The 56311-nt window shown below is 69.8% G+C and carries 51 protein-coding genes and 1 riboswitch (1 of these 52 cut by a window edge); of the genes, 38 read left to right on the top strand and 13 right to left on the bottom strand.

Annotated features, from left to right (window positions below; genetic code table 11):
• The 4 genes in view from CSC71_RS12140 to CSC71_RS12125 are tightly spaced (at most 24 nt apart) and all read right to left on the bottom strand, a layout consistent with a single transcriptional unit that may run on beyond the window.
• A protein-coding gene (locus CSC71_RS12140; RefSeq protein ID WP_162374643.1) for an ABC-type transport auxiliary lipoprotein family protein crosses the window boundary here: on the bottom strand, positions 1 to 628 show its 5' portion. It extends 35 nt beyond the left edge of the window; only the first 628 of its 663 coding nucleotides appear in the window; it begins with the start codon at positions 626 to 628; its stop codon lies beyond the left edge, outside the window.
• Entirely contained in the window at positions 625 to 1548 is a 924-nt protein-coding gene (locus CSC71_RS12135; RefSeq protein WP_162374642.1) for an MlaD family protein, read from the bottom strand. Before CSC71_RS12135 ends, CSC71_RS12140 begins: the two co-directional genes overlap by 4 nt.
• A 24-nt stretch (positions 1549 to 1572) precedes the next feature.
• A complete protein-coding gene (locus CSC71_RS12130) occupies positions 1573 to 2364 on the bottom strand; it encodes an ABC transporter ATP-binding protein (RefSeq protein ID WP_162374650.1) in 792 nt (263 codons plus the stop codon).
• A 5-nt stretch (positions 2365 to 2369) separates the two neighbouring features.
• Positions 2370 to 3485: an ABC transporter permease gene (locus CSC71_RS12125; protein ID WP_162374641.1), complete on the bottom strand. Its 1116-nt coding sequence runs from the start codon at positions 3483 to 3485 to the stop codon at positions 2370 to 2372.
• A gap of 60 nt (positions 3486 to 3545) precedes the next feature.
• Here CSC71_RS12125 and CSC71_RS12120 point away from each other — a divergent pair, with 60 nt between their 5' ends.
• Positions 3546 to 4814, top strand: coding sequence for a threonine/serine exporter family protein (locus CSC71_RS12120; RefSeq protein WP_425501951.1), 1269 nt, complete (start codon positions 3546 to 3548; stop codon positions 4812 to 4814).
• 28 nt (positions 4815 to 4842) lie between these two features.
• Here CSC71_RS12120 and CSC71_RS12115 read toward each other — a convergent pair whose 3' ends face one another.
• The 3 genes from CSC71_RS12115 to CSC71_RS12105 form a co-directional block, all read right to left on the bottom strand.
• A complete protein-coding gene (locus CSC71_RS12115; RefSeq protein WP_162374639.1) occupies positions 4843 to 6537 on the bottom strand; it encodes a proline--tRNA ligase in 1695 nt (564 codons plus the stop codon).
• A gap of 148 nt (positions 6538 to 6685) precedes the next feature.
• Positions 6686 to 6955, bottom strand: coding sequence for a DUF4124 domain-containing protein (locus CSC71_RS12110; protein WP_162374638.1), 270 nt, complete (start codon positions 6953 to 6955; stop codon positions 6686 to 6688).
• Between the two features lie 3 nt (positions 6956 to 6958).
• A complete protein-coding gene (locus CSC71_RS12105; protein WP_162374637.1) occupies positions 6959 to 7366 on the bottom strand; it encodes a DUF4124 domain-containing protein in 408 nt (135 codons plus the stop codon).
• Positions 7367 to 7456: 90 nt separating this feature from the next.
• Here CSC71_RS12105 and pssA point away from each other — a divergent pair, with 90 nt between their 5' ends.
• Genes pssA through rimI form a run of 3 tightly spaced genes read left to right on the top strand, consistent with a single transcriptional unit; the run spans position 7457 to position 9212 of the window.
• Positions 7457 to 8236, top strand: coding sequence for a CDP-diacylglycerol--serine O-phosphatidyltransferase (gene pssA, locus CSC71_RS12100; protein WP_162374636.1), 780 nt, complete (start codon positions 7457 to 7459; stop codon positions 8234 to 8236).
• Entirely contained in the window at positions 8233 to 8682 is a 450-nt protein-coding gene (locus tag CSC71_RS12095) for an alanine acetyltransferase (RefSeq protein ID WP_162374635.1), read from the top strand. Before pssA ends, CSC71_RS12095 begins: the two co-directional genes overlap by 4 nt.
• A 47-nt stretch (positions 8683 to 8729) precedes the next feature.
• Entirely contained in the window at positions 8730 to 9212 is a 483-nt protein-coding gene (rimI, locus tag CSC71_RS12090; protein WP_162374649.1) for a ribosomal protein S18-alanine N-acetyltransferase, read from the top strand.
• Between the two features lie 49 nt (positions 9213 to 9261).
• On the opposite strand, the gene CSC71_RS12085 is transcribed toward rimI, so the two are convergent.
• The 3 genes from CSC71_RS12085 to CSC71_RS12075 form a co-directional block, all read right to left on the bottom strand.
• Positions 9262 to 12111 carry a valine--tRNA ligase gene (locus CSC71_RS12085; RefSeq protein ID WP_162374634.1) on the bottom strand — a complete coding sequence of 950 codons (2850 nt, stop codon included), beginning with the start codon at positions 12109 to 12111 and terminating at the stop codon, positions 9262 to 9264.
• Positions 12112 to 12217: 106 nt separating this feature from the next.
• Positions 12218 to 12643 (bottom strand): DNA polymerase III subunit chi, encoded by a 426-nt coding sequence (locus CSC71_RS12080; protein WP_162374633.1) that lies wholly within the window; start codon positions 12641 to 12643, stop codon positions 12218 to 12220.
• Positions 12644 to 12736: 93 nt separating this feature from the next.
• The gene (locus CSC71_RS12075; RefSeq protein ID WP_162374632.1) at positions 12737 to 14221 is read right to left on the bottom strand and encodes a leucyl aminopeptidase; all 1485 of its coding nucleotides are present in this window, start codon (positions 14219 to 14221) and stop codon (positions 12737 to 12739) included.
• 169 nt (positions 14222 to 14390) lie between these two features.
• Between CSC71_RS12075 and lptF the strand changes: the two genes are divergently transcribed.
• Together lptF and lptG are read left to right on the top strand one after the other, a co-directional pair.
• On the top strand, positions 14391 to 15476 hold the full coding sequence (gene lptF, locus CSC71_RS12070) for an LPS export ABC transporter permease LptF (protein WP_162374631.1): 1086 nt from the start codon (positions 14391 to 14393) through the stop codon (positions 15474 to 15476).
• The gene (gene lptG, locus CSC71_RS12065; RefSeq protein WP_162374630.1) at positions 15473 to 16573 is read left to right on the top strand and encodes an LPS export ABC transporter permease LptG; all 1101 of its coding nucleotides are present in this window, start codon (positions 15473 to 15475) and stop codon (positions 16571 to 16573) included. Before lptF ends, lptG begins: the two co-directional genes overlap by 4 nt.
• Here lptG and CSC71_RS12060 read toward each other — a convergent pair.
• Positions 16554 to 16976: a hypothetical protein gene (locus CSC71_RS12060; RefSeq protein WP_162374629.1), complete on the bottom strand. Its 423-nt coding sequence runs from the start codon at positions 16974 to 16976 to the stop codon at positions 16554 to 16556. The genes lptG and CSC71_RS12060 overlap by 20 nt on opposite strands.
• 11 nt (positions 16977 to 16987) lie before the next feature.
• Positions 16988 to 17461 (bottom strand): RDD family protein, encoded by a 474-nt coding sequence (locus tag CSC71_RS12055; RefSeq protein ID WP_162374628.1) that lies wholly within the window; start codon positions 17459 to 17461, stop codon positions 16988 to 16990.
• A gap of 29 nt (positions 17462 to 17490) precedes the next feature.
• Here CSC71_RS12055 and xerD point away from each other — a divergent pair, with 29 nt between their 5' ends.
• The 24 genes from xerD (at position 17491) to def (ending at position 46334) form a co-directional block, all read left to right on the top strand.
• A complete protein-coding gene (gene xerD, locus CSC71_RS12050; RefSeq protein ID WP_162374627.1) occupies positions 17491 to 18444 on the top strand; it encodes a site-specific tyrosine recombinase XerD in 954 nt (317 codons plus the stop codon).
• A gap of 237 nt (positions 18445 to 18681) precedes the next feature.
• Positions 18682 to 19491 (top strand): DsbC family protein, encoded by an 810-nt coding sequence (locus tag CSC71_RS12045; protein ID WP_162374626.1) that lies wholly within the window; start codon positions 18682 to 18684, stop codon positions 19489 to 19491.
• A gap of 99 nt (positions 19492 to 19590) precedes the next feature.
• The gene (gene purL, locus CSC71_RS12040; protein ID WP_162374625.1) at positions 19591 to 23496 is read left to right on the top strand and encodes a phosphoribosylformylglycinamidine synthase; all 3906 of its coding nucleotides are present in this window, start codon (positions 19591 to 19593) and stop codon (positions 23494 to 23496) included.
• Between the two features lie 47 nt (positions 23497 to 23543).
• The gene (gspE, locus tag CSC71_RS12035; RefSeq protein WP_162374624.1) at positions 23544 to 25271 is read left to right on the top strand and encodes a type II secretion system ATPase GspE; all 1728 of its coding nucleotides are present in this window, start codon (positions 23544 to 23546) and stop codon (positions 25269 to 25271) included.
• Between the two features lie 4 nt (positions 25272 to 25275).
• Entirely contained in the window at positions 25276 to 26490 is a 1215-nt protein-coding gene (gene xpsF / locus CSC71_RS12030; protein WP_162374623.1) for a type II secretion system protein XpsF, read from the top strand.
• Positions 26491 to 26534: 44 nt separating this feature from the next.
• Positions 26535 to 26969, top strand: a complete 435-nt coding sequence (gspG, locus tag CSC71_RS12025) for a type II secretion system major pseudopilin GspG (protein WP_246192202.1) — start codon at positions 26535 to 26537, stop codon at positions 26967 to 26969.
• The gene (gene xpsH, locus CSC71_RS12020; RefSeq protein ID WP_162374621.1) at positions 26969 to 27466 is read left to right on the top strand and encodes a type II secretion system protein XpsH; all 498 of its coding nucleotides are present in this window, start codon (positions 26969 to 26971) and stop codon (positions 27464 to 27466) included. Before gspG ends, xpsH begins: the two co-directional genes overlap by 1 nt.
• The gene (xpsI, locus tag CSC71_RS12015) at positions 27463 to 27882 is read left to right on the top strand and encodes a type II secretion system protein XpsI (protein ID WP_246192200.1); all 420 of its coding nucleotides are present in this window, start codon (positions 27463 to 27465) and stop codon (positions 27880 to 27882) included. The genes xpsH and xpsI overlap by 4 nt, the downstream gene beginning before the upstream one ends.
• On the top strand, positions 27879 to 28520 hold the full coding sequence (locus CSC71_RS12010; RefSeq protein ID WP_162374620.1) for a prepilin-type N-terminal cleavage/methylation domain-containing protein: 642 nt from the start codon (positions 27879 to 27881) through the stop codon (positions 28518 to 28520). The genes xpsI and CSC71_RS12010 overlap by 4 nt, the downstream gene beginning before the upstream one ends.
• On the top strand, positions 28517 to 29359 hold the full coding sequence (locus tag CSC71_RS12005) for a type II secretion system minor pseudopilin (RefSeq protein WP_162374619.1): 843 nt from the start codon (positions 28517 to 28519) through the stop codon (positions 29357 to 29359). Before CSC71_RS12010 ends, CSC71_RS12005 begins: the two co-directional genes overlap by 4 nt.
• The gene (locus CSC71_RS12000; protein WP_162374618.1) at positions 29356 to 30522 is read left to right on the top strand and encodes a PilN domain-containing protein; all 1167 of its coding nucleotides are present in this window, start codon (positions 29356 to 29358) and stop codon (positions 30520 to 30522) included. Before CSC71_RS12005 ends, CSC71_RS12000 begins: the two co-directional genes overlap by 4 nt.
• Entirely contained in the window at positions 30506 to 31144 is a 639-nt protein-coding gene (gene gspM, locus CSC71_RS11995) for a type II secretion system protein GspM (protein ID WP_162374617.1), read from the top strand. Before CSC71_RS12000 ends, gspM begins: the two co-directional genes overlap by 17 nt.
• Positions 31134 to 31880, top strand: coding sequence for a general secretion pathway protein GspN (locus CSC71_RS11990; protein ID WP_162374616.1), 747 nt, complete (start codon positions 31134 to 31136; stop codon positions 31878 to 31880). The genes gspM and CSC71_RS11990 overlap by 11 nt, the downstream gene beginning before the upstream one ends.
• 22 nt (positions 31881 to 31902) lie before the next feature.
• A complete protein-coding gene (gspD, locus tag CSC71_RS11985; protein WP_162374615.1) occupies positions 31903 to 34092 on the top strand; it encodes a type II secretion system secretin GspD in 2190 nt (729 codons plus the stop codon).
• A gap of 116 nt (positions 34093 to 34208) precedes the next feature.
• Complete coding sequence (rhlP, locus tag CSC71_RS11980) at positions 34209 to 35114, top strand: rhombotarget lipoprotein (protein WP_162374614.1); 906 nt, start codon at positions 34209 to 34211, stop codon at positions 35112 to 35114.
• Between the two features lie 50 nt (positions 35115 to 35164).
• Entirely contained in the window at positions 35165 to 35668 is a 504-nt protein-coding gene (rrtA, locus tag CSC71_RS11975) for a rhombosortase (RefSeq protein WP_162374613.1), read from the top strand.
• A 65-nt stretch (positions 35669 to 35733) separates the two neighbouring features.
• Positions 35734 to 36576 (top strand): glycosyltransferase family 2 protein, encoded by an 843-nt coding sequence (locus CSC71_RS11970; protein WP_246192198.1) that lies wholly within the window; start codon positions 35734 to 35736, stop codon positions 36574 to 36576.
• The gene (locus tag CSC71_RS11965; RefSeq protein ID WP_162374612.1) at positions 36560 to 37411 is read left to right on the top strand and encodes a glycosyltransferase family 2 protein; all 852 of its coding nucleotides are present in this window, start codon (positions 36560 to 36562) and stop codon (positions 37409 to 37411) included. The genes CSC71_RS11970 and CSC71_RS11965 overlap by 17 nt, the downstream gene beginning before the upstream one ends.
• A 678-nt stretch (positions 37412 to 38089) precedes the next feature.
• Positions 38090 to 41317 carry a TonB-dependent receptor gene (locus CSC71_RS11960; RefSeq protein WP_162374611.1) on the top strand — a complete coding sequence of 1076 codons (3228 nt, stop codon included), beginning with the start codon at positions 38090 to 38092 and terminating at the stop codon, positions 41315 to 41317.
• A 181-nt stretch (positions 41318 to 41498) separates the two neighbouring features.
• Entirely contained in the window at positions 41499 to 42251 is a 753-nt protein-coding gene (locus tag CSC71_RS11955; RefSeq protein WP_162374610.1) for a SapC family protein, read from the top strand.
• A gap of 2 nt (positions 42252 to 42253) precedes the next feature.
• Entirely contained in the window at positions 42254 to 43276 is a 1023-nt protein-coding gene (locus CSC71_RS11950; protein WP_162374609.1) for a cupin-like domain-containing protein, read from the top strand.
• Positions 43277 to 43393: 117 nt separating this feature from the next.
• Entirely contained in the window at positions 43394 to 45025 is a 1632-nt protein-coding gene (locus CSC71_RS11945) for a tryptophan halogenase family protein (RefSeq protein ID WP_211368016.1), read from the top strand.
• Positions 45026 to 45032: 7 nt separating this feature from the next.
• Positions 45033 to 45734: a DUF6445 family protein gene (locus tag CSC71_RS11940; RefSeq protein WP_162374607.1), complete on the top strand. Its 702-nt coding sequence runs from the start codon at positions 45033 to 45035 to the stop codon at positions 45732 to 45734.
• 75 nt (positions 45735 to 45809) lie between these two features.
• Positions 45810 to 46334 carry a peptide deformylase gene (def, locus tag CSC71_RS11935; protein ID WP_162374606.1) on the top strand — a complete coding sequence of 175 codons (525 nt, stop codon included), beginning with the start codon at positions 45810 to 45812 and terminating at the stop codon, positions 46332 to 46334.
• Between the two features lie 176 nt (positions 46335 to 46510).
• Here def and ettA read toward each other — a convergent pair whose 3' ends face one another.
• Positions 46511 to 48175, bottom strand: a complete 1665-nt coding sequence (gene ettA / locus CSC71_RS11930; RefSeq protein WP_162374605.1) for an energy-dependent translational throttle protein EttA — start codon at positions 48173 to 48175, stop codon at positions 46511 to 46513.
• A gap of 213 nt (positions 48176 to 48388) precedes the next feature.
• Here ettA and CSC71_RS11925 point away from each other — a divergent pair, with 213 nt between their 5' ends.
• The 8 genes from CSC71_RS11925 (at position 48389) to ribB (ending at position 56185) form a co-directional block, all read left to right on the top strand.
• Positions 48389 to 48862: an RcnB family protein gene (locus CSC71_RS11925; protein ID WP_162374604.1), complete on the top strand. Its 474-nt coding sequence runs from the start codon at positions 48389 to 48391 to the stop codon at positions 48860 to 48862.
• Positions 48863 to 49018: 156 nt separating this feature from the next.
• Positions 49019 to 50272, top strand: coding sequence for a serine hydroxymethyltransferase (glyA, locus tag CSC71_RS11920; protein ID WP_162374603.1), 1254 nt, complete (start codon positions 49019 to 49021; stop codon positions 50270 to 50272).
• Between the two features lie 101 nt (positions 50273 to 50373).
• Complete coding sequence (gene nrdR / locus CSC71_RS11915) at positions 50374 to 50910, top strand: transcriptional regulator NrdR (protein ID WP_162374602.1); 537 nt, start codon at positions 50374 to 50376, stop codon at positions 50908 to 50910.
• Positions 50911 to 51115: 205 nt separating this feature from the next.
• Positions 51116 to 52213 carry a bifunctional diaminohydroxyphosphoribosylaminopyrimidine deaminase/5-amino-6-(5-phosphoribosylamino)uracil reductase RibD gene (ribD, locus tag CSC71_RS11910; protein ID WP_162374601.1) on the top strand — a complete coding sequence of 366 codons (1098 nt, stop codon included), beginning with the start codon at positions 51116 to 51118 and terminating at the stop codon, positions 52211 to 52213.
• Between the two features lie 72 nt (positions 52214 to 52285).
• Positions 52286 to 53125, top strand: coding sequence for a phytanoyl-CoA dioxygenase family protein (locus CSC71_RS11905; RefSeq protein WP_162374600.1), 840 nt, complete (start codon positions 52286 to 52288; stop codon positions 53123 to 53125).
• Positions 53122 to 54114, top strand: a complete 993-nt coding sequence (locus CSC71_RS11900) for a Gfo/Idh/MocA family protein (protein WP_162374599.1) — start codon at positions 53122 to 53124, stop codon at positions 54112 to 54114. The genes CSC71_RS11905 and CSC71_RS11900 overlap by 4 nt, the downstream gene beginning before the upstream one ends.
• 89 nt (positions 54115 to 54203) lie before the next feature.
• Positions 54204 to 54349: riboswitch (FMN riboswitch) on the top strand.
• A 145-nt stretch (positions 54350 to 54494) separates the two neighbouring features.
• A complete protein-coding gene (locus CSC71_RS11895; protein WP_162374598.1) occupies positions 54495 to 55097 on the top strand; it encodes a riboflavin synthase in 603 nt (200 codons plus the stop codon).
• Positions 55094 to 56185 carry a 3,4-dihydroxy-2-butanone-4-phosphate synthase gene (ribB, locus tag CSC71_RS11890; protein WP_162374597.1) on the top strand — a complete coding sequence of 364 codons (1092 nt, stop codon included), beginning with the start codon at positions 55094 to 55096 and terminating at the stop codon, positions 56183 to 56185. The genes CSC71_RS11895 and ribB overlap by 4 nt, the downstream gene beginning before the upstream one ends.
• Positions 56186 to 56311 lie beyond the last annotated feature (126 nt).

The raw sequence follows: 56311 nt of genomic DNA, 5'->3' as shown, positions 1-56311 counted from the left end.
CGATTTGCTCAGCGACGACCGAAAGCAACTGCTCAAATGCGCCGGCTACTTGCGGGGCCTCCTTGCCGGCCGTGGGCTGTGTCTGCACGAAAGTATGGGATACAACCACGGTCTGGTTACGCACGCTGAGGAGCTTGGCGTTGATCTCAATGACCACATCAGGCACGGCCTTGCCGGCGTAATCGGCCTCGAAGCGGCGGATGTCGAGCACCAGCTTGTAGTCGGCGCGGATGCCGCTGCCCTGGCGGGCGACCGAGGCGATCTTCCCGGAATCCTCCAGGGCGTGCAGCACGGCGTCCGCGACCAGCGCGGTGGGCGGCTGCGACCAGCTGGCGCCGCGGTAGACCTGAAGTTCGCCGGGCGTCGGCCTCACCGCAATGCGGGTGCTGTCGAGCATGCGCGGCGCGGTGGGCGGCGCGATCGCCAGCGACCAGTCGACCTGCGGCCACGAAGGATCGGCGGCGACGCGCACGTCGGGCGCGTAGATCGTGGTGCCGCCGCCTTCGCGCGGGCCGCTGCCGAGGATGGAGCAGCCGGAAAGGCCTGTCGCGAAGGCAAGGACGACGGCGCGGAAGGCGATGCGCCTAAGTTGCGGTGTCGGGAGGCGTCGGTCCTTCCGCTCGATCATGGTTCGAACTCCTTCGGCGCGTCGCGCCCCAGCAGGTAGCGTGCGGGATTGCCTTCCAGGCGGTCGCTGACCCGACGCAGGTCGCGCACCAGCGCGCGCAGTTCGGCCAGCGTCGGGCCGAGCTGGGCCAGGCCGTCGTTGGCGAAGTTGTTGATCGCCGCGCGGTTCTCGCTGAGCAGGGCGTCGGCGTTGCCGGCCGCCGAATCCAGCTTGGCGAGGCTGGCGTCCAGCTTGTCGACCAGTTGCGGCAGCTGCTGCACCAGGTTCTTGTCGAGCCGGTCCATCGTGCCCTGCGTGGTGGCCAGCGTGGCGTCGAGTTTCTCCATCGCCTGGCGCGCATTGACGATCAGCATCTGCAGGTCGGCCTTCTGCGTGGCGATCGAACTGCTGATCTCGTCGAGGTTCTGCAGGGTCTTGCCGATGCTGGCGACGTTGCGGTCGCTGAACACCGTGTCGAGGCGGTCGACGATGCGATTGGCGGTGTCGGTGATGTTCTGCAGCGCCGAAGGCGTGGTCTGGATGACCGGCGCGTCGCTGCGGTCGCTGTCGGTGAGCCTGTGCGCCTGCGGCGTGCCGCCGGTGAGCTGGATGATGGTCGGCCCGGTCAGGCTGGTGATCGCCAGCTTGGCGCGGGTGTCGGTCTTGACCGGGGTCTCGGCGTCGAGGCGGATGCGCGCGATCGCCTGGCGCGGGTCGTTCGGCGCCAGCGACAGCTTGGTGATCGAGCCGACGGTGATGCCGTTGTACTGCACGGGACTGCCGGTCATCAGGCCGGTGACCGGCTCGTTGAACACCACGCGGTATTCCTGCCAGGTGCGCTCGGTCGAGTACTTCGCCGCCCACAGGCCGAACAGCAGCAGGGCGACGCCCACCGCGAGGGTGAAGGCGCCGATCAGCACGTAATTGGCCTTGGTTTCCATCGTCGTATCCTCCTCGAATCGCGGCTACGCGGGCTGCGGATCGCCTCGTGCCGCCCTCGCGCGCGGGCCGTGGAAGTATTCGCGGATCCACGGGTGTTCCAGCCGTTCGATCTCGCGCAGCGGACCGATCGCGGCGACCCTGCGGTCGGCCAGCACCGCGACACGGTCGCAGATAGCGTACAGGGTGTCGAGGTCGTGGGTGATCAGGAACACGGTCAGTCCCAGCGCCTCCTGCAGGGTCTTGATCAGGCGATCGAAGGCGGCCGCGCCGATCGGGTCGAGCCCGGCGGTCGGTTCGTCGAGGAACAGCAGCGGCGGGTCCAGCGCCAGCGCGCGCGCCAGGCCGGCGCGCTTGCGCATGCCGCCGGACAGCTGCGACGGCAGCTTGTCCATCGCCTCGGGCGGCAGGCCGGCCAGCTTGACCTTGAGCAGGGCAAGGTCGTAGCGCCAGGTGTCCGGGATCTCGGGGTGGTGCTCCTTCAGCGGCACTTCGACGTTCTCGCCGACGGTCAGCGACGAGAACAGCGCGCCGTCCTGGAACAGCACGCCGGTGTTGTGCTCGATGGCACGGCGGTCGTCCTCGTCGTCGGAACGCGCATCGGTGCCGAGCACGGTGATCTCGCCCGCGTTCGGCCTGCGCAGGCCGAGGATCGAGCGCATCAGCACCGACTTGCCGCTGCCGGAGCCGCCGACCACGCCGAGGATCTCGCCGCGGCGCAGGTCCAGGTCGAGGCCGTCGTGCACGACCTGTTCGCCGAAGCGGTTGACCAGGCCGCGCACGGAGACGATCGGTTCGCTGCCGCTGTCCGTCGCCATCGCGTTCACCAGCCCATCTCCATGAACCACAGCGCGGCCAGCGCGTCGATCACGATCACCAGCGAGATCGTCTGCACCACGCTCGAAGTGGTGCGCTCGCCGACCGATTGCGCGGTGCCCTTGACTTGCAGGCCCTCGAGGCAGCCGATCAGGCCGATCACCATGGCGAAGACCGGCGCCTTCGACAGGCCGACCAGGAAATGCCGCAGCTGGATGGTCTCGTACATGCGCGCCACGTACTGCTGCGGGCTGATGCCCAGGTCGAACGCGCCGACGGTGATGCCGCCGGCCAGGCCGGCCAGCATCGCCACGAAGGTCAGCAGCGGCAGCATCACCAGCAGCGCGACCAGGCGTGGCAGCACCAGCACGTCGACCGGGTCCAGGCCCAGAGTGTGCAGCGCGTCGATCTCCTCCTGCGCCTTCATCGCGCCGATCTGCGCGGTGAACGCGCTGGCGGTGCGCCCGGCCAGCACGATCGCGGTCAGCAGCACGGCGAACTCGCGCAGGAAGGCGATGCTGACCAGTTCGACCACGTAGATCTCGGCGCCGAAGTCGCGCAGGATGGTCGAGCCGAGGAAGGCGATCACGGTGCCGACCAGGTACGACAGCAGCGCCACCAGCGGCACCGCGTCCAGGCCGACCTGTTCCATGTGGTAGACGACCGAGACCGGGCGGATGCGCCGCGGCTGGCGCAGCATCCGCCACAGCTTGGCCAGGTTCTCGCCGGTGAAACTGAGCAGGGCGACGACCTCGCTGGCGTTGTCGTGCACGCGGAAGCCGAGGCGGGCCAGCGCGGCGACGAAGCCGTAGTCGCGGCGCGGCTTGGGCCGGTCGCCGGCGACGTCCTCGATGACGCCGACCAGGGCGCGGTGGTCGGCGCGGAACCGCAGCCGTTCCGGCGGCAGGCCGCGGCGCCTGGCGAAGCGCAGCAACTGCATCACCCCGGCCGAATCGATGCGGCCGATGCCGCTGGCGTCGAGCGTGTCCACCGCGTCCGGCAGTTCGCGCAGCCGCGCCGGGATGTCCATCGCATGCGCCAGCGACCAGTCGCCGGACAGGCGCGCCCGTGCCGGCTCGGCCGGGTCGATCTGGAACTGCGGGCGGTCGGCGGTTGCGCTCATTCGGCCGGTTCAGGTCGCGATGCGTCGAAGCATACCGAACTGCCGCATGGGCTGGCGTGCATGCCCGAAGGCCTACACAATTCGGCCATGCCGCCCATTGCCGCCGATTCCACCGCCACCTACGCCCAGCGCATCGCCTTCGTTTGCGAGATCGCCACGCGCCTGCACAGCTACGGCACCACCGCGCAGCGCCTGGAGCGCGCGGTCGAGGTCCTGTCCGAGCGCCTCGGCCTGGACTGCGACCCGTGGTCGAATCCCACCGGCATCATCCTCAGTTTCAGCGACCCAACCCGGCCGCTGGGCGCCAGCGACACCACGCGGGTGATCCGGCTCGAGCCCGGCGATAACGACCTGCACAAGCTCAGCGAGGCCGACCGCATCGCCGAGGAAGTGGCGAACGGACGCATGAGCATCGCCCAGGGCCATACCGCGCTGCGCGGGCTCGACCGCAAGCCGACGCGACGCGGGCGCGTGGCCCAGGTGGCGGCGTTCGGGCTGGCCTCGGCCGCGGTGGCGGGGCTGTGGCGGTTGCCGTGGCTGGACATCGCCACCGCCGCGCTGATCGGCCTGGTCATCGGCGTGTTCGCGCAGCTGACCGAGAAGCGCCCGCGGCTGCAGGAAGCCAGCGACGCGGTGTCCGCGCTGGTGGCCGGCCTGCTGGCGGTGCTCGTCGCCGACTTCGTCGCGCCGCTGAACCTCAACACGGTGATCATCGCCTCGCTGATCGTGCTGCTGCCGGGCATGACCCTGACCAACGCGGTCAACGAGCTGACCAGCCAGCACCTGGTCTCGGGCACGGCCCGCTTCGCCGGCGCGGTGAGCACGGTGCTGAAACTGACCATCGGCAGCATGATCGCGGTCAGCGTGGCGCGGCCGCTGGGGCTGGACCCGGAGGTACGCGCGTTGCGGCCGCAGCCGGACTGGGTCGAATGGGCGTCGCTGGTGCTGGCCGCGTACGCGTTCGCGGTGCTGTTCAAGGCGCACCGGCGCGACTACCCGTGGGTGATGTCGGCGGCGATCGCCGGCTACCTGGTTTCGCGCTATGCGGGCGAAGCCTGGGGCAGCGGCGCGGGCATCTTCCTGTCGGCGCTGGCGATCACCATGGCCGGCAACCTGTTCGCGCGCCGCGCGCGCCGCCCCGGCGCGCTGATCCGCCTGTCGGGCATCATCATGCTGGTGCCCGGCAGCACCAGCCTGCGCGGGCTGATGAACCTGGTGCAGCAGACCGGCGGCGAATCGGCGCTGCTCGGCGCGCTCAACATCATCATGGCGCTGGTGGCCGGCCTGCTGTTCGGCAACCTGCTGATGCCGACGCGGCGGAATCTGTAGGGGCAGGGCCCGCCCCCACGGGGGCGGCTCAGCCGCCCAGTTTCCCGCGCAGCTGCTCGCGGGTCAGGTTCTCGGCTTCGTTCGCGTTGCGCGCGCGGTATTCGAAGGTGCCGGCGGCAAGGCCGCGTTCGGATACCACCACGCGGTGCGGGATGCCGATCAGTTCGATGTCGGCGAACATCGGCCCCGGGCGCAGGCCGCGGTCGTCGAGCACCGCGTCGATGCCGGCGGCGAGCAGTTCGTCGAGCAGCGTTTCCGCCGCCGCGTTCACCGCGGCGTCGTTCTTCGGGTTGATCACGCACACCGCGACCGTCCACGGCGCCATCGGCGCCGGCCAGATGATCCCGGCCGCGTCGTGGTTCTGCTCGATCGCCGCCGCCACGATCCGCGACACGCCGATGCCGTAGCAACCCATCGCCGGCACCACCGCCTTGCCGCTTTCGTCGAGCACGGTGAACTTCATCGCCTCGCTGTACTTGTGGCCGAGCTGGAACACGTGGCCGACCTCGATGCCCCGCGCGAGCCGGATTTCACCGCCGTCCGCCGCCTTGTCGCCTTCGACCACGTTGCGGATGTCGGCGACGGTTTCCGGCTCGGGCAGGTCGCGGCCCCAGTTGACGCCGGCGATGTGGAAGCCGGCCTCGTTGGCGCCGACCACGAAATCGGCCAGCGCCGCGACGTCGCGGTCGGCGACGACGCGGACCGCCTTCCTCGGCCGCAGCGGGCCGAGGAATCCCGGTTCGCTGCCGAGGTGATCGAGGATCTCGGCCTCGTTCGCCAGCCGGTAGTCGGCCAGCCCCGGCACCTTGGCCAGCTTGATCTCGTTGACGCTGTGGTCGCCGCGCACCAGCGCAAGGACGAAACCATCCGCACCGACCACCGCCACCGATTTGACCGTGCGCGCCAGGTCGATCCCCAGCAGCGCCGCGACTTCCTCGCAGGTCTTCTGCGTCGGCGTCGGCACCTTGCGCAAGGGCTCCGTCGCCGCCGGGCGCGGGCCGGGCGCGGCGGCGCTCGCGGCTTCCACGTTCGACGCGTAGTCCGAGCCGGTGGAGAAGGCGAGGGCGTCCTCGCCCGATTCGGCCAGTACGTGGAATTCCTGCGAGGCGTCGCCGCCGATCGCGCCGCTGTCGGCCTGCACCGCGCGGAACTGCAGGCCCAGGCGGGTGAAGATGCGGGTGTAGGCGGCATGCATGTTGCGGTATTCGCGGACCAGGTCCTCGTCGGTCAGGTGGAACGAATACGCGTCCTTCATCAGGAACTCGCGCGCGCGCATCACGCCGAAGCGCGGGCGGATCTCGTCGCGGAACTTGGTCTGGATCTGGTAGAAGTTCACCGGCAGCTGCTTGTAGCTGGACAGTTCCTGCCGGGCGAAGTCGGTGACCGCCTCCTCGGCGGTCGGGCTGTAGCAGTATTCGGCTTCCTTGCGGTCGGCGATCTTCAGCAACTGGCCGCCGAACTTCTCCCAGCGCCCGGTCTCCTCCCACAGCTCGCGCGGCTGCACCGTCGGCATCAGCATCTCGATCGCGCCGGCGCGGTCCATTTCCTCGCGCACGATGCGCTCGACCTTGCGCAGCACGCGCAGGCCCAGCGGGGCCCACGTGTACAGGCCGGACGCCAGCTTGCGGATCATGCCCGCGCGCAGCATCAGCTGGTGGCTGACGATCTCGGCGTCGGCCGGGGTTTCCTTGGCGGTGCGGAGGTGGAATTGCGACAGACGCATCGGCGGGGGCTTTCGACAGGCGGAAAGCGGGCATTTTGCCATGCACGGAGGCGGTTGTTGGTTGCTGGTTCATGGTCCCCGGCGGCCGGGCCGCGCCTGAACCAGCAATCAGGAACCAACAACCGGGAACCAACAACCAGGAACCGCTTCAATCCCCGCGCACTTCCTGCTGCAGCGGCCGGTTGCGGTCGATCCGCTCGTAGCGCCGGCCCTTCGGCGGCTGGTCGGTGATCTGCAGCACGCCGTTCTCGTCGCGCCAGCGGTACAGCGCGGGCACGGCGTCGCGGGCCTGCGCGGCGGCGGCCCGTTCGGCGCGGCGCTGCTTTTCGCTGGTCTGTTCCGGGCTTTCGCGCGACATCCACCAGGCCAGCCCGCCGCCCAGCGCGATCCCGGCGACGATGGCCCAGGCCAGCCGCATGGACTATCGGGCCGTTGCCGGGGCCGGGCAGTAGGCCCTGACCTCGGCCTCGGCGATCGCCTTCTGGTTGGCCTGTCCGGCTTCGTCGAGCACGTCGTCGGGCTTGCCGTCGCCATCGTTGTCGACCTGCACCTTGACGTTCTTCGACAGGATGTCGAGGTTGTGCCGCGCGTTGGTGCACTGCGCGCTCTCGGCCGGCCTGGCCGCGGGCGCGGCCGGCGTGGCGGGCTCGCCGTGGTTGACGATGGCGCGGTCGCTGGCGTCCCGTCCTTCCGGCGGCTTGTCGGAGTAGTGGGTCACGCCGCTGGCGTCCTTCCACTGGTACAGGCGGGTGGTCTGGGCCTCGGCGGTGGCGGCTGCGGCCAGTCCGGCCATCAGGACCAGCAGGGCGGAAACGGGCGGGGTGCGCATCGACGGCTCCGGGTGCGGTTGCGGCAGCGGTCGATTGCAGCACCGCCGGACGGCGCTGGCAAGGCGCCGGCTTCGGCTAAACTGGGACGCATGGAAGAAAACCGCAATTCTCCCCCCCGTCCGCGCGGCATCTACCTGCTGCCGAACCTGTTCACCACGGCCGGGTTGTTCGGCGGTTTCTACGCGATCATCGCCGCGGCCAACGGCCAGTTCGTGCACGCGGCGGTGGCGGTGTTCATCGCCGGCATCGCCGACGGCCTGGACGGCCGCGTCGCGCGCCTGACCGGCACCAGCAGCGAATTCGGCGTGCAGTACGACTCGCTGGCCGACCTGGTCAGTTTCGGCATGGCCCCGGCGCTGGTGATGTACCACTGGTCGCTGTCGGCGCTGAAGCTGGACAGCGCGCTGCTGGGCCGGGTCGGCTGGGCAGTCGCCTTCCTCTACGCGGCCTGCGCGGCGCTGCGCCTGGCGCGCTTCAACACCCAGGTCGCGGTGGTCGACAAGCGCTGGTTCATCGGCCTGGCCAGCCCGGCCTCGGCGGGGCTGATGATGTCCTTCGTCTGGGCCTTCGCCGACGGCGACCTGGGCGTGAGGGGGCCGCAGCTGCGCTACGTGGCGCTGGGCATCACCCTGGCCGCGGCCCTGCTGATGGTCAGCCGCGTGCGCTACTGGAGCTTCAAGGGCGGCGCCGGGACCGGACCGAAATCCGATCGCGTGCCCTTCGTGGTGCTGCTGCTGGTCCCGGTGGTCATCGCGATCCTGGTCGTCGACGTGCCGCGCGTGCTGTTCGCGGTCGGCGTGGTCTACGCGCTGTCCGGGCCGGTGGCGTGGCTGTTGCAGCGTTTCCGCAAGACGGAGCCGGCGGCGTGAGCGACGCCGCGCCGTGGACCGCCGAGCAGCAGCGCTGGCTGGCGGCGCTGGGCCATACGGTGTGGGTGCGCGGCGCGTTGCCGGTGGCCGAAGCCGCCCAGGCGCCGGCGGAAACGCCGATGCCGGCGCTGCCGCCGGCGCGGCGCGAATTCCAGGCCAGGGCCCCCGGGCGACCGCAGGCCGGCCGCCCTGCCGCGCGTCCGGCTCCGGCCCCGCGCGACGGAACCGACTCGGCGCCCGTCGCCGCGCCGCGCCGCGTGGCGACGCGCATGCCCGACCGCCTGCACATCGCGTTGATCCGCGCCGCCGGCATCAATCCGAATTCGCCGGAAATGGCCGACGTCGTCGCGCAGTTGCCGGCGTCGGCCGAACTGCGCGGCAATCCCGCGGCCAAGCGCGCGCTGTGGCCGCGCCTGCGCGCGCTGCGCGCGAAGGCGCGGCGGTGAACGCGGCGCGCATCGAAGCGCACGGCGCCGAAGCCGCGCTGCGGCCGATGCGCGACGACGACCTCGACGCGGTGATGGCGGTCGAGCAACGCGCCTATCCGTTCCCGTGGACGCGCGGCATCTTCCGCGATTGCCTGGCCGCCGGCTATCCGGCGTGGGTCCTGCACGAGCGCGGCCTGCTGATCGGCTACGCGGTGCTCAGCCTCGCCGCGGGCGAGGCGCACATCCTCAACATCTGCGTGGCGCCGGAGCGGCAGGGCCGGGGCCTGGGCCGCCACCTGCTGCGCGCGCTGCTGAAGCAGGCCCGCGCAGCGAAGTGCGAGCGGGTGTTCCTCGAGGTGCGCCCGTCGAATCCGCACGCGCTGGCGCTGTACCACAGCGAAGGCTTCAACGAGATCGGCCGGCGCCCGCGCTACTACCCGGCGCACGACGGCCGCGAAGACGCGATCGTGATGGCGATCGAACTGGTCGACGGCGACATCGACAGGATGCCGCCGTTGCAGGGGCGGGCAACGAAGGGCGAGAAGTGAGGAACGGGTAAACGCAGTCCGCCCGTTCCCTTCCAGCCGTTCCCGTTTTTCAGAGCTTCGCGCGCTGTGCCTGCAGCGCGGCCAGTTGCGCGCCCCAGTCGGCGAGACGCTGTTTTTCCTGCTCGACCACCGCCGGCGGCACCTTGTCGGTGAACTTCGCCAGCTTGCCTTCGCTCTTGGCCTTTTCGGTCGCGACGCGGGCGATTTCCCTGTCGAGGCGGATGCGCTCGGCGTCGAGGTCGACCAGGCCTTCCAGCGGCACCAGCAGTTTCAGGTCGCCGACCACGGCGGCGGCGGAAGCGGGCGCCGCGGCGTCGGCGGCGAGCCATTCGACCGATTCGAGCTTGAGCAGGAACTTCAGCGGCGAAGCGAAGCCGTCGCAGCGCGCGCGGTCGGCGGCATCGCCGCCCTGCAGCAGCAGGCGGATGGTCCTGCCCGGGGCCACGTTCAGTTCGCTGCGGATGCGGCGCAGCGAGGTGACCATCGCCTTCAGCCATTCGACGTCGGCCTCGGATTTCGCGAATTCCTGGCCGGCGAAGTCGGCCGCGGCCGGGTACGGGCGCAGCGACACGGTCTTTTCGGCGATGCCGAGTTTCGGCGCGACCTGTTGCCACAGCTCCTCGGTGACGAACGGGGTCAGCGGGTGCAGCAGGCGCAGCAGCGATTCGAGCACGTGGAGCAGGGTGTGGCGGGTGCTGTCCGCGGCCTCGGCGTCGTCGCCGTTGAGCGCCGGCTTGGCCAGTTCGACGAACCAGTCGCAGAACTCGTTCCAGGCGAATTCGTACAGGGCTTGCGCGATCAGGTCGAAGCGGTAGGCGGCGAACTGGGTTTCGACTTCGGCCGTGACCTTGGCCAGCCTCGCGAGAATCCATTTCTCTGCATCCGTTCTCGGCGTAGGAGCGGCGTGAGCCGCGGCTGAGGTGTCCGGTGCTTGCGGAAGCATTCGCTGGCTCGGAAGGTCCGCGGTCGCGGCTGACGCCACTCCTACGGAGAAGCCATCCGTGTTCATCAACACGAAGCGCGTGGCGTTCCACAGCTTGTTGCAGAAGTTCTTGTAGCCCTCGGCGCGGCCCAGGTCGAACTTGATGTCGCGGCCGTGGGTGGCCAGTGCGGCGATGGTGAAGCGCAGCGCGTCGGCGCCGTGCGCGGCGATGCCGGTGGGGAATTCCTTGCGCGTGGCCTTCTCGATCTTCGGTGCGTCTTGCGGCCGCATCAGACCAGTCGTTCGCTTGGCGACCAGGTCCTCGAGCGCGATGCCGTCGATGATGTCGAGCGGGTCGAGCACGTTGCCCTTCGACTTCGACATCTTCTGGCCCTGTGCGTCGCGGATCAGGCCGGTGATGTAGACGTCGCGGAACGGCACCTTGCCGGTGAAGTGGTCGGTGGCCATGATCATGCGCGCCACCCAGAAGAAGATGATGTCGAAGCCGGTGACCAGCACGCTCGACGGCAGGTAGCGGTCGAAGCCGCGCTCCTTCATTGCCGCCTCATCCGGCCAGCCCAGCGTGCTGAACGGCCACAGCTGCGACGAGAACCAGGTTTCGAGCACGTCCCTGTCCTGGGTCAGCTCCACCCCGGCGGACAGGCCGGCGCGCGCGCGCGCTTCGGCCTCGTCGCGGCCGACGTAGGCGTTGCCGGCGTCGTCGAACCAGGCCGGGATGCGGTGGCCCCACCACAGCTGGCGTGAGATGCACCAGTCCTGGATGTTCTCCATCCAGTGGCGGTAGGTGTTGATCCAGTTCGGCGGGACGAACTTCACCTCGCCGGACTCGACGAGTTCCAGGCCGCGCTTGGCGAGGCCTTCCATCTTCACGAACCACTGGTCGGTCAGGTACGGCTCGATCACCTGGCCGGTGCGGTCGCCGCGCGGGACCTGCAGCTTGTGCGGCCTGGTTTCGACCAGCAGGCCGAGCGCCTCGAGATCGGCAAGCACCCGCTTGCGCGCCTCGTAGCGGTCGAGGCCGCGGTACTTTTCCGGGGCGTTGTCGTTGATCGCCGCGGTCGGGGTCAGGATGTTGATCAGCGGCAGCGCGTGGCGCTGACCGACCTGGTAGTCGTTGAAATCGTGCGCCGGCGTCACCTTGACCACGCCGGTGCCGAACTCGCGGTCGACGTAGTCGTCGGCGATCACCGGGATCTCGCGGTCGGTCAGCGGCAGCTTCACGGTCCTGCCGATCAGGTGCGCGTAGCGCTCGTCTTCCGGATGCACCATCACCGCGACGTCGCCGAGCATCGTTTCCGGGCGCGTGGTCGCGACGGTGAGCGAGCCGCTGCCATCGGCGAGCGGGTAGGAGATCGACCACAGGAAACCGTCCTCCTCGACGTTCTCCACCTCGAGGTCGGAGATCGCGGTCTTCAGCACCGGGTCCCAGTTGACCAGGCGCTGGCCGCGGTAGATCAGGCCTTCCTCGTGCAGCTTCACGAAGGCTTCGACGACCGCCTTGCTCGCCATCGGGTCCATCGTGAACGTGCTGCGCGACCAGTCGCCGGACGCGCCGAGGCGGCGCATCTGCCGTTCGATGGTGCCGCCGGACTGCGCCTTCCATTCCCAGACCTTGGCGACGAAGCCGTCGCGGCCCAGCGAGTCGCGGGTCTCGCCCTTGCCTTCGAGCGCGAGGTTGCGCGAGACGACCATCTCCGTCGCGATGCCGGCGTGGTCGGTGCCCATCTGCCACAGCGTGTCGTAGCCGCGCATGCGGTGGTAGCGCACCAGCGCGTCCATCAGCGTGTGCTGGAAGGCGTGGCCCATGTGCAGGGTGCCGGTGACGTTCGGCGGCGGCAGCAGGATGGTGTACGGCTCGCCCTTGCCGGACGGCTTGAAGAAGCCGGCGTTTTCCCACTCCGAGTAGATGCGGGATTCGAAGGATTTCGGGTCGTAGCTGGAGGCGAGGTCGGTCATGGGGCGAGAAGTGGGCGGAGAGGAGCGGGAAGTGAGCGGAAGACGGGAGTGGGTGGCTGCGCCTGGCTTTTACCCACTTCTCGCGCCTCTCCGCTCGTTCCTCGAATTACATGTCGTGCTTGTTCAATTCGAAATCCAGCGCCTTGTACTGCTTCCAGCGCTCGCGCAGCGGCTCGCGCGCGGCCGGGTCGGCGGGAACGACCTCGAGGATGCGTTCGCACGGTTTCAGCCACACGTCGTCGCGCAGGTTGATCACCAGCGGCCGCGACGGCGCGTCGGTGTCGGGCGCGGCGATCAGGATCGGCGCCTCTTCCTCGTCGTCGTCCGCGCCGGCGATCTGGTGCGGCAGGTATTCGTCCGGGTCGAACGCCCACAGCAGGTCGTCGAGCTCTTCCGCCTGGGCCATGTCGCGCGCCAGGATCAGCGTCGGCTGGCTGGCGGCGTAGGCGCGCTTGGCCAGCTCGCAGACCAGCAGCAGCGGCTGTTCCAGGAACCGCGGCTTGGCGATCAGGTAGAAGTCGGCGCGGGGCATGCTATGGGTTCTTGGTTGCTGGTTCTTGGTTCCTGGCGGGCTGCCGGCGGGGTTTCCCAACAACCAACAACCAGGAACCAACAACCATCGGATTCATCCCGCCCGGTCCAGCAGCCACTGGCTCAGCAGGCCGACCGGCCGGCCGGGGGCCATGCCGTTCTTGCCGGAACCATTGGCGGTGCCGGCGATGTCCAGGTGCGCCCAGCGCTGGCCTTCGGCGAAGCGCGCCAGGAAGCAGCCGGCGGGGATCGCGCCGGCCCAGCGGCCGCCGATGTTGTAGACGTCGGCGAAGGTCGAGTCGAGCAGCGTCTGGTATTCGTCCCACAGCGGCAGGCGCCAGGCGCGGTCGAACACGTGCTCGCCGGCGGCCAGCAGTTCGTTCGACAGGGCGTCGTGCTTGCTCATCAGGCCGGTGGCGAAATGGCCCAGCGCGACGATGCAAGCGCCGGTCAGCGTCGCGACGTCGACCAGCGCCTGCGGCTGGAAGCGCTCGGCGTAGGTCAGCGCGTCGCACAGGATCAGGCGGCCCTCGGCGTCGGTGTTGCCGACCTCGATGGTCTTGCCCGACATCGAGGTGATCACGTCGCTGGGGCGGTAGGCGTTGCCGTCGATCGCGTTCTCGACCGCCGGGACCACGACGACCAGGTTGATCGGCAGCTTCATCTTCACCGCGGCGACGAAGGTGCCGATGACGGTGGCGCCGCCGCACATGTCGTACTTCATCTCCTCGATGCCGCCCTGCGTCTTCAGGTTGACGCCGCCGGTGTCGAAGGTGATGCCCTTGCCGACCAGCACGTAGGGCTTGGCGTCGCCGCCGTTGCTCCACTTCAGCACGATCAGGCGCGGGCGATTGGCCGAGCCGCGCGCGACCGCGAGCAGCGAGTCCATGCCCAGCTTGTCCATCTGCTCCTCGTCGAGGATCTCGGACTCGGCGCCGTTGGCGGCGGCGAACTGGCGCGCCTGCTCGGCGAGATAGGCCGGGTTGCAGATGTTCGGCGGCAGGTTGCCGAGGTCGCGGGCGAACTTGACGCCATCGGCGATCGCCTCGCCCTGGGCCAGCGCGGCGGCATCGCTGCCGCTGATGGCGAGGCGGGTCAGGCCGGGGGCGTCGTTCTTCTTCTTGCCCAGCGTCGCGGTGTAGCGGTAGACGGCATGGTCGGCGGCGATCACCGCCTGGCGGATGTTCCAGGCCGCGTCGCGGCCCTTGACCTCGATTTCACTCAGCGTGAACAGCGCGCTGCCCGAGGGGCCGGTCTTCAGCGCGCGGGCGGCGTCGGCGACCGCCTTCAGGTACTGCGGCACGCCGAACTTGGCGGCGTCGCCCAGGCCGACCACCAGCACGCGCGGCGCGGCCACGCCGGGCAGGTCGGGCAGGAACGCGGTCTTGCCGGTCTTGCCGCTGACGTCGCCGCGCTCGAGCAGGGCGGACAGGCGGCCGCCGCTGGCGGCATCTATCGCCTGCGCGGCCGGGGTCAGGCCCCTGTCGGCGGGCGTGCCGTTCGAGAACGCGCCTACCACGATGCAGTCGAACGCGGCGGTAGCGGGGGCATCCTGGTTCAGGAGGAATTCGAGGGCCATTGCGCAGATTTCCAGTCGTTGGAGGTGTGCCTGTCGGAACATGCCATGGAAGCCGGACGAGGCTTTTCGGGGTTCCTTCCGTACAATCGCAGGCTTTCCGGCCGGGCGTTTCGGCGTCGGGCCGGGTCCGGAAACCAGCGAACGAACCCGAGATTGTAAGACAAGCCCGATGCCCAAGCTGGACCGCTACCTTTTCCGCGAATTCCTCCAGGGCTTCCTGGCGACCCTGATCGTGCTGCTGGTGGTCAGCCTGGGCGGCGTGCTGGCCGACCTGCTGCGGCGGATCGCCGAGGGCCGGGTGCCGGCCTCGCTGCTGCTGTCGCAGCTGGGCCTGCAACTGGTCAGCTACCTGCCGATCGTGGTCCTGCCGCTGTCGCTGATGCTGGGCCTGCTGCTGACCTTTTCGCGGCTGTACCGGGATGCCGAGATGCCGGTGCTGGCGGCGACCGGGATCGGGCCGCGCCGGCTGCTGAAGCCGCTGCTGATGCTGGTGCTGCCGGTGGCGGGCGTGATCGGCGCGTTGTCGCTGTGGCTGGCGCCGTGGGCCGAGGCCACCGGCGTGCGGATGGTCGAGCGCGCCAACCGCAGCCTGGTGGCGGCGGGGCTCGAGGCCGGCAAGTTCACCGTGCTGTCGAACGGCGGCGTGGCCTACGTCGGCGCGATTTCCGACGACGGCGTGAACATGCGGCGGGGATTCGTGCAGCGGCAGCGGGACGGGCGCCTGGACGTGGTCACCGCCGCCAGCGGGCAACTGTCGTTCGAGGGCGAAAAGAGCCGCTACCTGCGCCTGGACGCCGGCTTCCGCGTCGAAGGCCCGCTCGACGGCGGGCTGAACTACAACCTGGCGCGCTTCGCCAGCAACGAGTTCGCCCTGCCGGACCGCGAGGACCAGCGCGACGAGAACGATCCGGAACTGCTGCCGACGACGCGGCTGATCGGCGATCCGCGGCCGGGTGCCAACGCCCAGCTGCATTCGCGCCTCACCCCGCCGCTGCTGGCGCTGGCCTTCGCCCTGCTGACCCTGCCGCTGTCGCGCAGCTCGCCGCGGCAGGCGCGCTACGGCCGGATCATGCTCGGCTTCCTGGTGTTCCTGGTCGGTACGCTGCTGATGTTCAACGGCACCCAGGCGCTGGCCGACGGCAAGCTGCCGCCGGCGCTGGGCCTGTGGTGGCTGAGCCTGCCGATGCTGGCGCTGGCGGCGTGGTTCTACCTGCGCGACGGCCACCTGTCGCGTCCGAAGAGGGCCGGCGCATGAGGCTGAGCCCGAACATCCACGATCTCTACGTCGGCAAGGTGGTGCTGGGCACCGTGCTGCTGGTGTGGACGGTGCTGGTCGGCCTGGACGTGATGCAGGCGCTGCTCGGCGAATTGAAGGACATCGGCAAGGGCGGCTACAGCTTCGCCCACGCGCTGGCCTACGTCGCCTACACCGCGCCGCGCCGCGCCTACATCCTGTTCCCGACCTCGGCGGTGATCGGCGCGCTGATGGGCCTGGGCCAGCTGGCGGCCACGTCGGAGCTGACCGCGCTGCGCGCGCTGGGCCTGTCGCGCAGGCGGCTGAGCATTTCGGTGGCGGTGACGCTGGCGCTGCTGACCCTGCTGATGGTGGTCGGCATGGAGACCGTCGGCGCGTGGGGCGACAACCAGGCGACCGTGTTGAAGAACACCGCGCGCAACGGCAACGTGGCGGTGGCCCGCTATTCCGGGTTGTGGGCGCGCGAAGGCGACGTGTTCCTCAATGCGCAGACCGGCGACGAGGTGGTGCGCGACGGCCAGCCGGAAGTGCATTTGCGCGACGTGCGCCTGTACGAACTGGCCGGCGACGGGCGCCTGCAGTCGATCGCGCACGCCGCGCTGGCGGTGCACGGCGCCGACGGCTGGCTGCTGAAGGACGTGCGCCGCACCACCTTCCACGCGCGTTCGGTCGAGCAGAAGCAGGTGGCCGAGGAGCGCTGGGAGTCGAAGCTGGACGCGGCCTCGCTGTCGGCCAACATCGCCCGGCCGCGGGCGATGACCGCGCGCGACCTGGCCAAGAGCATCGACTACCGCGAGCGCAACGGGCTGGACGCGCGCGATTTCGAGGACGAGTACTGGAGCCGCTGGTTCTACGCGTTCAACGTGCTGGCGCTGTGCCTGGCGGCGATTCCGTTCGCGTTCGGCAGCCTGCGCAGCGGCGGCCTCGGCAAGCGGCTGTTCCTCGGCATCCTGTTCGCGCTGGGCTTCTGGGTGCTGCAGCTGCTGTTCAGCCGCCTGGCGCTCGCGTTCAAGCTGGATTTCCGCCTGGCCTACGCGCTGCCGCCGATATTGATGCTGGTCGTGTCGGGGTGGCTGTTCAAGCGGCGGAGCCGCTGAGCCGGACAGGTCCGAGAAAAGCTCGATCGTCGCCGCCAGACTGAGTCGCGCGGGCCTGTTCGACGAGCGCGGCTACATCGGCTTGCGAAAGTTTCTTTAATTCATCGAATGCGGCCCGGGTGGCGGATTCCTTGCCGTTGCCTTCGCCATAAAGCTGCATGCCCCCATCGGGCTTGACGTAGACGATGAAATAGAAAGGGCTCGCCGGATTGCCCTGGTCCGAGACGATCACGATGGATCTCGAGTCATCACAGGCGTAGACCAGCCATCCGGTTTTTCCGTAGGTCTTGTGTAACGGTCCGATCCTGCAATCGAGCGCCGGAGGCCTGTCGGAAGAGGCATGGGACGCACTTGCGATGATGGCCAGGCCCATCGATGTCAGGAAACGCGTGATATTTCCCATCGATGGGCTCCTTACTGCCGTTTTGGAATTCGAATCAATCGGGTGCGGCTCACGCTATCGTGCCAAGCCAGTCTCCCGCGATCGAACCACGCCCACCAGAACCCCAGTCCGCCCGGCAGCAACGACAGCGTGCCGACCGCGTAGCGCAGCCACAATGCCTTCCACGTCGGTCTGCCGCCGTCCGTGGCGGCGACGCGCAACCGCCATGGCCGCATCCCCAGCGTCTGCCCGCCGCGCCGCCAGCTCACCGTCGCGTACACGCCGGTCACCAGCCAGCACGCCAGCCACAGCAGCCACTGCAGGGGGCTGAAGGGCGCGATGTTCTCGCGCGTGGCGTGGTGGCCGAGGAAGGTGTAGCCGATCGTGAACAGCGCCGACACCAGGAACCACAGCGCCAGCGCCGGGAACAGGTCGTAGAGCAGGGCCAGCAGGCGCCAGCCGACCAGCGCGCGGGGTTTTTGCGGTTCGGGGGCGGGTTCGGTCATGCGCGAAGCATAACGGCTAAGCTTTGCGCATGAGCCGCAGATCCCCCGCCGAGCGCCGCCAGTACGTGATGCAGATGCCGGCGGTGCCGGAGCCCGACCAGCGCGAGATCGAGGGCTTCCTCGACGCGGTCTGGGCCGAGAGCGGCCTGTCGCAGGCGACGCTGGCGAGTTACCGGCGCGATCTCGAAGGCTACGCCAGGTGGCGCAACCTGCGCGACGGCGCGCTGGCGAAGGCGGATCGCGAAACCCTGTTCCGCTACCTGGCCTGGCGCGCGAACGAAGGCTATTCGCCGAAAAGCACCTCGCGCCTGCTGTCGGCGCTGCGCGCCTACTACGCGTGGTGCGTGCGCCGCGGCGCACGCAAGGATGATCCGACCGCGCTGCTGGATCCGCCGAAGCTGCCGCGCTCGCTGCCGAAGGCGCTGACCGAAAGCCAGGTCGACACCTTGCTCGCCGCGCCCGACGTCGCCACGCCGCCGGGCCTGCGCGACCGCGCGATGCTCGAACTGATGTACGCCGCTGGCCTGCGCGTCAGCGAGCTGGTCGGGTTGCCTGCGACCGCGGTCAACCTGCGCCAGGGCGTGCTGCGCGTCACCGGCAAGGGCAGCAAGGAGCGGCTGGTGCCGCTGGGCGAGGAATCACAGCACTGGCTGGAGAAATACCTGGCCGAATCGCGCCCGCAGCTGGCCGGCAAGACCAATCCACCGACGCTGTTCGTCAACGCCGACCGGCAGCCGCCGTCGCGCCAGCAGTTCTGGGCGCTGGTGAAGCGCTACGCCGCCGTCGCCGGCATCGATCCGGCCAAGGTCAGCCCGCACGGGTTGCGCCACAGCTTCGCTACGCACCTGCTGAACCGCGGCGCCGACCTGCGCGCGTTGCAGATGCTGCTCGGCCACAGTTCGCTGTCGACCACGCAGATCTACACGCTGGTGGCGCGCGAGCAGCTGAAGAACCTGCACGCCAGGCACCATCCCAGGGGGTAAGCCGCCGCCTCCGCCCCGGCGAACGCCCGGCGGCGGCTGGCCGGGCGGGAACTTCCGCGGCCGGCGTCGTCGCGCCGAAGAGGGTGGCGGGGCGCCCGAACGGCAATGAACGCCTGACAACTGGGGCCGCCGCGACCTGCCGGCCGCTGGCCCGTGTGCGAGAATGCCCGCTGTACCCGCAGAAGCCATGTGCGGTCGTCGCACCCGCCGGATGCCGCAATGACAGGACGATTGTTGATGAAACGCATGCTCCTGACCGCCCTGATCGGCGGCCTCAGCCTCGCCGCCTGCGCGCAGGCACCGCAGACGCCCGCCACCGCGGCCAAGCCGGCCGCCGCCACCGGCCCCGCGACCGCCGCGGACAAGGCCGCCGAGGCGCAGGTGCGCAAGGTGCTGAAGGAACTCAATCCGGAACTGAAGATCGACTACATCGGCGCCGCGCCGATGCCGGGCTTCCGCGAAGTCATCGTCGGCGGCCAGGTCGCCTACGTCAGCGACGACGGCAAGTACCTGATGCAGGGCGTCGTGCTCGACGTGGCCACGCGCCGCGACGTCGCCGAGGCCAGCGCCGGCCTCAGGCGCTACCGCACGGACCTGATCGACAGCGTGCCGCACAGCCAGCGCATCGTGTTCGCGCCGCCGAACCCGAAGTACACCATCAGCGTGTTCACCGACATCGAGTGCGGCTACTGCCGCAAGCTGCACAGCCAGATCGCCGAGTACAACCGGCAGGGCATCGCGGTCGAATACCTGGCCTTCCCGCGCATGGGCCTGGGCACCAAGGACCACAAGGACATGGTCTCGGTCTGGTGCGCCGCCGACCCGAAGCGCGCATTGACCGACGCCAAGGCCGACCGGCCGGTGCCGGCGCGGACCTGCAACAACCCGGTGGCGACCGAGTACGAGGTGGGCCAGCGCCTGGGCATCTCCGGCACCCCGGCGATCTTCACCGCCGAGGGCGTGCAGATCGGCGGTTACCTGAGCCCGACGCAGATGCGCGCGCGGCTCGACGAACTGGCCGGCGGCAAGGCGGGCGGCGGCCGGTAACGCCGGAACGGGGTCCCCCGGACCCGGTCGGCCGGAACCGCCGACCGGGCTCGGCTACAATACGCGGCCCGACCACGGCACGCCCCCACGGTTCCGGACATGATCGTCCTCGAAGGCCCAGCGGCCTTGTCGCAGTTCCGCCTCGCCCGGCTCGAAGCCAAGCTCCAGTCCATCGTCCCCTCGCTGCGCATCCGCGCGGCCTGGCAGGTGTTCTTCGTCGACCCCGAAGCCGGCGCCGACGTCGACCTCGCCGTGCTGCGCCGCATCCTGCAGGCCAAGGACGCCGAGGCCCCGCTCGAAGCCGGCGCGTCCTCGCGCTACATCGTGCCGCGCCTCGGCACCCTGTCGCCGTGGGCGAGCAAGGCCACCGAACTGCTGCGCGGCGCCGGCCTGGAGATCCATCGCGTCGAACGCGGCACCCGCATCGATCTGTCCGGCTGGGAGGACGACGCGTCCGACAAGGGCCGCGCGCTGGCCAGGGCGCTGCACGACCCGATGACCCAGTCGCTGCTGTCCTCGCGCGGCGAGGCCGCGGCGCTGTTCACCGCGCTGCCGCGCGGCGGACTGGAACGCGTCGCGCTGGGCGAACTGGAAACCGCGAACGCGCGCCTTGGCCTGGCCCTTGCCGACGACGAGGTCGAATACCTGCGCGATCGCTATTCGGAGCTCGCGCGCGATCCGTCCGACGTCGAGCTGATGATGTTCGCGCAGGCCAATTCCGAGCACTGCCGGCACAAGATCTTCAACGCGTCGTGGACCATCGACGGCAAGGAACAGGAACGTTCGCTGTTCCGCATGATCAAGAACACCCACGCGCACGCGCCCGAGCACACGCTCAGCGCGTACAGCGACAACGCCGCGGTGGTCGAGGGCTTCCCGGCTTCGCGCTTCCGGCCCGACGATTCGGGCAGGTACCGCAGCGAAGCGGTGGCCGATTCGGCGTTCGCGATCAAGGTCGAGACCCACAACCACCCGACCGCGATCGCGCCGTTCCCCGGCGCCTCGACCGGTGCCGGCGGCGAGATCCGCGACGAAGGCGCGACCGGCCGCGGCGGCAAGCCCAAGGCCGGCCTGACCGGTTTCACCGTCTCGCACCTGCGCATCCCGACGCTGCCGCAGCCGTGGGAAAACTTCGGCTGGAACGGGGAGCGCCCGCTCAATCCGCGCATGGCGCCGGCGCTGGAGATCATGCTCGACGGCCCGCTCGGCGGCGCCGCGTTCAACAACGAATTCGGCCGGCCGAACCTGCTCGGCTACTTCCGCAGCTTCGAGCTGAAGGAAGGCGACGGCCTCGTCCGCGCCTACGACAAGCCGATCATGCTCGCCGGCGGCCTCGGCGCGATCGACCGGGTACAGGTCGAGAAGAAGAAACTGCGCCCCGGCGACGCGGTGATCGTGCTCGGCGGCCCGGCGATGCTGATCGGCCTCGGCGGCGGCGCGGCCAGCTCGGTCGCGTCCGGCGACAGCGCCGAGGACCTCGATTTCGCCAGCGTGCAGCGCGACAACCCGGAAATGGAGCGGCGCTGCCAGGAAGTGATCGACCGCTGCGTTTCGCTGGGCGCGGGCAACCCGATCGCCTGCGTGCACGACGTCGGCGCCGGCGGCCTGTCGAACGCGATCCCCGAGCTGCTGCACGACTCCGGCGTCGGCGGCGTGATCGACCTCGACCAGGTGCCCAGCGACGACCCGTCGCTGTCGCCGATGCAGCTGTGGTGCAACGAATCGCAGGAGCGCTACGTGCTCGGCGTGCCGCAGGACCGGCTGGCCGAATTCGCCGCGATCTGCGAACGCGAGCGCTGCCCGTTCGCCGCGGTCGGCGTGGCGACGGAGGAAGAGCGGCTGGTCGTCGGCTACGGCGCGAAGGCCGGCGCGATTCCGGCCGATGCGTCGATCGACCTGCCGATGGACGTGCTGTTCGGCAAGCCGCCGAAGATGCACCGCGACACCGCGCACCCGGCCGCGCCGCAGTGGCCGGCGCTCGACCCCGCGAAGATCGACCTGCACGAGGCGGGCTTGCGCGTGCTCGCGCACCCGACGGTCGCCGCGAAACAGTTCCTGATCACCATCGGCGACCGCAGCGTCGGCGGCCTGACCGCGCGCGACCAGCTGGTCGGCCCGTGGCAGGTGCCGGTGGCCGACTGCGCGATCACCCTGTCCGGCTACGACGCCTTCGCCGGCGAAGCGATGGCGGTCGGCGAGCGCACGCCGCTGGCGCTGCTCGACGCCGCCGCCGCCGCGCGCATGGCGGTCGGCGAGGCGATCACCAACCTGTGCGCGGCGCCGGTCGACGACCTCAAGCGGATCAAGCTGTCGGCGAACTGGATGGCCGCCGCCGGCCATCCCGGCGAGGACGCGCTGCTGTTCGACGCGGTGCGCGCGGTCGGCATGGAACTGTGCCCCGAGCTCGACCTCGGCATCCCGGTCGGCAAGGACTCGCTGTCGATGCAGGCGCAGTGGAATTCGAACGGCGCCGCGCAGAAGTCGGTGTCGCCCGTCTCGCTGATCGTCAGCGCCTTCGCCCCGGTCGAGGACGTGCGCCAGCAGCTGACGCCGCTGCTGGCGCGCGAGGAAGACAGCGAGCTGTGGCTGATCGGCCTGGGCGGCGGCAAGAAGCGCCTCGGCGGCTCGGTGCTCGCGCAGGTGTTCCCGGGCGCGGGCGGCAACGCGCTGCCGGCGTTCGCCGGCGACGTGCCGGACCTCGACGACCCGCAGCGCCTGCGCGACTTCTTCGAGCTGATCCGCGACGCGCGCGCGGCCGGCCTGCTGCTGGCCTACCACGACCGCGGCGACGGCGGCGCCTTCGCCACGCTGTGCGAGATGGCGTTCGCCTCGCACCTCGGCCTCGAGATCAACCTCGACGGCTGGGGCGACGATCCGTTCCGCACCCTGTTCGCCGAGGAACTCGGCGCGGTGGTGCAGGTCGCCGCCGAGGACCGCGCCGCGTTCGCCGACCTGGTCGAGCGCCATGCGCTGACCGAATGCGCGCAGCGCATCGCCAGGCCGACCACCGCGGCGACGGTGCGCGTCGCCCACGACGGCACGGCCGTGGCGCAGTGGCGCTGGGAGGAACTGTTCGACGCCTGGTGGTCGGTCACCCACGCGATGCAGAAGTTGCGCGACAACCCGGAAAGCGCCGATGCCGAACGCGACAGCGCGCGCAACTTCGCCGCGCCGGGCATCCGGCCGAAGCTCGCGTTCGACCCGGCCGACGACATCGCCGCGCCGTACATCAACCAGGGTGCGCGGCCGAAGGTCGCGATCCTGCGCGAGCAGGGCGTCAACAGCCACTACGAGATGGCTTGGGGCTTCACCCGCGCCGGCTTCGACGCCTACGACGTGCACATGAGCGACCTGGTCGCGGGGCGCGCCACGCTCGACGGCTTCGCCGGCCTGGCCGCGTGCGGCGGCTTCAGCTACGGCGACGTGCTCGGCGCGGGCCGCGGCTGGGCGACCTCGATCCTCGAGCGCGCCGCGCTGCGCGCGCAGTTCGCCGCGTTCTTCGCCCGTCCCGACACCTTCTCGCTCGGCGTCTGCAACGGCTGCCAGATGATGAGCCAGCTCAAGGACATCATCCCCGGCGCGGCGCACTGGCCGCAGTTCCTGCGCAACCGCAGCGAACAGTTCGAGGCGCGCACCTCGCTGCTGGAGGTGCTGGAGTCGCCGTCGGTGCTGCTGCGGGGCATGGCCGGTTCGCGGATCCCGGTCGCGGTCGCGCACGGCGAGGGTCGTGCCGAGTTCGCCGGCGAGGCCGATCTGGCCGCCGCGCGCGTCGCGCTGCGTTTCATCGATGGCGACGGCAGCGTGGCCACGCGCTATCCGCTGAACCCGAACGGCTCGCCGGACGGCATCACCGGCCTGACGTCCGACGACGGCCGCGCGACGATCCTGATGCCGCACCCGGAGCGCACCCCGCGCAGCGCCAATTTCAGCTGGCGCCCCGCGGAATGGGGCGACGACTCGCCGTGGTTGCGGATGTTCCGCAACGCGCGGGCCTGGGTCGGCTGAGCGCGGCGGCAAACTGCTAGAGTGGGCGGCGGGCACAGGGAGGCAACGTGAACGTGATCGCCAACGAAACCCCGGCCGCGACGGGTGCCGACGAGCGCATCGTCGCGGCCCTGCTGGACAAGGGCCGGCTGAAGGAAGCCGACCTGGCGCGCGCGCGCAAGCTGCAGGACGAGGCCGGCGGCGACGTGCTCGACTTGCTTTCCCGCCTCGGCCTGGTGTCCGAGCGCGACCACGCCGAGGCCTGCGCCGAGGTGCTCGGCCTGCAACTGCTCGGCCTCAAGCAGTTGCCCGAGCTGCCGCCCGAGCTGCCGTCGTCGTCGTCGCTGCCGCTGCGCTTCCTCAAGCAGTTCCACCTGTGCGCGATCGGGGAGAGCGACGGCGTGCTGGACCTGTGGATGGCCGAGCCGTGGAACGGCTACGCGCTCGACGCGGTGCAGCTGGCCACCGGCAGCAAGGTGCGGCCGTGGGTCGGGCTGCGTTCCGAGATCGACGACCTGATCGAGCGCTGGCACGGCCAGGGCCGCAGCGCGATGGGCGCGATCGTCGAGCACGCCGAAGGCGAGGCCGGCGGCGACCTCGACGACGTCGAGCACCTGCGCGACCTCGCTTCCGAAGCGCCGGTGATCCGCCTGGTCAACCTGCTGATCCAGCGCGCGGTCGAATTGCGCGCGTCGGACATCCACATCGAGCCGTTCGAGAACCGGCTGAAGGTGCGCTACCGCGTCGACGGCGTGCTGATCGACGGCGAAAGCCCGCCGGCCAACCTGACCGCGGCGGTGATCTCGCGCATCAAGATCATGGCCAGGCTCAACATCGCCGAGCGCCGCCTGCCGCAGGACGGCCGCATCCAGCTGCGCGTGCAGGGCAAGGAACTGGACCTGCGCGTGAGCACCGTGCCGACCGCGCACGGCGAGAGCGTGGTGATGCGCCTGCTCGACCGCGAGACGGTGGTGTTCGACTTCCACCGGCTCGGCTTCACCGACGAGTTCCTGCCGCAGTTCCAGAAGGTGCTGGAACTGCCGCACGGCATCCTGCTGGTCACCGGGCCCACCGGTTCGGGCAAGACCACCACGCTGTACACCGCGCTGAGCAAGCTCAACACCAGCGACGTCAAGATCATCACCGTCGAGGACCCGGTCGAATACCAGATCGAGGGCATCAACCAGATCCACGTCAAGCCGCAGATCGGCCTGGACTTCGCCAGCGCGCTGCGCAGCATCGTGCGCCAGGACCCGGACATCATCATGATCGGCGAAATGCGCGACCTCGAGACCGCGCGCATCGCGATCCAGTCGGCGCTGACCGGCCACCTCGTGCTCTCGACGCTGCACACCAACAACGCCGCGGGCGGCATCACCCGCCTGCTCGACATGGGCGTGGAGGACTACCTGCTGACCTCGACGGTCAACGGCATCCTCGCCCAGCGCCTGGTCCGCCGGCTGGAACCGACGCACGCGGAGAAGTACCCTGCGCTGCCGGAGGAAATCGAGAAGTTCGGCCTGCGCCGCTTCCAGCCGCACGGCGACATCTTCCTGTACCGGCCGCGGCCCTCGGCGCTGGCGCCGACCGGCTACCTCGGCCGCACCACGATCATGGAATTCCTGGTGATGAACGACGAGTTGCGCCGCGCGGTGATGCGCCACGCCGGCATCGGCGAGATCGAGCAGCTCGCCCGCGCCGCCGGCATGCGCACGATGTACGAGGACGGCATCGCCAAGGCGCTGCGCGGCGAAACCACGATCGAGGAAGTGCTGCGCGTTACCGAGGAAGGCTGACGCGATGCCCCTCTACCGCTACAAAGCCCTGAACGCCCGCGGCGAGATGCTCGACGGGCAGATGGAGGCCGCCAACGACGGCGAGGTCGTCGCGCGCCTGCAGGAACAGGGGCACCTGCCGGTCGAGGCGAGGCTGGCTTCCGAAGGCGGCGCCGCGCCGCTGCAGGCGTTGTTCAAGCCCAAGCCCTTCGCCGGCGCGCGGCTGGTGCAGTTCACCCAGCAGCTGGCGACCCTGCTCGGCGCCGGGCAGCCGCTGGACCGCGCGCTCTCCATCCTGCTCGAGTTGCCGGAGGACGAGAAGTCGAAGCACGTCATCGCCGACATCCGCGACGCGGTGCGCGGCGGCGCGCCGCTGTCGGCGGCGCTGGAACGCCAGCACGGCACCTTCAGCCGCCTCTACGTGAACATGGTCCGTGCCGGCGAGGCCGGCGGCAGCCTGCACGAAACCCTGCAGCGGCTGGCCGACTACCTGGAGCGCAGCCGCGCGCTGAAGGGCCGCGTGGTCAACGCGCTGATCTATCCGGCGATCCTGCTGCTGGTGGTCGGCTTCGCCCTCGGCTTCCTGCTCGGCACCGTGGTGCCGCAGTTCGCGCAGATGTACGAAAGCCTCGACGTGGCGTTGCCGTGGTTCACCCGCGGCGTGCTCGCGATCGGCCTGTTCGTGCGCGGCTGGTGGTGGCTGCTGCTCGGCATCGTCGCGCTGGCGCTGGCGTGGTTCGAGCGCAGGCGCCGCGAGCCGGCGTTCCGCGCGCGCCTGGACGAATGGCTGCTGCGGCAGAAGCTCGTCGGCCCGCTGCTGGCGCGGCTGGAAACCGCGCGGCTGGCGCGCACGCTGGGCACGCTGCTGAAGAACGGCGTGCCGCTGCTGACCGGGCTGGGCATCTCGCGCAACGTGCTGGGGAACCAGGCCCTGGTCGCCGATGTCGAAAACGCTGCGGAGGACGTCAGGAACGGCCACGGCCTGTCGTCGGCGCTGGGCAAGGGCAAGCGCTTCCCGCGCCTGGCGCTGCAGATGATCCAGGTCGGCGAGGAATCCGGCGCGCTCGACGCGATGCTGCTGAAGACCGCCGACACCTTCGAGCAGGAAACCGCGCTGGCGCTGGACCGCATGCTCGCCGCGCTGGTGCCGGTGATCACCCTGGTGCTGTCGGTGCTGGTCGGGATCGTCATCGTCTCGGTGCTGGTTCCGTTGTACGACCTGACCGGCGCGATCAACTGACCGGCGAGAATTCCCATCAACCGATGCAAGAAAGGACTGCCAAGATGCCATTGCCACGCCACATCGCACGTTCGCCTGCGCCCGCGCTCCAGAGGGGCATGACCCTGCTCGAGATCATCATCGTCCTGGTGCTGATCGGGCTGGTGCTCACGCTGGTCGGCAACCGCGTGCTCGGCGGCGCGGACAAGGGCAAGTTCAAGCTGGCACAGGCGCAGGTGCAGACGCTGGCCGGCAAGATCGAGAGCTACCAGCTCGACACCAACGCGCTGCCGGCGTCGCTCGGCGACCTGGTCACGCAGCCCAGCGGCGTCAGCGGCTGGCTCGGCCCGTACGCGAAGGCGGCGGAACTGAAGGATCCGTGGGGCCGCGAGCTCGAATACCGCACGCCCGGCGAGAACGGCGCCTTCGACCTGATCAGCCTTGGCGCCGACGGCCAGCCCGGCGGCACCAGCTACAACGCGGACATCAAGTACGAGTGATGCGCGTGAAGACGCCCGCGCTTAAACCCCTCTCTCGCCGGGAGAAGGGGAAAGCGCGCGGCTTCACCTTGCTGGAAATGCTGCTGGTCCTCTCGCTGGTCGCCATCGCCACCCTGCTGGCGGCGATGGCGGTCTCGGGCGGCCTCGACGGCATGCGCCTGCGCACCGCGGCGAAGGAGATCGCCGGGCAGCTGCGCTACACCCGCGCGCAGGCGATCGCCAGCGGCCTGCCGCAGAGCTTCGCGCTGGACCCGGCCGCGCACGGCTGGCGCGCGCCGAACGGCAGGCACGGCGAAATCCCCGCGTCGCTCGGCATCCGTTTCACCGGCGCCCGCCAGGCGCAGGCGCGCGAAGGCGAGGGCGGCATCCTGTTCTTCCCCGACGGCGCGTCCACCGGCGGCCGCGTGCAGCTGCAGGCCGGCGATGCCGCCTGGCGCATCGACGTGGCCTGGCTGACCGGCGAAGTGAAGCTGTCGCGTGCGGAGGCGACGCCGTGATCCGCCGCCGCCAGTCCGGCTTCACCCTGATCGAGGTGATCGTCGCCTTCGCCTTGCTGGCCGGCGCGCTGACGATCCTGGTGGGCGCGCTGTCGAACAGCAGCCGGCAGGTCCGCGCGGCCGACGACGCCAGCCGCGCGACGTTGCACGCGCAGTCCTTGCTGGCGCAGGTCGGCGTCGGAGAAATCCTGCAGCCGGGCCGGCGCGAGGGCGAATTCGACGGCGGCGCGCTGCGGTGGGAATTGCAGGTCGAACCCTACGTCGATCCGGCGCGCCGCGCCGATGCGCCGGTCGACCTCGCCGCGCCGCGGCTGCTGCAGCTCGACCTGAGCGTGCACCGCGCCGATGGCCGCGGACGACCGCTGCATTGGCGCACGCTGCGGCTGGCGGCGCCCGCGACGCAGGAGGCGCAATGACCAGGGCGCGCGCCCGCGGTTTCACCCTGATCGAAGTGCTGCTGGCCACGGTGCTGCTGGCGGCCGGGCTGGCGCTGGCCTTCGCCACGCTGCGTTCGGCCACGCAGATGACCGGCCGCGGCGAGGCCATCGCGCAGCGCAACGAACGCATGCGCGCGGTCGAGGGTTTCCTGCGCAAGCGCATCGCCTCGGCGCAGCCGATCGCCTTCGAAACCGAGGCCGGCACGCAGCGCGGCCTGCGCTTCGTCGGCGATGCGCGGCGCATGCGCTTCGTCGCCGATCTGCCGGACTACCTCGGCCGCGGCGGCCCGTATCTGCACGAACTGGCGTTCGACGGCGACGGCGCACTGACGGTGCAGTTCGCGATGGTGCTGGCCGGCCACACCATCCGCGAGAACCCGGCGCGCGGCCCCGAGCCGTTGGCCGAAGGTCTGCGCACGGTGCGTTTCCGCTACCGGGGCATCGACGGCAAGGGCGGGCTGGGCGAATGGCGCGAACGTTGGGAAACGGCGGAGTCGCTGCCGGCGCAGGTCGAGGTCGAAATCGCGTCGGCCGACGGCGCATCGTGGCCGCGGCTGGTGGTCGGCCTCGCGCAGGGCGACGGTGGCCAGGCCGGCGCGGACGAGACATTGCAATGAAGCAGCGCGGCGCCGCCCTGCTGCTGGTGCTGTGGCTGGTCGCGATGCTGACCGCGCTGGTCGGCGCGTTCGCGCTGACCGCGCGGGTCGAAGCGTTGCAGGGGCGCGTGCTGGGCGATGGCGCGCGCGCGCAGGAACTGGCCCGCGCCGGGCTCGAGTACGCGCTGGTGCGGGTCGCCGATCCGCAGCCGGCCACGCACTGGCGCCCGGACGGCCGGCCGTATCGCTGGCACTTCGCCGACAGCGAGATCGAAGTCCGCATCGTCGACGAATCCGGCAAGATCGACCTGAACCAGGCCACCCCGACGCTGCTCGCTTCGCTGCTGCGCGTGCGCGGCGTCGAGCCCGAGCGCGCCGGGCGCATCGCCGCGGCGATCGCCGACTGGCGCGACGCCGACCCGCTGGCGCAACCGGGCGGAGGCGGCGAGGATCCGGATTACGCCGCGGCCGGCCTGCCGTACGGGGCCAAGGACATGCCGTTCGAAACCGTGGCCGAGGTCGAGCAGGTGCTCGGCATGACCCCGGAAATCTTCGCCGCGCTGCAGCCCTACCTGACCATTCACGCCGGTCGCGGCGTGCCGGACCCGGCCTTCGCGCCCGGCCCGGTGCTGGCCGCGATGGGACTGGATCCGAACGCCTGGCTGGCCAGGCGCCAGCCCGGCGCCGCGGTCGACGGGCTCGTCGGCCCGGGCAGCGGCACGTATAGTGTGGAAAGCCGCGCGCGGCTGCCCGGGGACCGCGTGGCGGTGTTGCGGTCGGTGGTGCGCGCAGGCGGCGGCCCGATCCCGGGCTCGACCTACACCGCATTGCGCTGGGACGAAAGCTTGGCACCCCGATGACGACGAAGTCCGACAGCTCCGTGCCCCTAGGCGCCGACCCCGCCGCGTCGCGCCTGCAGCGCTATGTCCGCCGCTACGGTAGCGGCGCGGGCGGGTTCTTCGCCTGGTGGAAGCGCGGCCTGGCCGCGTGGCTGCCGGCGCGCTGGCGGCTGCTGTTCGGCCTGGCGCCGGACCGCCTGCTGCTGTCGTGCGAAACCGACGCGGGGCAGGTCCTGCGCCTGCGGCGGCAGAACGATGCGGAAATCCACGACCTGGCGCAGGTGCCGCTGCCGCTGCAGGCTGCCGACCTCGATGCGTTGCTGAATCCGCGGCTGGCGCGGTTGCAGCGCTGGCTGGTGCTGCCCGCCGGCGCCGTGCTGCGCCGGCACCTGTCGCTGCCGGCCGCGGCGGCGGACCGCCTGCGCGACGTGGTCGGCTTCGAGATCGACCGGCAGACGCCGTTCGCCGCCGATGCAGTGCGCTACGACGCGCGCATCCTGCAACGCCGCGCCGACGGCCAGCTCGATGCCGAACTGGTCGTCGCGCCGCGCCGCGAACTCGACGGGATCCTCGCCACGCTCGGCGATGCGGGCAACGACCTGGCCGGCGTCGACGTCGCCGATGCCGCCGGCAAGCCGCTGGGCGTGAACCTGCTGCCGACCGAGTCGCGCGGCCGCCGCCGCGATCCGCTGCAGGGCTGGAACCTGCTGCTGGCCGCGGTCGCGGCGCTGGCGCTGGTCGCCGCGGCCTGGCAGGTGCTGCAGAACCGCCGCGCCGCGGCCGAGCGCTTCGCCGCCGGCGTGGAAGCGAAGGCGGCCGACGCGCGCCGCGTCGCCGCGCAACGCCAGCGCCTGGCCGACCTGGTCGAAGGCGCGGCCTTCCTCGACCGCACCCGCGCGGCGCGGCCGACCGCGCTCGAGGTAATGGACGAACTGAGCCGGCGCCTGCCCGAGGGCACCTACCTCGAGAAGCTGTCGATCGAAGACGACCGCCTGCTGCTGATCGGCCTGAGCAACGAAGCCTCGGCGCTGGTCGCGCGCCTGGAAGGCTCGAAGCTGTGGCGCACGCCGGCACTGACCGGCGCGCTGCAACGCGATCCGCGCAGCCGCCGCGACCGTTTCAGCCTGACCGCCGAACTCGCCGGCGCCACGCCTCCGGGGGCTACCGATGCCGGCCGTCGCTGACCGCGACCGCTGGCTGGCGCTGGCCCTGCTGCTGGCGGCGCTGGCGCTGGCCTACCTGCTGCTGGTGCATCCATGGTGGACCGTGCCGCTGCTGCAGGCCGACCACGACATCGCCCAGTCGCGCGAACGCGAATTGCGCGTGCGCACCCAGCTGGCGCAGGCGCCGGAAATCGAGCGCCGGCTCGCCGCGGCCAGCCGCGAAGCGGAGCGCAGCCCCGGCTTCCTGCCCGAGGCCAGCGCCGAGCTGGCCACCGCCGGGCTGGTGCAGCGGCTCGAGGCGGTCGTCGCCCAGGCCAGCCCCGGCAACCGCAGCTGCGCGATCACCAACCGTTCGCCGCTGGCGGCGGCGGCCGACAGCCAGCGCTTCCAGCGCGTGGTCGTGCAGGTGCGCCTGCGTTGCGGCACGCCGGAACTGGCGGCGGTGCTGCACGCGCTGGAGAGCGGCTCGCCGCGGCTGTTCGTCGGCAATTTCAACGTGCTGGCGCAACGCTATTTCAGCCTTGGCCAGGGCGCCGGCAGCGGCGGCCTCGACATCAGCTTCGACCTGTACGGCTACCTGCGCCCGGCGATCGCGCCACCGGCGGGCGCCGCGGCGGCGGCGGGAGGCAGCGATGCGCGCTGACGCAATCGGGCCGCGCACCTGGATGCTGGGCGCCGTCGCCACCTGGGCGGTGCTGGCCTGGGTGCTGGCGCTGTCCGGGCTCGGCGGCGGCATCGGCCCGCTGCCCGACGATCCGTCGCTGGCCGCCGAACTGCCGCAGTGGCGTGCGCCGGCCGCCGAGCGCCTCGGCCCGTTGCCGCAATACGCGGCCGTCGGCGAGCACCCGCTGTTCGACGAGGATCGCCGGCCGAAGCCGTTCTTCATCGAAGGCGCGGGCGGCGCCGACGCGGCGCCGGCTTCCGATTTCGAACTCAGCAGCGTGCTGATCACGCCCACGCTGCGCATGGCGATCCTGCAGCCGGCGCAGGGTGGCGAACCGGTGCGAATGAAGCTCGGCGAAGCCAACGAGGCGTTGCCGGGCTGGCGCTTGACCGAACTGGCGCCGCGCAGCGCGGTGCTGGAAGGGCCGGAAGGGCGGCGCACGCTGGAACTGCGCGTGTTCGCCGGCGGCGAGGCGCCCGCACCGGCGGACGCGGTGACGCCCGTGCCGGCGGCATCCGATGCCGCGACGCCACCCGCCAACGCCGCGCCCACGGCAGGCGCGCCTTCGCAGACGGCGCCGAAGCCGCCGGCCGCGGAGGCGCCGCTGATGAATTCCGAACAGCAGATGCAGGCGATCCGCCAGCGCATCGAAGCCCGCCGCCGCCAACTGCGCGAGCAACAGCAGCAGGAACAGGCCGCGCGGAGGAATCCCTGATGAAACCTTGTGGAGTGCCGGCATGAAGCCGCGCCAGATTCCCGGATACCTGTTCGCCGCCGTGCTGGCCGGCCTGCTGGCGGGCTGCGCCAGCGCGCCCGTTCCCGAAGTGCACCGCGACGCTGCCGGCCCGGTCGGTGCCGAAGCCGGGGCGCAGACCGCGCCGCTGGCATCGCCGGAAGAGCCCGTCTCCGGCCCGCAGGCGCGCATCCAGCGCGGCACCGGCCAGGTCATCAACCGTTCCGCCGCCGCCGCGCCGCCGCCGTCGCTGGCCGGCGCCAGCAACGGCAGCGTCACGCTCAATTTCGAAGGCACGCCGCTGCCGGCCGTGGTCAAGGCGATCCTCGGCGACCACCTGGGGCAGAACTACACCATCGCGCCGGGCGTGCAGGGCACGGTGACCCTGGCCACGCCAAGGCCGGTGTCGCCGGCGCAGGCACTGGCCCTGCTCGACCAGGCGCTGGCCGAGAACAACGCGCGCATGGTCTATGCCGACGGGCGCTACAACATCGTGCCCGCCGACCGCGCGCTGGCCGGCGGCGTGCCGGTGCGCAGCGGCACGGCCGGCAACGCGCGCGGCTACGAGGTGCGGGTGGTGCCGCTGCGCTTCATCTCCGCCAGCGAGATGAAGAAGGTGCTGGAACCGTACGCGCGGCCCAACGCGATCGTTTCGATCGACAGCGCGCGCAACCTGATCACCCTGGCCGGTACCCGCGGCGAGCTGGAGAACTACCTGCGCACGGTCGAGATCTTCGACGTGGACTGGCTGGCCGGCATGTCGGTCGGCGTGTTCCCGTTGCAATCCGGGCGTGCGGCCAAGGTGGTCGCCGACCTGGAGAAGGTGTTCGGCGAGAACAGCAAGACGCCCAGCGCCGGCATGTTCCGCTTCCTGCCGCTGGAAGGCGCCAACGCGGTGCTGGTGATCACCCCGCAGGCCGCGTACCTGGACGACATCCGCGACTGGCTGGACCGCATCGACAGCGCCGGCGGCGACGCGCGGCTGTTCTCGTACGAACTGAAGTACATCAAGGCGCGCGACCTGGCCGACCGCCTGGCCGAAGTGTTCGGCGGCGGCAGCCGCGGCAGCGCCGGCGGCGACACGCCGGTGTCGCTGATGCCGGGCACCGATCCGGTGCAGATGCGGGACAGCGGTGTCGACGGCCGCGACAGCAGCGTGCAGTTCGGCGGCAACGGCGGCGACGCCGCGTCGTCTTCCGGCGGACTCGGCGAGGGCACGCTGTCGCTGAACCAGCGCAGCAGCGGCAACGGCAGCGTGACCCTGGAGGTGGAGGGCGCCAAGGTCGGCGTGGCCGCGGTCGAGGAAACCAACGCGCTGCTGGTGCGCGCCACGCCGAGCGCGTGGCAGTCGATCCGCGAGGTCATCGACAAGCTCGACGTGATGCCGCTGCAGGTGCACATCGAGGCGCAGATCGCCCAGGTCGAGCTGACCGGCGAGCTCAACTACGGCGTGCAGTGGTTCATCGAGAACGCGGCGCAGGAGAACGGGCTGCCGGACGTGAGCGGTCCCGGCATCCCGTCCAAGTGGAGCACCTTCTCGGGCGTGGTGGGCTCCGGCTCGGTGCCGGGCATGGCCTGGACCCTGTTCAAGAACGACGCCGCCGCGATCATCCACGCCCTCGACCAGGTCACCAACGTGCGCCTGCTGCAGCGGCCGTCGGTGTTCGTGCGCAACAACGGCGAGGCGGTGTTCAACGTCGGCGACCGCATCCCGGTGTCGTCGGTGTCGGTCAACCCGATCCTCGGCGAGAACAGCTACACCCAGGTGCAGTACCTGGAGACCGGCACGATCCTGAAGGTGCGCCCGCGCGTCGGCCGCGACGGCACGGTGTTCCTCGACATCGTGCAGGAGATCAGCCAGCCGGTCGGCAACGCCGACGCCAACGGCAACTTCCGCATCAGCACGCGCCGGCTGAAGACCGAGGCGGCGGCGCCGGACGGCGACACCATCATGCTGGCCGGGCTGATCGACGACACCTCGCGCGACGGCTCCAGCGGCATCCCCGGACTGAGCCGGATCCCGATCATCGGCGGCCTGTTCGGCAGCAAGCGCCATGAGAGCGGGCGCCGCGAAACCATCATCCTGATCACCCCGACCATCGTGCGCAACCTGCAGGAAGCGCGCGACCTCACCGACGAATACAGCCGCAAGTTCCGCGCGATGGAGCCGCTGCACGCGCCGAAGGAAGAGTGAGCCGGGCCGGGCGGCGTCGCCCGTTCCCGCACGGACCTGGGCCGCGCCTTCCTGCCGCCATCGGCTATAGTCGCCTCGCCGGATGTCCGGCCAGGAAGCGGTGGGGGAGGGAACGCATGGACGAATCGCGGACGCACGCCGCGCGTGGCCGCGCGGGCGCCTGGCAACGGTGCGGACGGGCCATCCGCACGCTCGCGGCCGCCGCGGGGCTGCTTGCCCTGGCCGGCTGCGCCTCCTTCTTCTCCGGTTACGGCGGACGCACCGGCTATTCCAGCAGCGTCGTCGATTACCTCTATCCCGGGGACACCCGGTTCGAGCCGGCGACCGAGGGCGTGCCCGAGGTCAGGCTGCCCGCGCGGGTCGGCCTGATGTTCGTGCCATCGCGCACCGACCCGCTCGGCCTGAGCGCCGCGGACAAGCAGGCCCTGCTGGAACAGGTCCGCAAGGCCTTCATCGCCCACGACTTCATCGACCGCATCGAGATCGTTCCCGAAACCTACCTGCGGCCCGGCGGCGGCTTCCAGAACCTGGAGCAGGTCGCGCGCCTGCATGGCGTCGACATCGTGGCGCTGGTGTCCTACGACCAGGTGCTGCGCACCGAAGAGTCGGCCGCATCGTTCCTGTACTGGACCATCGTCGGCGCATACACGATCCCGGCGACGAAGAACCAGGTCAGCACCTTCGTCGAGACGTCGGTGTTCGACGTCGCCAGCCGCACGCTGCTGCTGCGGGCGCCGGGGCAGGACCAGCGCGACGCCGGATCCACCGCGATACGGGTCGGCGACGTGCAGCGCCAGTTGGCGCGGGCAGGGTTCCAAGCCGCCGTCGAAAACATGATCGCCAATCTCGACACCTCGATCGCCGACTTCAACCGCAAGGTGAAGGAAGAGGGACAGGTGCGGCTGGTGGACCGGAAATCGGGCAGGGATTGGAGCAAGCGTTCGGGCGGACAGGGAAGCGTGTTTCCGTGGGAACTGGGCATTCTGCTGCTCGCGGCCGCGCTGTCGCTGCGGCGGCGCTGACGGCGTTCGCGGTCTCCGCGGCCACGCTGGCCAGCGCGCGCTGGCCGGCATTGTTCGACCTGTGGGTGCTGGATCGCGCCGACCTGCGCGCCGGCCAGGCTTGGCGACTGTGGACCGGCCACCTGGCGCATACCGACGCGCGGCATGCGTTGGTGAATCTGGCCGCATGCGCGCTGCTCGTCGTCGTCGCGGTCCGGATGGGCATGCTGCGCGGGTTGCTGCTGGCGTCGTTGGCGATGATGCCGGCCATCGGCGCCTGCCTGTTCCTCTTCGCGCCCTGGCTGCAGTGGTACGCCGGACTCTCCGGGCTGCTGCATGGCTGGGCCGCATGGCTGCTGCGCCGACGCGGCGGCGCGATCGCGATCGCCGGCTTGCTGCTGCTCGTCGCGAAGCTGGCGTGGGAGGCCTGGTGGCGCCCGCGTACGGGCGGCGGGATCCCCGTCGCGATCGAGGCGCATCGATTCGGCGCGTTGGCCGGCCTGCTGTTCGCCATGATCGGCCCAGGCAAGCGCAACCGGCGGAAGCGAGCCGATCCGCAGCAGCCTCGGGATTGATTCCCTCCATCCTGTTTAGTTAGTACCCTGACCCCGGTTTCCCCATTCCGCCCGCCGCCGTCCCAGTGAGCCCCGCCGACCCGCTGCCCGTCGTCCTGCTGCCGGTCGGCGTCGACGACGATGCGCTCGACGCCTGCCTGGGCGCGCTCGATGCCGGCACGCCCGCCGGCACGCGGGTGTGGCTGGCCGACAATGCGCAGGCCGGGCCGCGCGGCATCGCCATCGTCGAACGCTGGCTGGGGCGCACGCGGCTGCGCGCCGACTACACGCGCCGGCCGCAGCCGGTCGGCGAGGTCGCGCACGTCGACGAGATGCTCGCCGCCTGCGCCGGCCTCGACGTGGTGGTGCTGGCGCCGGACGCGCAACCGCTGCCCGGCTGGCTGCGCGAGCTGGCCGCGTGCCTGTCGCGCGACGCGTCGATCGCCACCGCCACGCCATGGTGCAACGCCGGCGAGTCCGCGGCGTGGCCGCGGCTGGGCGAAATCGCCCCGCTGCCGCACGACTTCGAACGCGCCGCGCGCGCCTGCGCCGCGCTTCCGCTGATGTATCCCGAGCTGCCCGCGGCGGTCGGCCCTGCCGTCGCCCCGCGCGGCAGCGCGCGCGCGAAGGCCGGCGGGCTCGACGCCAGCAGCTACGCGTCGTGGTACGCGGCGCTGATCGACCTGTCGCTGCGCCTGGCCGGGCTCGGCTGGCGCAACGCCTTGTGCGAAACCGCCTTCGTCGCCCGCGGCGGCGAGGGCGGGCCGGGCGAGGGCGACATGGATGCGATCAACGCGCGCTGGCCGGCATGGAACGCGCGCCTGGCGGAGTTCCTGATGCGCGATCCGCTGCGCGAGCAGCGCGAGCGCCTGGCCTCGCTGTACGTCGACATCGGTCCGCCGGAGCCGCAGCGTGAACTCTTCCTCTGACATCGCCGTCGTCGTCGTCTCGCACGAGAGCGCGGCGAGCATCGACGAATGCCTGCTGCGCCTGCGCGCCGCGCGCGGCGTGGCCGAGATCCGCGTGGTCGACAACGATTCGCGGGACGGCACGCTCGACATCGTGCAGCGCCACGCCGCGTCCGACCCGCGCCTGCGCTTCGTCGGCAATCCCGACAATCCCGGCTTCGCGTTTGCCTGCAACCAGGGCGTGGCCGCGTCGCGCGCGCCGTGGCTGGCTTTCGTCAATCCCGACCTGATGGTCGAGGTGGACACGCTCTCGCGCCTGCGCGCGCACGCGGCGGGCTTCGACGCGGCCTTGCTCGGCGTCGACCTGGTCGACGAGCGCGGCGTGCGCGACGAGGCCGCGCGCCGGCGCGACCCGGATTTCGTCGGCATGCTCGCGACGATGCTGAAGTCGGCGCGCGCGGCCCGGCTGGGCGTCGCGATCGACGAAGGACGGGCGTTGCAGCGGGTCGATGCGGTTTCCGGCGCGCTGATGCTGTTGCCACGGGCGCTGTTCGAGCGGCTCGGCGGTTTCGACGAAGGCTATCGCCTGCACGCCGAAGACCTGGACCTGTGCCGGCGCGCGCGCGCGGCCGGGGCGACGGTCGCGGTCGCCAACGACATCCGCGTGCTGCACGTGCGCGGCGTTTCCTCGCGCTCGAAGCCGTTGTTCGTCGAGTGGCACAAGCATCGCGGGCTGTGGCGCTATTTCCGCAAGTTCGACGCGGCGAAGCACGGCTTGCCGGCGATCGCCGGCGTCGCTGCCGTGATCTGGCTGCGCTTCCCGTTCGCGGCGTTGCGCGCCGCGCTGAAACGCTAGGACGGCACGCGGCGGACAATTTTTTTGCGATGGGCGGCGGCGGAGGGCACCGACGGCGGCGGGGGCCTTGCCGGCGTTCGGTGGAAACGATTTCCACGGGGGATATCCGCAAATTCCGCGTATGGCACGGCAATTGCTGTAGCGCGTCACCGAGCGTGCGTGCGCGGCGTTCTTGTTGCGCTGCACGGTGACAAGGCCCGGCGGGCGTGATTACGCTGCCGCCGCACTGGATGTTAGCGCTATCAAAACTCGTTGCCGACCCGGCCGCCGCCGTACCGCGGCGCGGGCCCGGATCCGGCACAGGGGGTGCTGCGACATGGGTGGCCTTGCCGGTTCCGCGAAATCTTTGACAGCGCTGTCGCGTGGTTTTCCCGGCTTTTTTGCCGGGTTTGCCGGGTCGGGCCCGGATGGGCACGGTACGGATGGAAGGGCGCGGCGACGCGCCCCGTGAAGTACGGAGCAGGCCCCGCGGCCTGCAGGGGCCCCGGGCTGGGGCGATGAATCCATCAATCGAAGCGCAGAGAGGGGAGGGCAAACAGATGAGACGTTGCAGGCGTCGGTGTTCCGCACGAATGGAGGTAGTGGCGGCCTCCAGCGGCCGAACGGCGGCACCCGCCGTGCCGCGTACCGGCGATGGCATGCCGTTGGCAATCCAACCCCACTGCTGAGGACACGTTCATGAGTCGCAAGTTGAAGCGCTTCAAGTCGAAGGCCATGTTCACCATCGTCGGTGGCGTGGTCGTCATCAATCCCGCCTACGCCCAGGATGCGCAGGCGCAGCAGGCCCCGCCGGCGGCCGAGCAGACCCAGCCGTCGTCGCAACAGGACGCGACGACGCTCGACACGATCGTCGTCACCGGCATGCGCAGCAGCCTTGACCAGTCGATGAACATCAAGCGCGACACCGCGGGTATCGTCGACGCGATCAGCTCCGAGGACATCGGCAAGTTCCCCGATACCAACCTCGCCGAATCGATGCAGCGCATCACCGGCATCTCGATCGAGCGCCGCGACGGCGAAGGTGCGCAGGTCACTGCGCGCGGCTTCGGCCCCGACAAGAACATGGTCACCCTGAACGGCCGCCAGATCCCCGGCGCCGACGGCTTCGGCAGCGGCGGCATCGAACTGGGCGAAACCGGTTCGGGCACCCGCGCCTTCAACTTCGCCCAGCTCGCCTCCGAGGCGATCAGCGGCGTCATCGTGCACAAGACCGGCCAGGCCGACGTGCCCAGCGGCGGCATCGGCGCCACCATCGACATCCAGACCGATCGTCCGTTCAACCACACCGGCGCATTCGCCACCGTGGGCGTGAAGGCGGTGTCCGACCAGTCGCAGGTGCTCGGCAGCGAAATCACCCCGGAAATGTCCGGCATCTTCAGCTACACCGATCCGGACAAGGTCTGGGGCGTCGGCTTCAGCGCCAGCTACCAGAAGCGCCACGGCGGTTCGGTGCAGGCCACCGAGAACGGCTGGAACGTCTCCCGCTGGAACGGCACCTTGCCGAACCTGCGCCCGGCGAACGCCGCAACGGGGTACGCGGGTGGCGTGGTCGAGAACGCGCCGCAGATCGGCCAGCTGTATTCGATGCCGAACGACCTGCGCTACGCGTTCCAGGATTTCCAGCGCACCCGCATCAACAGCCAGGCGGTGTTGCAGTTCGCCCCGAGCGACGCCTTCACCTTCACCCTGGACTACACCTATTCGACCAACGAGATCAGGCAGGATCGCGGCGAGCAGACCATGTGGCTGCAGAACAGCCTCGACCACGTGACCTTCGATGGCGACACCGAAGTCGCCACCCCGATCTACATCCGCGACATCGCCGGCGGCGGCAAGGACTTCGGCTTCGAGCAGCAGCACAACGAACAGAAGTACAAGCTGGGCTCGCTGGGCTTCAACGCGGTCTGGAACGTGACCGACCGTTTCTCGCTGGCCCTGGATGCGCACAAGACCAAGGTGAGCAGCCGTCCGAACGATCCGCTCACCGGCGGCAGCTCGACCGCGTTCAGCCTGGCCGGCGTTGCGCCGAACCGCGCCGCCAACAACTTCGCGCAGGAGTACTGGTTCAACGGCGGCCTGCCGATCATGAGCCCGACGCTGTTCCCGACCACCGCGGACGCCGAAGCCAACACCAACGGCACGACGAACCCGGAGTTCCCCGCGGAGCAGCTGGGTTCGCAGATCATGCGCATCTGGTCGACCCGCCAGGACAGCGAAGTCAAGCAGGGCCGCATCGACGGCAAGCTGGATTTCGACGCCGGCCGCTTCAGCTTTGGCGTGGATTCGTCCGACGTGTCGATGCATCGCCTGAACGTGGACGGCCATGGCCACCTGATGACACTCGGCAACTGGGGCGTGGATGATGCCGGCCAGGTCGCGGACATGACCGCGCTGCTGGGCCAGATCGATATCGCCGGACTGTTCAACGACTTCAACACCGACGGCGCTTCGCCCAATGCGTGGTGGGGCAACGCCAGTGAACTGGCGCAGTGGGCGCAAGGCCATTGCGCCGCCGGCACCGCGCCGGCGGTCTGGGCGGCGCGCTGCACCGACCCCGATGCGCCGATCAGCGCCAGGGTGCGCACGCTGTACGACAGCGACAACCTGATCCGCGAAAAGACCCAGGCGGCCTATGTGAAATGGGACCAGGACTTCGACCTGGGCAGCATGCCGGCCCATGTCTCGGCTGGCGTGCGCTACGAGAAGACCGACCTGGAATCGACTTCGGTCATCCAGGTGCCGAACGCGATCCGCTGGATGTCGAACAACGACTTCGGCATCAATCTGTCCGCGGAAAAGATGCCGTTCAGCGAAAAGGCCAGTTACAACTACGTGCTGCCGAACGTGGACTTCAGCGTCGACCTGACCGAAGACATCAAGGCCCGTGCCTCGTGGAGCAAGACCATCGCCCGCGCCCCGTACGGCAACCTGTATGCCGGCCCGACCGCCGGCGGTCCCAGTGGTTCGGTGCTGTTCGGCGACCAGTACCGGGCCACCGGCAACGCGCAGACCCCGTCGTTGCTGCCGCTCGAGTCGAACAACATCGACCTGGGCGCGGAGTGGTATTTCGCCCCGTCCAGCTTCATCGGCGTGACCTACTGGCGCAAGAAGGTCGACAACTTCGTCGGCAACTCGGTGGTCCGGGAAAACCTGTACGGCCTGACCGATCCGACCTCCGGTCCGGATGCGCAGACGGCGCTTGCGTTCCTGAACAGCGATCAGTGCGCCGCCCAGGTCGCCTCGACCGGCGGTACCTGCACGGCCGACTACACCACGCTGTTCACCGCGCTGGCGATGCTGCGCAACCCGAGCACCGGCGGCCTGGCCGCCTATGACGGCACCGGTACCCAGCAGCTGGCGATGGAGTCCCAGTTCGACATCCTCGGCGAGTCCGACGATCCGTTGTACGAATTCGACGTCAATCGCCCGGTCAACCAGCGTTCGGCCAACCTGCACGGTTGGGAAATCGGTGGCCAGTACTTCTTCGGCGACTCCGGTTTCGGCGTGCTGGCGAACTACACCATCGTCAGGGGCGACGTGGGCATCGACCGCGCTTCCGACCCGAGCGCCAACGTGTTCGCCCTTGTCGGGCTGAGCGATACCGCCAACGCCGTGCTGATGTACGAAAAGTACGGCTGGTCGGCCCGCCTGGCCTACAACTGGCGCGACGAGTACCTGTTTGCGGCCAACCAGAACGGCAACAACCGCAACCCGTACTTCGTCGAGGCGTACCACCAGATCGATGCCAACGTGTCGTACGACTTCACCGACCACTTCACGGTGTCGCTGGAGGCGATCAACCTGACCGGTGAAGACACCCGTTGGCACGCCCGTTCGGAAAACCAGATGGTTCGGTTGGTCGACCAGTCGCCGCGCTACATGCTGGGCTTCCGCTACAAGTTCTGACGTTGCATGCACATGCAGTTGCTGTAATGGCGTACAGGGACCGTTGCTTCGGCAGCGGTCCCTTTTTTCGCTCCATGCCGTCGCCAGGGCCACTTGCCGCTGGTGCGGCAATACCGATATGGTCGGCCTTGCGGCCAGCTGATCATCCCGGGGCCGAGGAAATCACAGGATCCAAGCTGAAATGGCCCGATACGAACTGCTCAACAACATCGCGCACCGGGACCTGCGCGTGTCCACCCGTTTCGGCGCCGAGTTCGGCGACGACGTGGGTATGGTCCAGGCGTTCCCGACCGAGTTCGCCGAACTGCAACGCGAGTACCCGATCTTCTTCCGCAAGGACGCCGCGGGCGAATTCCAGGCGGTGGCGCTGCTCGGGTTCGACCGCCAGGAAAACCTGTTCCTGAACCAGGGCAACTGGAATGCGTATTACCTGCCCGGGATCGTCGCCCGCGGACCGTTCCTGATCGGTTTCCAGGAGCAGCAAGTCGACGGCCAGCTGCGTAACGAGCCGGTCATCCACGTGGACCTGGACCATCCGCGAATCGTCACGGGGCAGGGCGAGCCCGTATTCCTGACGCACGGCGGCAACAGCCCCTACCTCGAACACGTCATCACCGTCCTGCGGGGCATCAACGATGGCCTGCAAGGCGGCAAGGAGATGTTCGCCGCGTTCCAGGCGCTGGAGCTGATCCAGCCGGTCACCTTGGAAGTGCGCTTCGATGCCAACCATGCGGTCAACCTGACCGGACTGCATGGCATCGATCGCGAGCGCCTGGCCGCGCTGGACGCGGCCTCGCTTCACGACCTGCATCGCGCCGGCTGGCTGGAGGGGGCGTACCTGGTGCTGGCTTCGCTGCACAACATGCGCCGGCTCATCGCCGAGAAACAGCGCCGTCTGCGCGAACAGGAAGGATCGCAGGGGCAGGCGGCCTGACAATGTTCGACCGGCTTGCCGACGTCCGCGTGATGGAAGGCCATGGCGCCGATGCGCTGCCGCTCGAAACGCTGCTCGCCGATGGCCTGCCCACCGTGCTGAAGGGCCTGGTGCGCGACTGGCCCCTGGTCCAGGCGGGCCGGGAGTCGCCGCGGGCGGCGATGGACCATCTGCGCAGGCACTACAACGGGCGCCCGGTGCAGTACAACTGGGGCGAACCGGAAACCGCCGGCCGGCCGTTCTACAACGCCGATTTCACCGCGCTCAATTGCCGGGTCCGCCGCGGCGGGCTGGACCAGGTGCTCGACGAACTCGCGGGGTACCTGGACGATCCGCGGCCACCGACGTATTACGTGGCTTCGTTGCTGGTCGATTACTGCCTGCCCGGCCTGCGCGCCGGCAACGACCTGGACTTCGCCGCCCGCGGCATCGAGGCGCCGCCGGCGATCTGGATCGGCAACCGGGTCACCGCCTCGTGCCATTACGACGCGCCGAACAATATCGCGTGCTGCGCGGTGGGGCGCCGCCGCTTCACCCTGTTCCCGCCGGAGCAGATCGCCAACCTGTACCCGGGGCCGCTGGAGCCGACGCCGGGTGGGCAGGCGGTGAGCGTGGTCGACTTCGCCGCCCCGGATTTCGAGCGCTACCCGCGCTTCCGCGACGCGCTGGCGACGGCGCAGTCGGTGGTGCTCGAGCCGGGCGATGCGATCTTCATCCCGAGCATGTGGTGGCACCACGTGCAGGGGCAGGATCCGTTCACCGTGCTGGTGAACTACTGGTGGGGCAGCATGCCGGCGTGGATCCCGACGCCGATGCATGCGCTCTACCACGCGCTGTGGACGATCCGCGACCGGCCCGAGCGCGAGAAGCGGGCATGGCGCGAGGTCTTCGAATACTACGTGTTCGGTCCGGCGGAACAGGCCGGCGCGCACCTGCCCGAGCCCGCACGCAACATCCTCGGGCCGTTCGACGAGATGCTGGCGCGCAGCATGCGCGCGCAGCTGATCGGCAAGCTCAATCGCTGAAGGGCGGCGGGAGCGGGTCGGGAGAAGGGCAAGCGGCGCCGGATGCGGGAGTCGGCGACCGGAATTGATCCGCCACGACCGTGGCGCAATCGCAAAACCAGAGAGGGGGGAGGCGTTGTGGAAAACAACCGTATTCGCAAGGTCGTGATCGCCGGCGGTGGTACCGCAGGATGGGCGGCCGCCTGCGCGCTGACCCACCAGTTCCGCGACCTGCTGGACATCACCCTGGTGGAGTCCGAGCAGGTCGGCACCGTCGGCGTGGGCGAGTCCACGATCCCGACCATCCGTACCTTCCACCGCTTGCTGCAGATCGACGAGCGCGAGTTCCTCAGCTCGGTGGCCGGCAGCTTCAAGCTGGCGATCTCGTTCGAGAACTGGGTCCGCCCGGGTTCGCGCTACATCCATCCGTTCGGCACCACCGGCGTGAACACCTGGTCGTGCGATTTCCACCAGTTCTGGCTGGAAAGCCGCCGCCGCGGCATGCGGAGCGAACTGGGCGACTACTGCCTGGAGACCGTCGCCGCGCGCCAGGACCGATTCGCCCTGTTCGATGCCGGCCAGAACGCCCAGCAGTGGTCGATGCGCTGGACCAGGGCGGCCACGGCGATGGAGCGTCGCGATGTGAGCTATGCCTACCACTTCGACGCCGGGCTGTATGCGGCGTTCATGCGCGTCAAGTGCGAGGGCCGCGGGCTCAAGCGCGTCGAGGGCAAGATCGCCCAGGTACGCCAGGATCCGGACAGCGGCTACGTGCAGTCGCTGGTGCTGGAGGATGGGCAGGTCATCGAGGGCGACCTGTTCATCGACTGCACCGGCGCGCGCGCGGTGCTGAGCGAGCAGGCGCTGCACACCGGCTACGAGGACTGGAACCACTGGCTGCCAAGCAACCGCGCGGTGGCGCTGCAGACCGAAGCCGATGGGCCAGCGGTGCCGTACACGCGCGCGATCGCGCACGAGGCCGGCTGGCACTGGAAGATCTCGCTCCAGCACCGGATCGGGTGCGGCATCGTGTTTTCCGATGCGCACATGTCCGACGACGAGGCGACCGCCAGGCTGCTCGCCGAGAACCCGTCCAAGCCGCTGCGCGACCCGTGGATCATCCCGTTCCGCACCGGGCGCCGGCGCAAGGCCTGGAACAAGAACGTGATCGCGCTCGGGCTGGCGAGCGGCTTCATCGAGCCGCTGGAGTCCACCAGCATCCACCTGACCCTGAGCGCGGTCACCCGCCTGGTGCAGTTCTTCCCCTCCGAGGGCATCAGCCAGGCGGCGGTGGACCGCTTCAACCAGGTCAGCCGCCAGGAGCTGGAGCACGTCCGCGACTTCGTGGTGATGCATTACCACCTCAACCAGCGCGATGAGCCCCTGTGGAAGCAGTGCCGCGAAATGGAACTGCCGCCGGGCCTGGCCGAGCGTATCCAGGTGTTCCGTGAGACCGGCTACGCGTGGCAGGGGGAGGACGAACTGTTCCGCCTCGACTCCTGGACCCACTGCATGCTCGGCCAGGGCGTGATGCCCCGCAGTCACCATCCACTGACCCGCGCGCTGTCGGACGCCGATCTCAAGCGCCTGCTCGAGAGCGTGCGCAAGCCGATCGATGCCGCCGTGGCGGCCATGCCCAGCCAGGAGCAGTTCATCAACAGCTACTGCAAGGCGCCGCCCTCGGCCTGGGAACAGATGTACGCACGCGCCCGGCAGCATGAGCGGGTGACCGGAAAGATTGCCGGCGTCGGCGGAGGCCTGACCCAGTGATGCGCAGATGCTGATCCAGGCGCATCCCGAACTGCGCCTTCAGGTACGGCGGATCGGCGCCGAGGGCGCGCCGCTGCTGGTGATCGACCAGCTGGTGGCCGACCCGGACCGGCTGGTGCGCAAGGCCGAACGCGGCCACTTTACCCCGCAGGGGGCGATGTTCCCCGGCATCCGCATGCGTGCGCCGCTGTCGTACGATGCCTTCCTCGAACGGCTATTGCGCCCGTTGCTGGGCGAGGTCTTCGACCTGCCGCCGCAGGCGCGGCTGGCGTTCCCGATGTGCCACTACTCGCTGGTGACGCAGCCGCCGGAGAAGCTGGGTTTCCTGCAGCGGATTCCGCACATCGATTCGGCCACCGGACGCGGACTGGCGTCGGTCCATTACCTGTTCCATGGCAACTGGGGCGGTACCGCGTTCTACCGCCATCGCAGCACCGGGTTCGAATACGTGGATGAAGGCCGCGAGCTGGCCTACTTCACCCGGCTGGAGCAGGAAAGCCGCGGCGCCGACGCGCCCCCGGCCGCCTACATCGGCGAAGACACGCCGCTGTTCGAGCGGATCGATGGCGTTGAGGGCGTGTACAACCGGCTGGTGGTGTACCGGCGCAACTCGCTGCATTCGGCAAGCATCGACAACGCCAATATCCCGCCGCCCGATCCGCTGGCCGGGCGGCTGTCGATCAACAGCTTCATCGACGTGGCTGTCTGACCCGCGCTTCGCCTGCGCGCGGGAAAGGCGCTAGGCTGGCCGCATCGTCGATGCACCATTGCGAAGGAGGTCCAGATGATCCGCGACATCGTGAGGATGGGCGAGCCGGTGCTGCTGCGCGTCGCCGACCCGGTCGATCATTTCGGCGGCGAGATCCGCGACCTGGCCGGCGACATGTTCGAGACGATGGATACCGCCGGCGGCGTGGGGCTGGCGGCGCCGCAGATCGCGCTGAGCCGACGGCTGATCGTGTTCGGCTTCGACAGCAGCGAGCGCTATCCCGACGCGCCGGCGGTGCCGCGCACGGCATTGGCCAATCCGGCGATCGAGCCGCTGTCGGACGAGATCGAGGACGGCTGGGAAGGTTGCCTGTCGATCCCCGGCCTGCGCGCGGTGATCCCGCGCTGGAAATACATCCGCTACAGCGGCTACGACATCCACGGCAAGCGCATCGAACGCGAGGCCGAAGGCTTCCACGCGCGCGTGGTGCAGCACGAGGTCGACCACTTGGATGGCATCCTGTACCCGTCGCGGATCAGGGACTTCAGCACCTTCGGATTCACCGACGTGCTGTTCCCGGAGATAGGCGCGGGGCGGTGAGTTGCTTCCTTCTCCCCTTGCGGGAGAAGGTGGCGCGAAGCGCCGGATGAGGGGGTGCGAGCGTAGCGAGCCGGGTGCGCCGCAACCCGGAGACGTCAGGAGCCGGCCCTCGCCCTCGTGCGCTGCGCGCACGCTTCCCTCTCCCGCGAGCGGGAGAGGGGTTGCGGCAACACGGCTTACTTCAGGGCCTTGAACCGCAGCCGGTGCGGGCCGGCGTCGTCGCCCAGGCGGCGCTTCTTGTCGGCTTCGTACTCGCGGTAGTTGCCCTGGAAGAATTCCACGTGCGAGTCGCCCTCGAAGGCGAGGATGTGCGTGGCGATGCGGTCCAGGAACCAGCGGTCGTGCGAGATCACGAAGGCGTTGCCGGGGAATTCCAGCAGCGCGTCTTCCAGCGCGCGCAGGGTCTCGATGTCGAGGTCGTTGGACGGTTCGTCGAGCAGCAGCACGTTGCCGCCCTGCAGCAGGGTCTTGGCCATGTGCAGGCGGCCGCGTTCGCCGCCGGACAGGCTGCCGACGATCTTCTGCTGGTCCTGGCCCTTGAAGTTGAAGCGGCCGATGTAGGCGCGCGACTGGATCTCGACGCCGTTGATGTTGAGGATGTCGAGGCCGCCGCTGACTTCCTGGAACACGGTGTGGTTGCCTTCCAGCTTGTCGCGGCTCTGGTCGACGTAGGCCAGCTTCACCGTCGGGCCGATGTTGATCTCGCCCGAGTCCGGCTTTTCCTGCCCGGTGATCATCTTGAACAGCGTCGACTTGCCGGCGCCGTTCGGGCCGATGATGCCGACGATGGCGCCGGCCGGGACCAGGAAGCTCAGGTTGTCGATCAGCAGGCGGTCGCCGAACTTCTTGCTGACGTTCTTGAACTCGATCACCGAGTTGCCCAGGCGCTCGCCCGGCGGGATGAAGATCTCGTTGGTCTCGTTGCGCTTCTGGTATTCGACCGACTGCAGTTCCTCCAGGCGGGCGAGGCGGGCCTTGCCCTTCGAGCGGCCGCCCTTGGCATTCTGGCGGGCCCACTCCAGTTCCTTCTGGATCGCCTTCTGGCGGGCCTTTTCCTGGTTCTCTTCCTGGCGCAGGCGCTCGTCCTTCTGCTGCAGCCATTCGGTGTAGTTGCCCTTCCACGGGATGCCGCGGCCGCGGTCGAGCTCGAGGATCCACTCGGCGGCGTTGTCGAGGAAGTAGCGGTCGTGGGTCACCGCCACCACGGTGCCGGTGTAGCGGGCGAGGAACTGTTCCAGCCACTCGACCGATTCGGCGTCCAGGTGGTTGGTCGGTTCGTCCAGCAGCAGCATGTCCGGCTTCTGCAGCAGCAGGCGGCACAGCGCCACGCGGCGCTTCTCGCCGCCGGACAGCTTGCCGATCACGGCATCCCACGGCGGCAGGCGCAGCGCGTCGGCGGCCACCTCCAGCTGGTGTTCCAGCGTGTGCGCGTCGCCGGCGGCGAGGATCGCCTCCAGTCGCGCCTGCTCGGCGGCCAGCTTGTCGAAGTCGGCGTCCGGCTCGGCGTAGGCGGCGTACACGGCGTCGAGCGCGGCCTGCGCCTGCAGCACTTCGCCGACGCCTTCCTCGACCGCTTCGCGCACGGTCTGGTTCGGGTCCAGCTGCGGCTCCTGCGGCAGGTAGCCGACCTTGATGCCCGGCTGCGGGCGGGCTTCGCCCTCGAAGTCCTTGTCGACGCCGGCCATGATCTTGAGCACGGTCGACTTGCCGGCGCCGTTCAGGCCGAGCAGGCCGATCTTGGCGCCGGGGAAGAACGACAGCGAGATGTCCTTGATGATCTGGCGCTTCGGCGGCACGGTCTTGCTGACGCCGTTCATGGTGTAGATGTATTGCGAGGACATTGCGGTGCGGGCTCCGTAAGCGCGGCCGTGCCCGCGCCGGAAGGCACGGACTGTGACGGGTTTGGGGATACGGGAATTATACCCGTTGGGGCCGGGCTGCTGGCCCCTTACCGGTTATTAAACAATCGTTGGCGGAACCGGTTCCAGCAGCCATCCGTTCAGACCGGCGGGTGGATAGTTCGCCCCATGTTCCAGACACGCGGGGAAGCCGCCATGAAGAACTTGCTGAAGACCGTCGTTTCTTCCGTCCTGCTGCTCGGCATGGCGTCCGCCCCGGCGTTCGCCGGCGACCATGGCCGCGGGCATGGCCGTGGCCACGACCGCGGCGGCTGGAGCCATCAGCGCGATCACCGCGGCGACCGCGACTATCGCCGCGACTATCGCCACGACTATCGCCACGACCACTACCGCGGCGACCGCGTCGTGTACCGGCCGGTCTACGTGCGGCCGCGCCCGGCCTATTACGCGCCGCGCACCGTCGTCGTGCACCGCCCGGCCCCGTACTGGGCCCGTGGCGGCTACTACTACGGCCCGGGTTACGCGCCGACCTACGTGGTCAACGACTGGGGCTACTACGGCCTGCGCCGCCCGCCGCACGGCTACTACTGGCGCCGCAGCGACGCCGGCGACTTCCTGCTGGTCGCCCTCGCCACCGGCATCATCGCCGACGTCATCCTGAACCACTGATCCCGCCGGTAGGACGGGGGATCCGGGAAAGCGCGCCTTCGGGCGCGCTTTTTTTGCGGCGGGCGTCCGTGGCCGCCGCGCCCGGGGCCCGCCAGCAGGCGCCGGACGGGGGGCGCTACAATGAAGGACCCGTTTGCCACCCCCTCCGGAGACCCGATGTTCCCGCGCGACGCCCGTATCGAAGGCTACGACCCCGAACTTGCCCAGGCCATCGCCGCCGAGCGCCAGCGCCAGGAGGACCACGTCGAGCTGATCGCCAGCGAGAACTACGCCAGCCCGCGCGTGCTGGAGGCCCAGGGCAGCGTGCTGACCAACAAGTACGCCGAAGGCTATCCGGGCAAGCGCTACTACGGCGGCTGCGAATTCGTCGACGTCGCCGAGAAGCTGGCCATCGACCGGGTCAAGCAGCTGTTCGGCGCCGACTACGCCAACGTGCAGCCGCACAGCGGCTCGCAGGCCAACCAGGCCGTCTACTTCGCGCTGCTGCAGCCGGGCGACACCATCCTCGGCATGTCGCTGGCGCACGGCGGCCACCTGACCCACGGCGCCAAGGTCAATGCCTCGGGCAAGCTGTTCAACGCCATCCAGTACGGCGTCAACGACCAGGGCCTGATCGACTACGACGAAGTCGAGAAGCTGGCGCTGGAACACAAGCCGAAGATGGTCGTCGCCGGCTTCTCCGCCTATTCGCAGCGGATCGACTGGGCGCGCTTCCGCGCCATCGCCGACAAGGTCGGCGCGTACCTGTTCGTCGACATGGCCCACGTCGCCGGCCTGGTCGCCGCCGGCGTCTACCCGAACCCGCTGCCGCACGCGCACGTGGTGACCTCGACCACGCACAAGACCCTGCGCGGCCCGCGCGGCGGCATCATCGTGGCGAAGAACCCTTCCGAGGACCTGGAGAAGAAGCTGCAGAGCATCGTCTTCCCGGGCATCCAGGGCGGCCCGCTGATGCACGTGATCGCGGCCAAGGCCGTCGCCTTCAAGGAAGCGCTGGAGCCGGAATTCACCGCCTACCAGCAGCAGGTGGTGAAGAACGCGCAGGCGATGGCCGAGACGCTGATCAAGCGCGGCTACAAGATCGTTTCCGGCGGTACCCAGAACCACCTGATGCTGGTCGACATGATCGGCAAGGGCGTCACCGGCAAGGATGCGGAAGCCGCGCTCGGCCGCGCCCACATCACGGTCAACAAGAACGCGGTGCCGAACGACCCGCAGAAGCCGTTCGTCACCTCCGGCCTGCGCATCGGCACCCCGGCGGTGACCACCCGCGGCTACAAGGAGCCGGATTGCGTGGCGCTGGCCAACTGGATCGCCGACGTGCTCGACAACCCGGGCGACGAGAAGGTCATCGCCGGCGTGCGCGAGAACGTGACCCGGCAGTGCTGGCAGTTCCCGGTTTACGGCTGAACGACGAAAAGCGAATGGGAGGAACGAGAAGCGAGTGAATTCAATGGCTGGAGCGCGTGTTTCCACCCGTTCCTCGTTCCCCTACACTCGTTCCTGATCGCATGCACTGCCCCTTCTGCCAGCACGTAGACACCAAGGTCATCGACTCGCGCGCGTCGGAAGACGGTGCGACGATCCGTCGCCGCCGCGAGTGCGAGGCTTGCGGCGAGCGCTTCAGCACGCTGGAAACCATCGAACTGAAGCTGCCGGCGATCATCAAGGGCGACGGCCGCCGCGAGGCCTTCGACGCGCGCAAGCTGCGCCTGAGCATGGAGCGCGCGCTGCACAAGCGTCCGGTGTCGGAGGAACAGCTGGAAACCGCGATCCGCTCGGTCGTGCACCAGGTGCGGATGAGCGGCGAACGCGAACTGCCGTCGCGCCGGATCGGCGACTTCGTCATGAACGAGATGCGCAAGCTCGACCACGTCGGCTACGTGCGCTTCGCCTCCGTCTACCGCAGCTTCGAGGACGTCGCCGATTTCCGCGAGGAAATCGAGAAGCTCGAGCGCGACCTGCCTGCCGCCAGCGGCCAGTTGCAGCTGCTCGGCGCGGACGTGGTGCCCTTCGACAAGAACGTCGACAAGAGCCGCAAGCGCTGACGTTTTCCCTTCTCCCGTCGGGAGAAGGTGGCGCGTAGCGCCGGATGAGGGTTCGGCGAAGCCAGCGATGCTCGAATGTCGGTAAAAAACAACAGGCATTGCTTTGCGCTTGTTGTGGGGTTTCCGGATCTTCCGGGTTGTGTCACTTCGCCGAACCCTCACCCCAACCCCTCTCCCGAGGGGAGAGGGGCATTAGAATCGCCCCATGACCGACTTCACCTCCACCGACCACCAGTTGATGACCCGCGCGCTGCGCCTGGCCGAGCGCGGTGCGTTCACGACCAAGCCGAACCCGATGGTCGGTTGCGTTATCGCCCACGGCGACGAGATCGTCGGCGAGGGCTGGCACCGGCGCGCCGGCGAACCGCACGCGGAAATCCTCGCCCTGCAGGCCGCCGGCGAGCGCGCGAAGGGCGCGACCGTTTACGTCACGCTCGAGCCCTGCGCGCACACCGGCCGCACCGGGCCGTGCGCCGATGCGCTGGTTGCCGCCGGCGTCGGCAAGGTGATCGCGGCGATGCGCGATCCGTTCCCGCGGGTCGACGGTGCAGGCTTCGACAGGCTGCGCGCGGCGGGCATCGAGGTCCGGTCCGGCCTGCTCGAAGCGCAGGCACGGCAGCTCAACTGCGGCTTCATTTCATGCGTCGAGCGCGGCCGGCCGTGGGTGCGGGTCAAGCTCGGCACCAGCCTCGACGGCCGCACCGCGATGGCCAACGGCGATTCGAAGTGGATCACCGGCGAGGCTTCGCGTCGCGACGTGCACCTTTGGCGCGCGCGCAGCGGCGCGATCCTGACCGGCGCCAACACCGTACTGGTCGACGACCCGTCGCTGACCGTGCGCCTGGAGGACGATACCGCCTTCGTCGCGCCGTTGCGCGTGGTGCTCGACCCCGGGCTGGCGACGGTGGCCCGCGGCCGCGTGCGCGAAGGCGACGCGCCGACGCTGTACCTGCACGCACCCGATGCCAGGCTGCCGCGCGATTTCGCCGCGCAACACCAGGCCGTGCCGGTCGCGCGCGGCGTCTTCGACCTGCACGCGGTGCTGAAGCTGCTGGCCGAGCGCCAGGTCAACGAGGTGCTGGTCGAAACCGGCGCCACGCTGGCCGGGGCCTTCCTCGCCGCCGGCCTGGCCGACGAAGTGCTGTTGTACGTCGCGCCGGTGCTGCTGGGCGACAAGGCGCGGCCGCTGTTCGCCGGGCTGGGCATCGACCAGATGGCGCAGCGCCTGCACCTGGAGGTGGTGGAATCGCGCGTCATCGGCGAGGATACGCGCCTGCTGTTGCGCTCGCGGGAATTGGCCTGACTTTGGCCTTGCGCGGGCGGTTTCCCCATCCGTCGGCACGCATCCGGGCGTGTCGCGCCAGAGGAACCCGAGATGCTGGACGCAGGTGAATCGAAGCAGTTCCGCGAGCAGGGCTACGTCATCCGCCGGGTGCTGGACGATGCGCAGGTGGCGCGCTACATCGACGCGATCGTCGAGGCGCGGCGCGGCCGCGGCGAACGCGCGAAGATGATGAACCTGCAGTTCCTGCAGCCGGGCAGGGACGTGCGCAGGCTGCAGGAAATCATCTGCAACGAGGGCATCCACGCGATCTGCCGCGACCTGCTCGGCGACGGCAACATCATCATCGACGGCGCCTCGGTGTTCTACGGCGAGGCCGGGGTCGAATACCGGCAGAAATGGCACCGCGACGTGCTGCAGGTGCCGGACGAGCGGATCGACCCGGACTGGTTCAGCGAAGGCTACGACTACAACTACGTGCAGGTGAACATCCCGCTGACCGACGACGGCTGCCTGTGGATCGTGCCGGGCAGCCATCGCCGGCAGATGAACGCCGAGGAGCGCGCGCTGTTCGGCCCGACCGACAAGATGGCGCCGGTCGACCGCGAGTTGAGCGGAGGCAGGCAGATCGTGGTGCCGCCAGGGCACGCGGTGTTCTACAACAACTACGCGATCCATCGCGGCTACGGCGGGACGCTGGCGAAGCGGCGCGTCACCGTGCACCTGGGCTTCCACTCCGACCGCGCCGAACCGACCCTGCATTTCGGCGTGCTCGACCACAACGAATACACGCCGGAATACCTCGCCGGCCTCGATGCGCCGGTGCGCGCGGCGCTGCAGGCGCATGTCGCCGAGCGCGCGCGCTACCCGCGGGTCGACGAATACCACGCGCTGCACCAGGCCTTCCTGCGCAAGGAATTCGCGACCCGATGAGCGAGAAGACGATACGCTGGGGCATCATCGGTTGCGGCAAGGTCACCGAGGTCAAGAGCGGCCCGGCGCTGCAGAAGGCGCCGGGCTCGGCGCTGGTCGCGGTGATGCGCCGCGACGCGGCGGCGGCCGAGGATTACGCGCGCCGCCACGGCGTGCCGAAGTGGTACGCCGACGCGCAGGCGCTGGTCGACGATCCGGACGTGGACGCGGTCTACGTCGCCACGCCGCCGTCCACGCACAAGCCGTACGCGCTGATGGCGATCGCCGCGGGCAAGCCGGTGTACGTCGAGAAGCCGATGGCGCTGTCCTTCGCCGAGTGCGAGGAAATGATCCGCGCCAGCCGCGGGTCCGGCGTGCCGATGTTCGTCGCCTACTACCGGCGCGCGCTGCCGCGTTTCCTGAAGATCCGCGAACTGCTGGAGCAGGGCGCGATCGGCGCGCCGCGGCTGGCCAGCGTGGTCTTCCACGATCCGTTCGAACCGCGTTACCGGAATCCGGACGATCTGCCGTGGCACGTGCGCCCGGAGGTTTCCGGCGGCGGCCTGTTCGTCGACGTGGGCTGCCACACGCTGGACATGCTCGACTACCTGCTGGGCCCGATCGTTTCCGTGTCCGGCCACGCCGGCAACCAGCTGCGCGCCTATCCGGCCGAGGACACGGTATCGATGTCGTTCGCCTTCGGCAACGGCGTGCAGGGCACGGGCGCGTGGAATTTCGGCAGCTTCCGCGAGCGCGACGGCGTCGAGATCGTCGGCGACCGCGGCCGGATCGCATTCGCCACCTTCGGCGATGGCCCGATCGTGGTCGAGGACGCCGAGGGCGTGCGCGAATACCGGATCGCCAACCCGTTGCACATCCAGCAGCCGCTGATCGAGACCATCGTCGCCGAACTGAACGGCCGCGGCGCCTGCCCCTCGACGCCGGAATCGGCCGCGCGGACCAGCCGGGTGATGGACCAGGTGCTGGCCGGCTACTACGGGCGCCGATAGATCCGGGCGCAACGCTGCGTTCGCCGGCGGACTGGGGGCAGCGCCGCCGCCGCGGTAGAATGCCGCCCGCCGGTTCGCCGGCGAACCAACGACGTCTTCAGGGCGGGGCGCAATTCCCCACCGGCGGTAGGCCCTTCGGGGCGAGCCCGCGAGCGCCTCCGGCGATGCCGGAGGGTCAGCAGACCCGGTCGAATGCCGGGGCCGACGGTCACAGTCCGGATGAAAGAAGACGGCATCGCGCTTCGGCCCCGCATCGGCGGAGCGTGGCGCGTTTCCCCGCCCTGGGGGCGTTCTCGCATTCGTACACGCGGAGAACGTTCCATGCCCATGCCCATGCCCATCGCCGTCCCGTCGCGCCCGTTCCAGCCGGGGGTGCGCTGATGTTCACCGGCATCATCGAGGGCGTCGGCCGCCTGGCCGCGCACGAGCCGCGCGGCGGCGACGTCCGTTTCACCTTCGAAACCGGTTCGTTGCCGTTCGCCGACGTGCGGCTCGGCGAAAGCATCGCGGTCAACGGCGTGTGCCTGACCGTGGTCGAGTTCGACGCGGCCTCGTTCAAGGCCGACGCGTCGAACGAAACCCTGTCGTTGACCACGCTGGGCGCGCTGCCGGTCGGGGCGGCGCTGAACCTAGAACGCGCGATGCGGCCGACCGACCGCCTCGGCGGGCACCTGGTCAGCGGCCACGTCGACGGCATCGGCAAGGTCGTCTCCATCGCCGAGGACGCGCGCGCGCAGCGCTGGCGCTTCGCCGCGCCGGCCGCACTGCTGAAGTACGTCGCGAAGAAGGGATCGGTCTGCGTCGACGGCGTCAGCCTGACCGTCAACGAGGCCGATGGCGAAGGCTTCGAGGTCGCGCTGATCCCGCACACGGTGGCGCACACCCGCTTCGCCGAGACGAAGGCCGGCGAAGCGGTGAACCTCGAGATCGACCTGGTCGCGCGCTACGTCGAACGCCTGCTCGGCGAAAGGAGCGGCACATGAGCTTCGCCGCCATCCCCGAACTGCTCGACGAGATCCGCGCCGGGCGCATGGTCGTGATCGTCGACGACGAGGACCGCGAGAACGAGGGCGACCTGATCATGGCCGCCGAACTGGTCAAGCCGTCCGACATCAACTTCATGGTCACCCACGCGCGCGGCCTGGTGTGCCTGTCGATCAACCGCGAGCGCGCCGGCCAGCTCGGCCTCGCGCCGATGGTGCAGAACAACACCGCGCAGTTCCAGACCAACTTCACCGTCAGCATCGAGGCGGCCGAGGGCGTGACCACCGGCATCTCCGCCTACGACCGCGCCCACACCATCCGTACCGCGGTGAAGCACGACGCGAAGCCGTCCGACCTCAGCCAGCCCGGCCACATCTTCCCGCTGGTCGCGCAGCCCGGCGGCGTGCTCACGCGCGCCGGCCACACCGAAGCGGCGTCCGACCTCGCCACGCTCGCCGGCTTCGAGCCGGCCGGCGTGCTGGTCGAGGTGCTCAACGCCGACGGCACGATGGCGCGGCGGCCGCAGCTGGAAGTGTTCGCGCGCGAACACGGGCTGAAGATGGGTTCGATCGCCGACCTGATCGCCTATCGCCTGCACAACGAGCACACGGTGGAGCGCGTCGACGAACGCGACATCGACACCGAGTTCGGCCCGTTCCGGCTGGTTACCTACCGCGACCGCATCGCCCACGAACTGCATTTCGCCCTTGTCCGCGGTCAACCGGACGCGGCGACGCCGACCCTGGTCCGCGTGCAGGTCGAGAATCCGCTGGCCGACCTGCTGCACTGGCGGCGCGGCGACTTCGGCGTGGCCGCGACCGACGCGCTGCGCGCGATCGATGCCGAAGGGCAGGGGGTGATGGTGGTGCTGTCCGAACCGCGCGACAGCGAGGCGCTGCTGGCGCGGCTGCGCGCCGAACCCGTCGTCCGCAATGCCAAGGACGTCGGCCAGTGGCGGCGCAACGGCGCCGGCGCGCAGATCCTCGCCGATCTCGGCCTGGGCAGGCTGCGCGTGCTGGGCACGCCGCGCCGGCAGGTGGGGCTGGCGGGGTATGGGCTGGAGGTGGTGGAGTACGTCCAGCCCTGAGAGGGGCGTTGGTTGCCGGTTCTTGGTTGTTGGAGGAAAACGGTCGGCCTTGCGTCACCACACCAGCAACCAAGAACCGGCAACCAACAACCGGGGCAAGCCCCCCACCCCCGCCGCCTGTTAAAC

The sequence above is a fragment of the Pseudoxanthomonas sangjuensis genome (assembly GCF_010211755.1).
Classification (GTDB): domain Bacteria; phylum Pseudomonadota; class Gammaproteobacteria; order Xanthomonadales; family Xanthomonadaceae; genus Pseudoxanthomonas_A; species Pseudoxanthomonas_A sangjuensis.
Note: the sequence above shows the minus strand (reverse complement) of the source record. Positions and strands in the feature narration are given on the sequence as shown.

Excerpts from the sequence above, each read along its gene's own strand:
- CSC71_RS12080 (WP_162374633.1), bottom strand. The coding sequence starts at position 12,643 with ATGCCCCGCGCCGACTTCTACCTGATCGCCAAGCCGCGGTTCCTGGAA.
- pssA (WP_162374636.1), top strand. The coding sequence starts at position 7,457 with ATGGAAGAAAACCGCAATTCTCCCCCCCGTCCGCGCGGCATCTACCTG.
- gspG (WP_246192202.1), top strand. The coding sequence starts at position 26,535 with ATGCCATTGCCACGCCACATCGCACGTTCGCCTGCGCCCGCGCTCCAG.
- CSC71_RS12005 (WP_162374619.1), top strand. The coding sequence starts at position 28,517 with ATGAAGCAGCGCGGCGCCGCCCTGCTGCTGGTGCTGTGGCTGGTCGCG.
- purL (WP_162374625.1), top strand. The coding sequence starts at position 19,591 with ATGATCGTCCTCGAAGGCCCAGCGGCCTTGTCGCAGTTCCGCCTCGCC.
- lptF (WP_162374631.1), top strand. The coding sequence starts at position 14,391 with ATGCCCAAGCTGGACCGCTACCTTTTCCGCGAATTCCTCCAGGGCTTC.
- glyA (WP_162374603.1), top strand. The coding sequence starts at position 49,019 with ATGTTCCCGCGCGACGCCCGTATCGAAGGCTACGACCCCGAACTTGCC.
- gspM (WP_162374617.1), top strand. The coding sequence starts at position 30,506 with ATGCCGGCCGTCGCTGACCGCGACCGCTGGCTGGCGCTGGCCCTGCTG.
- CSC71_RS11905 (WP_162374600.1), top strand. The coding sequence starts at position 52,286 with ATGCTGGACGCAGGTGAATCGAAGCAGTTCCGCGAGCAGGGCTACGTC.
- CSC71_RS11925 (WP_162374604.1), top strand. The coding sequence starts at position 48,389 with ATGAAGAACTTGCTGAAGACCGTCGTTTCTTCCGTCCTGCTGCTCGGC.
- CSC71_RS12125 (WP_162374641.1), bottom strand. The coding sequence starts at position 3,485 with ATGAGCGCAACCGCCGACCGCCCGCAGTTCCAGATCGACCCGGCCGAG.
- nrdR (WP_162374602.1), top strand. The coding sequence starts at position 50,374 with ATGCACTGCCCCTTCTGCCAGCACGTAGACACCAAGGTCATCGACTCG.
- ribB (WP_162374597.1), top strand. The coding sequence starts at position 55,094 with ATGAGCTTCGCCGCCATCCCCGAACTGCTCGACGAGATCCGCGCCGGG.
- CSC71_RS12060 (WP_162374629.1), bottom strand. The coding sequence starts at position 16,976 with ATGGGAAATATCACGCGTTTCCTGACATCGATGGGCCTGGCCATCATC.
- rhlP (WP_162374614.1), top strand. The coding sequence starts at position 34,209 with ATGGACGAATCGCGGACGCACGCCGCGCGTGGCCGCGCGGGCGCCTGG.
- CSC71_RS11895 (WP_162374598.1), top strand. The coding sequence starts at position 54,495 with ATGTTCACCGGCATCATCGAGGGCGTCGGCCGCCTGGCCGCGCACGAG.
- CSC71_RS12010 (WP_162374620.1), top strand. The coding sequence starts at position 27,879 with ATGACCAGGGCGCGCGCCCGCGGTTTCACCCTGATCGAAGTGCTGCTG.
- xerD (WP_162374627.1), top strand. The coding sequence starts at position 17,491 with ATGAGCCGCAGATCCCCCGCCGAGCGCCGCCAGTACGTGATGCAGATG.
- ettA (WP_162374605.1), bottom strand. The coding sequence starts at position 48,175 with ATGTCCTCGCAATACATCTACACCATGAACGGCGTCAGCAAGACCGTG.
- CSC71_RS12135 (WP_162374642.1), bottom strand. The coding sequence starts at position 1,548 with ATGGAAACCAAGGCCAATTACGTGCTGATCGGCGCCTTCACCCTCGCG.
- CSC71_RS12045 (WP_162374626.1), top strand. The coding sequence starts at position 18,682 with ATGAAACGCATGCTCCTGACCGCCCTGATCGGCGGCCTCAGCCTCGCC.
- CSC71_RS12075 (WP_162374632.1), bottom strand. The coding sequence starts at position 14,221 with ATGGCCCTCGAATTCCTCCTGAACCAGGATGCCCCCGCTACCGCCGCG.
- def (WP_162374606.1), top strand. The coding sequence starts at position 45,810 with ATGATCCGCGACATCGTGAGGATGGGCGAGCCGGTGCTGCTGCGCGTC.
- CSC71_RS12115 (WP_162374639.1), bottom strand. The coding sequence starts at position 6,537 with ATGCGTCTGTCGCAATTCCACCTCCGCACCGCCAAGGAAACCCCGGCC.
- CSC71_RS12085 (WP_162374634.1), bottom strand. The coding sequence starts at position 12,111 with ATGACCGACCTCGCCTCCAGCTACGACCCGAAATCCTTCGAATCCCGC.
- CSC71_RS11960 (WP_162374611.1), top strand. The coding sequence starts at position 38,090 with ATGAGTCGCAAGTTGAAGCGCTTCAAGTCGAAGGCCATGTTCACCATC.
- CSC71_RS12105 (WP_162374637.1), bottom strand. The coding sequence starts at position 7,366 with ATGCGCACCCCGCCCGTTTCCGCCCTGCTGGTCCTGATGGCCGGACTG.
- xpsF (WP_162374623.1), top strand. The coding sequence starts at position 25,276 with ATGCCCCTCTACCGCTACAAAGCCCTGAACGCCCGCGGCGAGATGCTC.
- ribD (WP_162374601.1), top strand. The coding sequence starts at position 51,116 with ATGACCGACTTCACCTCCACCGACCACCAGTTGATGACCCGCGCGCTG.
- CSC71_RS11990 (WP_162374616.1), top strand. The coding sequence starts at position 31,134 with ATGCGCGCTGACGCAATCGGGCCGCGCACCTGGATGCTGGGCGCCGTC.
- gspD (WP_162374615.1), top strand. The coding sequence starts at position 31,903 with ATGAAGCCGCGCCAGATTCCCGGATACCTGTTCGCCGCCGTGCTGGCC.
- CSC71_RS11955 (WP_162374610.1), top strand. The coding sequence starts at position 41,499 with ATGGCCCGATACGAACTGCTCAACAACATCGCGCACCGGGACCTGCGC.
- lptG (WP_162374630.1), top strand. The coding sequence starts at position 15,473 with ATGAGGCTGAGCCCGAACATCCACGATCTCTACGTCGGCAAGGTGGTG.
- CSC71_RS12000 (WP_162374618.1), top strand. The coding sequence starts at position 29,356 with ATGACGACGAAGTCCGACAGCTCCGTGCCCCTAGGCGCCGACCCCGCC.
- CSC71_RS11950 (WP_162374609.1), top strand. The coding sequence starts at position 42,254 with ATGTTCGACCGGCTTGCCGACGTCCGCGTGATGGAAGGCCATGGCGCC.
- CSC71_RS12120 (WP_425501951.1), top strand. The coding sequence starts at position 3,546 with ATGCCCGAAGGCCTACACAATTCGGCCATGCCGCCCATTGCCGCCGAT.
- CSC71_RS12130 (WP_162374650.1), bottom strand. The coding sequence starts at position 2,364 with ATGGCGACGGACAGCGGCAGCGAACCGATCGTCTCCGTGCGCGGCCTG.
- CSC71_RS11940 (WP_162374607.1), top strand. The coding sequence starts at position 45,033 with ATGCTGATCCAGGCGCATCCCGAACTGCGCCTTCAGGTACGGCGGATC.
- CSC71_RS12055 (WP_162374628.1), bottom strand. The coding sequence starts at position 17,461 with ATGACCGAACCCGCCCCCGAACCGCAAAAACCCCGCGCGCTGGTCGGC.
- xpsH (WP_162374621.1), top strand. The coding sequence starts at position 26,969 with ATGCGCGTGAAGACGCCCGCGCTTAAACCCCTCTCTCGCCGGGAGAAG.
- CSC71_RS11900 (WP_162374599.1), top strand. The coding sequence starts at position 53,122 with ATGAGCGAGAAGACGATACGCTGGGGCATCATCGGTTGCGGCAAGGTC.
- rimI (WP_162374649.1), top strand. The coding sequence starts at position 8,730 with ATGCGCGACGACGACCTCGACGCGGTGATGGCGGTCGAGCAACGCGCC.
- CSC71_RS12110 (WP_162374638.1), bottom strand. The coding sequence starts at position 6,955 with ATGCGGCTGGCCTGGGCCATCGTCGCCGGGATCGCGCTGGGCGGCGGG.